Below are 57411 nucleotides of genomic sequence, written 5' to 3' on the forward strand. Positions count from 1 at the left end.
TCGACTGACCGATCAATTCAAGGGGCTTGTTACTCAGAGCTTCGGCGGCGGGGCCGTGCCGAGGATCGCTTCGATCGACAGGCCGAGGCCGAGCAGCCTGGCATCGCTGCCGACCGGACCGTCGAGCTCGAGCCCGACCGGCAGGCCGTCTGGCGTCATGCCGGCATACAGCGACAGCCCGGGCAGGCCCGCATTGCTGCCGGGATCGGTGTTGCGGATCATGGTGCCGAAGGTCGGCACCGGCTCGCCGCCATTGACCGACATCTCGCCGGACCCGGTCTTCTCGTCGATCACGAGTGCAGGCGCGATCGTGGTCGGAAACAGGATGGCATCCAGCCTGTTGCCGGCGATATACGCGGCATAGATCGCCTGCAGCGCCGGCCGCTGCACCTTGATCGCATCGTCATAGGCCGGCCCAAAGGCATCCGCCGTGATGGCACCGAATGCGCCGACCACGTCGGGACTGGCGACGGCGGCCGCGATGTCGGACAGCGTAATCCCCTCGATCCCGGAAGCGGCGAGCCAGGCCGGGATATCGGCGATCGGTTCATGCAGCGCGACCACGAACGACACCTTGCCATTCTGCTCGAACACATCGGGCATATCGACATCGACCAGCACCGCGCCGGCCGCCGTGAGCCTGGCGCAGGCCGCGCGGGCGACGGCCTCGACAGCGCGATCGAGGCCGCTCCAGAAACAGGCGGGAATGCCGAGGCGCACGCCGTGCAGCGGAATGGCTGCGGCCGGCGTCGTGCCCGTGATCACCGCATCGAGCAACGCGACGTCGGCAACCGTACGTCCCATCGGGCCGACGGTGTCGCGGGTATGGCTGATCGGAACCACCTGGTTGTCGTCGTGGTAGCGCCGCTCGGCGCCGCCATTGCCGACCGAAGGCCTGAGGCCAACGGTCCCAGTCAGCGCCGCGGGCACGCGGGTCGAGCCACCGGTGTCCGAGCCGAGGCCACAGGTCGCGATCCGCGCGGCGATCGCCGCCGACGTTCCGCCGGACGATCCGCCCGGAATCCGAGTCACGTCGTATGGATTTCTAACCGGGCCCGCGAACGGAGCGAGATTGGTGCTGGTGATGCCGAAGGCGAGCTCGTGCAGATTGGTCTTGCCGATGACCACGGCCCCCGCGTCGAGCAGCTTTTGCAGCGACGGCGCATTGCGCGCAGGCCGTGCGTATTGCAGCGCCGGCGTGCCGCCCGATGTCGGCAAGTCCGACGTGTTGATGTTGTCCTTGACGACGATAGGGAGCCCGGCCAGCGCGCCGGTCCGCTTTCCGGCATCGACCTCGCGCGCCGCGGCGAGCGCGCCGTCGCGGTTCAGCACGATGAAGGCGTTGAGGTGCTTGAGCCGCTCCGCGCGATCGAGCGCGGCCTCGACGACGCTGACCGCCGTTACCTTCCGCTCGCGGATATCGGCCACGATCTCCGCAGCGGTTGCTTCGTTGGTGTCGGCCATGGAAACCCCGCGCCCTCCCGCATTGCTGGCGAAAGGCTATTCTTTCGGCCGCTTGTCGTAAACACGTTTCGCCTTGCCGAGCGAACGCTCCAGTGTCTCGGGCGCGACGACGCGGACGCGGGTGGAGATGCCGATCGTGTTCTTGATGAAGGCGGAGACCTTCTCGGCGTGCGCGACGAGCCCTGCACCGTCCCAGCTCTCGGGCCGGGCTTCGGCGAGCACCGTCATCTCGTCCATGCGGCCCTCGCGGGTGAGTTCTATAACAAAGTGACCGCCGCACCAGTCGGTCGCCAGCAGCGCTTCCTCGATCTGGGTCGGGAACACGTTGACGCCGCGCAGGATGATCATGTCGTCGGAGCGGCCGGTCACCTTCTCCATCCGCCGCATGCCGGGCCGCGCCGTGCCGGGCAACAGCCGCGTCAGGTCACGGGTGCGGTAGCGGATGATCGGGAACGCTTCCTTGGTCAGCGAGGTGAACACCAGTTCGCCCTTCTCGCCGTCGGGCAGCACCTTGCCGGTCAGGGGATCGATCACCTCGGGATAGAAGTGATCCTCCCAGATGTGCAGGCCGTCCTTGGTCTCCACGCATTCCTGCGCGACGCCGGGGCCGATCACCTCCGAGAGGCCGTAGATGTCGGTCGCGTCCATGTCGAAGGCCTGCTCGATCTCGACGCGCATCGCATTGGTCCAGGGCTCGGCGCCGAAGATGCCGAATTTCAGCGACGATTTGCGCGGGTCGAGGCCCTGCCGCTTGAACTCGTCGAGGATCGCGAGCATGTAGCTCGGCGTCACCGTGATGATATCGGGCCTGAAGTCGTTGATGATCTGCACCTGCCGCTCGGTCATGCCGCCGGAGATCGGCACCACGGTGCAGCCGAGCCGCTCGGCGCCGTAATGCGCGCCGAGGCCGCCGGTGAACAGGCCATAGCCATAGGCATTGTGCATCAGCATGCCGGTGCGGCCGCCGGCGGCGCGGATCGAGCGCGCCATCACGTCCGCCCACGTGTCAATATCGGCCCTGGTGTAGCCGACGACGATCGGCTTGCCGGTCGTGCCCGAGGAGGCGTGGACCCGCACCAGCTGTTCGCGCGGCACCGCGAACATGTTGAAGGGATAGTTGTCGCGCAGATCGGTCTTCACCGTGAAGGGAAATTTTCCGAGGTCGGGAAGCTGCTTGAAGTCTGTGGGGTGCACGCCCGCCGCGTCAAAACTCTTCTTGTAATGCGCGACATTGTCGTAGGCATGCTTGAGCGACCAGGCCAGCCGCTTGGTCTGCAACGCCATGATCTCGTCGCGCGAGGCGCGTTCAGCCGCATCGAGCTCGGCGTGATAACCGCTGTCCCCAACCCTGAGCTTTGCCGTTGCCATCGACGTTTCCCCTGAAGCCTTATGCCTTGATGTCTGAATCCGGCAGCCATGTGCCGGCTATCACCCGCGAATGTCCGCGGAATTCGGCAATCACGCTGTCGCCGGCGGTGACGCGCACGTCGTAGATTCCCGAGCGGCCACTGCGCGAGATCTCGCGCGCGGTCGCCACCAGGCGATCGCCGAGCTTGCCGGGCCGGATGAAGGTGACATTGCCCTGCGCCGCCACCGCGCGATCGTTATGGCTGTTGCAGGCAAAGGCGAACGCGGAATCCGCGAGCGTGAAGATGTAACCGCCATGGCAGATACGCTGGCCGTTGACCATGTGCGGCTGCACCGTCATCGCCATCACCGCCTGCCCCGGCTTGATCTCGACGAGCTCCATGCCGAGGCCCTTGCTGGCGTCGTCTTCCTTCCACATCGCATCCGCACAGGCGCGGGCGATATCCTCGGGCGATAGCGTGGCCTTCACGTTCACATCGAACTCCCTGTGCGCGGGCCCATCTGCTGCGGGCCTCTCGGTGTCAAATCTTCAGTGCAGTGCCTGCGACGTCAACACTACTTCCGTCATTCCGGGATGGTCCGAAGGACCAGACCCGGAATCTCGAGATTCCGGGTTCGATGCTGCGCATCGCCCCGGAATGACGATCAAAAGTCACACGTGGTCGTAATCGACCACGACCTTTTCCGAGCACGGCTTGGCCTGGCAGGTGAGGATGAACCCCGCCTTCAGCTCCCACGGCTCCAGCGAATAATTCAGATCCATCGGCGCCTCGCCTTCGACCAGCTTGGCGCGGCAGGTCGAGCACATGCCGCCCTTGCAGGCGAACGGCAGGTCCATGCCGGCGCGCAGCGCGGCGTCGAGGATCGACTCGCCGTCGGCCACCGGGACCTCGCGGCGCTTGCCGTCGATGATCAGTCCGGCGATCGCCTTCGGCGGCGCGCCGGCGGGAACGACGACCTTCGCCCGCGGCTTGCCGCCGAATTCCGACACGAAGCGTTCGACATGGATGCGCTCGTCGGCGATGCCGATCTCGCGGCAGGTCGCCTCGATGGTCTCGCTCATCGCCGCCGGGCCGCAGACGAAGACGTGATCGACCGTTTCGGCCGGCACCAGCGAGCGCAGCAGCACACGTACTTTCTCGCCGTCGAGCCGGCCGTGCAGGATCGGAATGTCCTGCTCCTCGCCGGAGATGACATGGAACACCGACAGCCGCTGCATGAAGCGGTCCTTCAGCTCCTCCAGCGCCTCGCGGAACATGACGCCTTCGGTCGAACGGTTGCCGTAGAACAGGAAGAAGCGGCTGTCCGGCTCGCGCGCCAGCACGCCCTTGATGATGGAGAGGATCGGCGTGATGCCGCTGCCGGCGGCGAAACCGGCATAGGTCCGCGCCTCGCCGGGCGCGTGCGCGACGCCGAAGCGGCCGGTCGGCGTCATCACGTCGAGCTCGTCGCCAGCCTTCAATTCGTCGGCGGCCCAATTCGAGAACGCGCCGCCGTCGACCTTCTTCACCGCGATGCGCAGCTCGCCGTCGTCGGGGCCGGAGCAGATCGAATAAGAGCGGCGAACCTCCTCGCCGTCCATCGTGGTGCGCAGCGTCAGATACTGGCCGGGCGTGAAGCGGTAGTCGCCTTGCAGATCGTCGGGGATCGCAAAGGTCATCGAGATCGCGTCCGACGCCTCGCGGCGCAGATCGCTGACGGACAGACGGTGGAAGCGTGGTGTCGACATGGTCAATGACACTTGAAGTAATCGAAGGGTTCACGGCAGCTCTTGCAACGCCACAGCGCCTTGCAGGAGGTCGAGCCGAATTCGGACAGCAGCTCGGTATCGCCAGAGCCGCATTGCGGGCACGCGACCTGTTGCTCGCCGAACAGCGCGCGGCGCGAGGAGCCCGGCAGCGGCGGCGCGATGCCGTATTCCCTGAGCTTGCGGCGGCCGTCCTCGCTCATCCAGTCGGTGGTCCAGGCCGGCGACAGCACGGTGCGGACCTTCGGCCGGTGAATGCCCTCGCGCTCCAGCGCAAGCTCGATCTCGAGCGCGATCATGTTCATGGCGGGACAGCCGGAATAGGTCGGCGTGATCGCGACCTCGACATGGCCATCGTGGACCGCGACATCGCGCAACACGCCGAGATCGGCGATGGTCAGCACCGGGATTTCGGGATCGACCACCTGCGCGGCCGCGTGCCAGGCGCGCCGGCGCAGATCGGCATCGCTGAGCGCAACCGTCACCATGTTGCCCCCGGAAAGGTCCGCTGCATCGACTGCAACTCGCTGAGGAGATGGCCGAGATGCTCGCTGTGGCTGCCGCTGCGGCCGCCCTGCTGCATCCAGTCGCCCGCTGGCAGCGACAGCGTCGCCTCGTTGACGATGCCGGTGACCGTCTTCAGCCAGCGCGGCTTGAGCGTGGCAGGATCGATCGCGATGCCGGCGTCGATCAGGCCGCGCTCGCCGTCGTCGACCGCGAACATCTCGCCGGTATAGGCCCAGAGATCGTCGATCGCATTCTGCGCGCGGCGATGGCTCTCCGCGGTGCCGTCGCCGAGACGGACGATCCATTCCGACGAATGCCTGACATGATAGGCGCTCTCCTTCTCCGACTTCGCCGCGATCGCGGCAAGCGTCGGGTCGGAGGAGGACATCATCGCGCGCCAGTAGAGATCGGCGAACGCGGCGTAGAAGAACTGCCGCACCATGGTGCGGGCAAAGTCGCCGTTCGGCTGCTCGACCAGCAGCAGATTGCGATACTGCCGGACGTCGCGCAGATAAGCGAACTTGTCCTCGTCATTGCCGCGGCCCTCGACCTTGGCCGCATAGGTGTAGAGCTCGCGGGCCTGGCCAAGCAGGTCGAGACCCATATTGGCGAGCGCCATGTCCTCTTCCATCGCCGGCGCATGGCCGCACCATTCGGACAGCCGATGGCCGAGGATCAGCGCATCGTCGGCGCGGCGCAGCGCGTAGAGCACCAGCGGCGTTTCGGAGACTTCGATATTGGCGGTAGCCATCTAATCAACTCGCTGTTGGGCCGTCATTGCGAGGAGCGAAGCGACGAAGCAATCCATGCTTGCTTCTTGCCTTGCGGTCCGATGGATTGCTTCGCTTCGCTCGCAATGACGCGACGAATGCGATGTCACATATGCCCGACTTCGTCGGGGACGTCGTAGAAGGTCGGATGGCGATAGATCTTGGACTCCGCCGGCTCGAACATCATGCCCTTCTCGGACGGATCGGACGCGGTGATCGCGCTCGACGGCACCACCCAGATCGACAGCCCCTCGCCGCGGCGGGTGTAGATGTCGCGCGCGGCCTGCAGGGCGAGCGTCGAGTCGGCCGCGTGCAGCGAGCCGACATGCTTGTGGGCAAGGCCGTTGCGGCTGCGGATGAAGACTTCCCAGAGCGGGGTGTTCGGCGTGGCCATCTTGAGCGCTCCCTTATTCGGCGGCTTGCGCGAGCTGGCGGCTCTTGCGCTTCTCGGCATAGGCCATCGCGGCCTCGCGCACCCAGGCGCCCTCGTCATGCGCCTTGCGGCGGGCGGCGAGACGATCGCGGTTGCACGGGCCGTTGCCGGCCAGCACCTGCTTGAACTCGTCCCAGTCGATCGGGCTGTGCACCCAATTGCCGTTCTCGTTCTGCTTCATGCCGGGATCGGGAATCGTCAGCCCAAGGAATTCGGCCTGCGGCACGGTGGCATCGATGAATTTCTGGCGCAGCTCGTCATTGGAGAAGCGCTTGATCTTCCACTTGGTCGAGGTGTCGCTGTGCTGGCTGACCTGGTCCGGCGGGCCGAACATCATCAGCACCGGCCACCACCAGCGATCGAGCGCGTTCTGCGCCATCGCCTTCTGCTCCGCGGTGCCGCGGCACAGCGTCACCATGATCTCGAAACCCTGGCGCTGGTGGAACGACTCTTCCTTGCAGACGCGGATCATCGCGCGCGCATAGGGGCCGTAGGAGCAGCGGCACAGCGGGATCTGATTCATGATCGCGGCGCCGTCGACCAGCCAGCCGATGGTGCCGATATCGGCCCAGGTCAGGGTCGGGTAATTGAAGATCGAGGAGTATTTCGCCTTGCCCGAGAGCATCGCGTCGACCAGCTCCTCGCGCGAGGTGCCGAGCGTCTCGGCCGCGGCATAGAGATAGAGTCCGTGGCCGCATTCGTCCTGCACCTTGGCGAGCAGCGCGGCCTTGCGGCGTAGCGATGGCGCGCGGGTGATCCAGTTGCCTTCGGGCAGCATGCCGACGATCTCGGAATGGGCGTGCTGGGAAATCTGCCGGGTCAGCGTCTTGCGATAGGCGGCAGGCATCCAGTCGTTCGGCTCGATGCGCTCGTCGGCATCGATGCGGGCCTGGAACTGGCTGGCACGGGCAACATCCTCGACGCCGCGATCGTCGCCATCGGATGAGTTGAGCGCCTGCGTATACATGGCCGACCTCCCAGTGTGTTGTTAGGCAGGAATATATAACACAAATATCAAAATGCAAGACGTTTTTGTAATATATTCAGGCGTCCTCGAAACGGCGCGCCACCGCCCCATTGGGCTTCGGCAGCGGCCCGTCCTCGTTGGTTGCATTGTCGTCAAGCCATTGTTCCGACAGCGGAAGCAGCCCGCGATAGATCTCGCCGCAGAGCTTGCGCGCCGCCCTGCCCGGCCAATCCTTCGGCAGCAGCTGATACGGCAGCAGCGGATCGCGCAGCACGACCCGGCGGTAGTGATGGATCAACAGGATGCGCGCGGTGAAGGCGTCGGCGTCGCTCAGCGTCGCGCCCCTGACGATCCAGCCGTGCAGCGGCTCGAACGTTTTCATGAATTTCAGATAGGCGTCCGCAGTGCGATCGAGCGGCCAGCTCTCGCTGAGCAGCCGGCGTCCGCTGTCGTCTTCCGCAGAGACTTCGAGACGGATCGCGCGCGACGCCTCGCCCGGGATCGGCACGCCTGACGGCGCGACCCACACGCCGGGCAGCGGGCTGCCGAAGCCGGCATTCTTCAGCGCCTCGCGTGCGACGTCGCGATCCTCGGCATTGCCGATCAGCAGCAGCTCGAAGCGCCCGGTCCAGTCCGATGGCGGCGGATCGTAGATGTGGCGCGTCGCGGTGTCGAAGGTCTGCCGGCCCTTGGCGTTCAAGCGATAAAAGCTGTTGCGGCCGAGCTTGCTGCGCTCGAGCCAGCCGTCGGCGGCGAGCCGCGACATCGCGGTGCGCACCACGTTGCCGTCGATGTCGAGCGACTTGAAGAATTCCAGCAGCGTGCCGAGCCACACCGCGCCGCCGCGCGGCACGATGGCATCGCCGAACACGGTGATGACGATCGACCCCGTGCGCGACGGCTCGCGCTTCAGCTGATCGACGATGCGGGCAAGCGGCTGTGGCATGCCTCAACGCATAGCGCGTTTTGTCGATTCAAAGAAATGCCGACGCGCGGGAGGCGTTACCGCCCCCTCGCCCCGCTCTTGCGGGGTCGAGACGAGCGAAGCTCGCTCTTAGAGGGTTGGGGTGAGGGGCCGCTTCCGCAAATGCGGTGACAGACGATACGTGGAGAGTCCCCCTCACCCGGATTGCTTCGCAATCCAACCTCTCCCCGCAAGCGGGGCGAGGTGAAGAGAGACCTTCGCAAGACCTAGCGATTCGGATTCGGATAGACCAAGCTGCGCCAGCCGCTGCGATCGAACGGCGCCCACTCGCCGTCCTTCTGCGCGAGGCGATCGGCCACCGCGTAGACGACGGCCGGGTGATGGCCCATGCCGCAATGGCTGCTCTCGACCTCGATGCTGTCGGTCATCGACGAATTCTGCTCGCGGCAGCCCTGCCAGGCGCAGACGCCGTCGGTGCGGCTGAAGATCGCGGTGGTCGGTACCGGCGGCGCACTGGCGAGCGAGCCGCCGAAACGCGAATCCTCTTCGTCGGCGCGGCGCCCGCTGGCCATCTCGTAGACGCGCCAGGCGTTGGTCGACTTCGGACCCGCGGCAAACGGGCTGCCGAGGGTGATCACCTGGCGCACGCGATCCGGCATCATCTTGGCGAGCTGGCGCGCATAGAGGCCGCCCAGGCTCCAGCCGACCAGCGAGACCCTGCGGCCGCTGGTCTCATTCATCTCCTGCAGCAGATCGACCATGCCGTCCTGCACGCCGGAACGAAGCCCGAGGTTGCGGCCCTGGCGCCAGCCGCTGACGGCGTAGCCCTTGCTCTTGAGGAAGTCCCGCAGCGGACGCGTGGACATGTCGGAGGCGATCAATCCGGGCAGCACCAGCACCGGATGCCCGTCGCCGCGCGGCGCAAGGCTCAGCAGCGGCAATGCGCCAAGAAAGGCACCGAGCTCGTGAATGGCGCGGCCTTCCAGGAACATCAGCGTCCTGGACGGCGGGCGTAGCGTCTGCGCAGCAACGGACATTTCAACTCCTCTTCGGACGGCCCCTGACGTCTCGGCGGCCGGCAATGGAATCAACGAGAATGGGTCAATGGAGTTGACGCAAACCCGGCGGAATCGTTCCGCAACGCAACAATCTGTCTTGAAAAGCTAGGGAACCGGACACTTTGGTGCAAGCGGTCCAGGTCACACTTGCCACAACTAATGTGGCGCCCGTGCCCAATCGGTCACAGCAGCCGCAGCACGTATTCCAGCGTGTAGAGCGCCAGGCCGGCAAGCCCGCCGATCAGCGAGCCGTTGAAGCGGATGTATTGCAGGTCCTTGCCGACATTGACCTCGATCAGCGAAATCAGTTGCTCCATGTCCCAGCTCTTCATCTGATCGGCGATGAAGCTCGAGACGCCGCTCTTCTGCTCGGCGACGACCGTGCGCAGGATCGCGACCAGGCCCTGGTTGATTTCGGCGCGCAGCTCGGCGTCGCCGTCGAGCGCATCGCCGGCCTCGACGAACATCCGCGCCAGCTGATGCTGCAGCACCTGCGACTCGCCGGAGGCGCTGCGTTCGATGAAATCCTTGACGTTGGCCCAGATCGTGCGCCCGAGATTGGCGAGCTCCGGCCGCGCCATCAGATCGCGCTTGAGGCCATCGATCCGATCGGCGAACGCCTTGTCGCTGCCGAGCCGGTCGACGAACGACAGCAGCATCTGGTCGAACTCGCCGCGGAACGGATGCTGCGGATCGTTGCGCACCTCCTCGAAGAATTTCGTGGCCGAAGCGATGATCCGGTTCACCACGAACTTGTCGGCACGATAGAGTTTTAGGAGGGTCGGCATCTCCGCGCGAACCTTGTCGCGGATGACAGCCATCGTCTCCTTCTGCGTCAGCGTCTGGTGCAGCACGCGCAGGATGTCGTCGAGCAGGCCACCATGCTTGCCCTCCTGCACGAAGCCGCGCAGCGCGCCGGCGGCAAGCGGCGCGAGATCGATCGAGAGCATCTGGGTCGAGATGCGGCGGCTGATGAACTGCATCAGGCCGGAGCTCTCGGTCGCCGCGAACGCTTCGGGCAGCATCCGCAGCACGAAGCGGGCAAGATCCTCCGAACGTTTGCGGTCGCGCAGCCAGTCGGCGATGAAGCTGCCGAAATCGATCTCGCGCAGCTTGGCCTCGACCGGCCCGGATTCCAGGAAATTGTTCTCGATGAATTCGCCGAGCTTCTCGGCAATGCGCCCCTGATTGCTCTGGATGATCGCCGTGTGCGGGATCGGCAGCCCGAGCGGCCGCTTGAACAGGGCGACGACGGCATACCAGTCGGCGAGCCCGCCGATGGTCGCGGCCTCGGCGAATGCCGCAATGAAGCCGAACACGGGATGCACCGGCAGCAGCGCCTTCGATGCGACGAAGATGACGAGGGTTGCCGCCAGCACGCCGGTCGCCAGCCATTTCACGCGCCGCAGCTCGGCGGCGCGTTCGGCATCGACGGGCGTTGAGATGAGGGCGGCGGGAAGGGTCATGGGGTTTCGAATGTACGCTAGTCTACCTGGACGGCACACACACCGGCGTCATCCTGAGGTGCGCGCACTTTGCGCGCCTCGAAGGATGGCCACAAGCACCGTCGCTCGCGGCCATCCTTCGAGGCTCGCTCCGCTCGCACCTCCAGCGACAACGGCAAGCCGTTGCGCGGGGATGACGTCCGAGAGGGCAAAAAAGAAGGCCCGCGAAATGGCGGGCCTTCGAAAAGGGCAGTTGGTCAGTGCAAGCGCGATCAGGCGGTCTTGCCGTAGACCTTGGCGAAGTTGTCCTGCGCAGTCTTCGCACCGTCGCTGACGAGCTTGCCGAGATACTCTGACGTGGCCTTCGCCCGCGAGACGAACAGTTCGCCACGCGCACGGACCAGGTCCGACTGGATCTGGGCGGCTTCGCTCAGCGACTTGGCGGACGCGAGCTTGTCGATGCCGGCGAAGAACGCCTCGGCGTCCTGGTAGATCGCCTGCTGGATGTTGCGGCTGATCTTGGCGGCCTCGGTCACCGAACCGGCAACGGCGGTCTCGATCACGTTGGTCACCTTCTCGGAGCCGGCATACGCGTCGGCGGCACGGGTCTTGGCGGCCTCGGCCTGCTTCTTCACGAATTCACGGGCGGCTTCCGGAACTTCCAGGTTCTGGAGCTTGGTGAACGCCTCGGTGACGGGCGCGAAGGCTTCCTTGACGCTGTTCAGCACGGAATTGGTTTCGGTGGTCATTGGGGTCTCTCCATCCTCAGGTTTGAGCTATGGGCTCACCCCGTCCGGATTGGCCCGGGGCAACGGTGTTATGACACACCCCATGGTGCGTCGCAACATCGATGTTGCAGCGCGATATCACGAACCCGTGAACAACCTGAATAATCGGCAGATCGCCTGCGAAACCGGCAGACGACGGTATTTAACCACCGCCAACCGCGCCAGGCACCCCATATGCCTCCATCTGTGCCCGAACTTGAGCCACGTTGTGTCCGAGCACGACGATGTCGTGGGTCTTGCCCTCGACGTCGCGGACATGGTCGCGCAGCAGGGCCTCCGCCTTGAAGCCGAGGCTTTCGAACAGCGCGATCGCCGCCCGCTGGTCGACGGTCATCTGCACCGAGAACTTCTCCAGCCCGGCGCCGAGCGCGATGGCGAAGGTCTCCTGCGACAGCGCCCGGCCGACGCCCTGGCCGCGCACGTCGAGCGACACCACCATCCGGATCTCGCCGACATGCGGCGACCAGGAGTGCGGATCGCGCACCAGGGTGCCGCAGCCCACCACCTGGCCGTCCCTGATCGCGAGCAGGCTCGTGATGTCGCCGCGCTCGATCTCGTTGATCCAGGCCGACAGCACCTTCGGCTGGCTGATGTTGCGCGGCAGGAACAAGAGATCATGCGTCGGCAGCTTCTGCGCGAAGGCCAGCACCGCCGCCTCGTCGGCCCGCTTCATCAGCCGGAACTCGATGTCGCCGGCCTCAGTCTTGACGTGGCGCGGATAGGAACGTTGTTCAGTCATGTCGATCTCTCTCAAGTCGACCCCTGTTAGGTCGATCTCTTGCCCAACCAGGAGTCCAGTTTCGGCCACAGCCGCTTGATTGCATTGGCGCCGGCGACCAGCGAGACGTGACCGCCTTTCAGCATCACCTCCTCCTTGTCCTCGGAGCCGATCTTGGTGATGAGGTGCTTTGCCGCATCATATGGCACGATGTGGTCGTGCTCGGCGACGGCATGCAGGATCGGCACCTTGATGTCGGCAAGCTTCGCCTCGCGGCCGCCGACCGTCATGGTGTCGTTGTAGAGCTTGTTGTCCCACATCAGGTCCTTGGTGATGGCGCGGAAATACTCGCCCGCGAGCGGCAGCGTGTCGGTCGCCCAGCGGTCGAACATCCGGTACGACTTCACGAACTCGTCGTTCCAGATGTTGTCCCAGAGCTGGATCTGGCCGACGACGCGTGCGGCCGGCCGCAGCATGTCGAACGACTGCAGGATCAGCTCCGGCGGCATGTTGCCGGTGCTGTCGATCAGGCGGTCGACGTCGAAGTAGCGGCGGTCGGCGAAATTCGAGAACAGCTTCATCTCGCGGAAATCGATCGGCGTCGTGAAGCAGATCAAGTTCTTCATCGGCCCGTCGTTGAAGATCGAGCCATAGAGCAGCGACAGCACGCCGCCGAAGCAATAGCCGATCACCGAGACGTCCTTTTCGCCGGAATCCTGCTGCACCCGGCGGACCGACTCCGGAATGAAGTCGAGGACGTAGTCCTCCATGCGCAGCGATTTCTCCTCGGGCTTCGGCGCGGTCCAGTCCAGCATGTAGACGTCGAAGCCGCGCTTGAGCAGGAATTCGATGAAGCTCTGCCCCGGCACCAGGTCGAGGATGTAGCCGCGATTGGTGGTCGCCATCACGATCAGCACCGGTACGCGATAGACTTCGTCGGTCAGCGGCCGGTAATGATAGAGGTTCATGGTGCCGCGCGAGTACAGCACGTCCTTCGGCGTCGAGCCGAGCTCGGGGCCGGAGCTCGAGAAGTACTCGACGCCCTTGATGCTGCGCTGGATCGCGCGCTGCACCTCGGACTGGACCCGCTCGGAGATCGAGGCGAAATCAAACCCGGTGGGAGCATTCATTTGCCGTCTCCCTCCGATGGCGGGCGCCTGGTGCGCGGCGGCCGCGGCATTGCGCCGTGGCCGTCGTCCGGCGCCAGCGAATTGTGGTGCACCTGCTGCAACAGCGTCTTGATCTCGTTGAGCTGGTTCTCCATCGACTGCAGCCGCTCGGCCATGCCGACGAGCTGGGCGCGGCTCGGCAGGTTCATCGCCAGAAGATATTTCTCCATCAGCTCGCCGAGCTGCTTCTGCGCGCCGGCCGCGACGCCGCCGGCCTGGTTCATCACCTTCGAGAATTCAGGCGAGCTCATCAGCTGGTTGCCGAAGGAGTTGAACCCCTTCTCCATCTCGCCAATCATCGTCTGCCAGATCACGGCAGGGTCGTTGCCCTTGTCGGCCATGTGGCCCTCCTCCACTCCAATCTCGAGCGCTTGCCGCGCTTCCACTTGTTTGTGCCATACGACACTGTTGCAATTGATCGGTCAACTGCGCGGCGCGCGGAGCGACGTCGAAGCTCTTCTGCGCTGCGTCAATCCATGGCAGCATGCAGCTTCCTGACCGCGAATCCAGGAGAGGACGCCCGTGACCACGCTCGCCCATCAGTTGCCGCAACTAACCCGCGCCAACGGCATCGACATCTGCTACGAGATATTTGGCGATGCGAATGCGGAACCGCTGCTTCTGATCATGGGCCTCGGCGCCCAGATGATCCATTGGGACGACGAATTCTGTCGCCGGCTTGCCGCGCGCGGCTTTCGCGTGATCCGGTTCGACAACAGGGATATCGGCAAGTCTTCCCGCATGAGCGGCGGCAAGCGGCTGACCGCGCTCGAGCTGCTCAAGTTGCGCTTCCTGAAGATACCGGTCGCTGCGCCCTACCGGCTGGCCGACATGGCGCGCGACACGATCGGATTGATGGATGCGCTGGGCATCCGCAAAGCGCATCTGGTCGGCGCCTCGATGGGCGGCATGATCGCGCAGGAGGTTGCGATCACCTTTCCCGAGCGCGTGCTCTCGCTGACCTCGATCATGTCGACCACCGGCAATCCGAAGATACCGGGTCCGACCCGCGAGGCCACCGCGGTGCTGATGGCGCCGCCGCCGAAGAGCAAGGAGGAATACTTCACGCGGTTCGGCCAGACCTGGAAGGTGCTGCGCAACGGCTCATTCCCAGAAGATGAGGCGCTCGATCCCGAGCGCGCGCGGCGCACCTTTGAACGCGGCCTCAATCCGGAGGGCGTCGGTCGCCAGCTCCGCGCCATCCTCGCTTCGGGCAGCCGCAAGGAGCGCCTGCGCAGCGTCAAGGCGCCGACACTGGTGATCCACGGCACCGTCGATCCGCTGGTGCATCCCGAAGGCGGCAAGGACACCGCGGCCTCGATCCCCGGCGCAAAGCTTCTGATGGTCGAGGGCATGGGCCACGCGCTGCCGATCCCGATGTGGCCGCAGATCATCGACGCGATCGACAAGCACGCGCATGGGGCCGCGGTGAAGGCGGCGTGAGGCCAATCGGAACGGAGCCCTAGTATCTCCCGGTAACCATGTGAGCCGGGAGTGCGTTCTTCCGGCGCCCGCGCGGAGGATGTAGACAGCGCGATGCATCGCGCAGGTCGCGCACCATCAGCCTCGGGAGTCGCCAGATGAAGACCCTTCTCCGGCCGCGGACAGCCGGCGCCGTCGCCGCTCTCCTCCTCGCGCTCGCATCTTCGTCCGCGATGGCCGCCACCGGCGAAGCGCAGCAGGAAGCCAACCGCAAGGCGGTGCTGGCGTTCTACGAGAAGGGCTTGAACCAGAAGGACGCCGACGCCGCGCTCGCCTATGTCGGCAACCGCTATGTGCAGCACAATCCCGGCGCGGCCGACGGCCCCGAAGGCTTCCGCAAGTTCATCGGCTTCCTGCGCGAGAAGTTTCCGAACTCGCACAGCGAGATCAAGCGCTCGTTCGTCGACGGCGACTACGTGATCCTGCACGTCCACGCGGTGCGCGAGCCCGGCACCCGCGGCAACGCGATCGTCGACATCTTCAAGCTCGAGGACGGCAAGATCGTCGAGCATTGGGACGTGGTGCAGCCGGTTCCGGAGAATCCCGCCAACAACAACACGATGTTCTGAGGCTCCAAGACAAAAGTCCGACATCACTTTGACGAAATCCAAAGACGACGCGTCGCCGTCAATCCCGTCATCCTGAGGAGCGCGAAGCGCGTCTCGAAGGATCGACGGCCCGGCTGGTGGCCGTCGACCCTTCGAGACGCCGCTTCGCGGCTCCTCAGGGTGACGGTGTAAGGGCGTGGGATCACGCAGCCGGAGCTACTGGCTGCGGCCGAGCCAGCGCTGGGTCGGAAACAGCTGCACCTGCCAGCGCCGCGCCGCCGCGCCCCACACGCCCCTCGGCATGAACAGCATGATCAGGATGGCGAGCGCGCCGAGCACGACCAGATACAGGCTGCCATACTGGGCGAGATACGTGACGAGCCCCCACAGCAGCAGCACCCCGACCATCGGGCCTTCGATGGTGCGCACACCACCGATCACGACGATGAAGATCACGTAGGCGGTCCAGTCGGTGACGCTGAAGGCCGCGTCAGGCGAGATGCGCGCCTTCTGCAGATAGACCACCGCGCCGACCATGCCGGTGGCGAAGGCGACCGCGATCCACAGCACATGGCGGATCCGCGCGGTGCGCACGCCGACGCTGCGCGCCGCCGCGGCGTTGTCGCGGCTGGCCGCCAGCGCGAGGCCATGGCGCGAGCGGATGAAGGCGTAGATGCCGAGCGTGACCAGCACGGCGAGCAGCAGCGCCAGCCAGTAGACCAGCACGTCGCGCGCCGCCGCCGGACGCAGGCCGAGCAGGCCCTGCACCGCCTTCAGCCCGACCATCTGCGACAGTTCGCTGGGCGAGATCGACATCCCGGTGCCGCCGCCGAGCGACTTGAACTGGGCGCAGATCAGCCGCAGCGCTTCCGCGGCAACCCAGCTGCCGATCGCGAAATAAGGGCCTTCCAGGCGGAACAGCAGCGGCCCGAGTACGGCCGCGACCAGCGCCGCGAACAGCCCGGCCAGCGGGATCGCCGCAACGGGATCGAGCCCCGCCATCACGATGCCCGCGAACAGCGCATAGGCACCGAGCCCGACGAAAGCTTGCTGCCCGACCGACACCAGCCCGCCCCAGCCGGCCAGCACGTTCCAGAGCTGCGCCAGCGTCAGCATGGTGAAAACGGAGATCAGATCCTGGATCAAATTGCGCGATGCGATCGCCGGCAGCGCGGCCAGCACCACGACCAGCGCGATGCCGGCCACCGCCGCAACGCGCGACAGGCGCGTGCCGACCCGAACTTGCCACACCGGCACTTCCACCGCGCACTCCTCTCGGCTTGCCGGGATGCGGATGCTTTCGACGCTCATGTCCGCCTCGCCGGGAAAAGGCCGCGCGGCCGCACCATCAGCACGGCCAGGAAGGTGAGATGGCCGGCCAGGATCTGCCACTCCGGATTGATTCGCCCGCCGATCGCCTGCGCAAGTCCGAGCACGATGCCGCCCGCCAGCGTTCCCCACAGGCTGCCGAGGCCGCCGATGATCACGGCCTCGAACGCATAGAGCAGCCGCGCCGGGCCGATCGACGGATCGAAGCTGGCGCGGATGCCGAACACGATAGCGGCGATCACCGACACCGCGAGCGAGAGCCCGACCGCGATGGCATAGACATTGCGCTCATTGACGCCCATCAACTGCGCGATCGCGGGATTGTCGGCGGTGGCACGGAAGGCGCGGCCGAGCGAGGTGCGGTAGAAGATCAGCTGAAGCAGCGCGACCGCGGCGATCGCCGTCACCAACGCCATCAGCGGCGCAAGGCCAACGCTCAGGCCCGGGGCCAGCGTCACCGACGAGGATTCGAAGGCGCCCGCCTGCAGCCGGCGGCTATCCGCGCCGTAACCGAGCAGCAGCCCGTTCTGGATCACGATCGAAAGGCCGAAGGTGACGAGCAGCGGCGGCAGGATGTCGTCGCCGAGCACCCGCTCCAGCACCAGTCTTTGCAGCACGAAGCCGAGCACGAACATCGTCACGACGACGAGGAGAGATGCGGCCGCAAGCGGCAGGCCGAGCGCGGTGGTGGCGCTGAGCACCAGATAGGCCGCCAGCAGGATCAGATCGCCATGCGCGAGATTAACGAGGCGCATGATGCCGAAGATCAGCGACAGGCCAAGCGCGAACAGCGCATAGACGCCGCCGAGCAGCACGCCCTCGATGATGGTGTCGAATCCGCTCATGGCGCCCTCATGCTCCGAAATAGGCCGCGCGGATCGTGTCCTGATCCACGTCCTTGGGCCGTCCGCTCAAGGTCACCCGTCCCTCCTGCAGGCAATAGAAGCGATCGGCGGCGCGCAGCGCGCGGGCGATGTCCTGCTCGACCAGCACCACCGCGGTGCCGCCGGCGCGGATCTGCGGCAGCATGCGGTAGATGTCCTCCACCACGATCGGCGCGAGGCCGAGGCTGATCTCGTCGCACAGCAAAACCTGTGGGTTGGACATCAGCGCGCGGCCGATCGCGACCATCTGCTGCTGGCCGCCGGACAGCGCCGTGACGGCGCCGCGCCGCCGCTCTTTCAACACCGGGAACATCCGGTAGACTGTGGCGAGATCCCACGGCGTCGTGCGTTCGCCGCCATAGGCGCCGATCAGGAGGTTCTCCTCGACGCTGAGCGAGGGAAACAGCTGGCGGCCCTCGGGGACCAGTGCAAGCCCGAGCCGCACGATGCTGGCGGCGGACGCATCCCCGATCGCCCGCCCGCCGAGGCGGATGGCGTCGGGGCGGTTCTTCACGAGCCCGGCGAGCGATTTCAGCATGGTCGACTTGCCGGCGCCATTGGCGCCGATCACCGCGACCGCCTCGCCCTCCGCCAATTCGAAATCGATGCCGAACAGCGCCTGGAAGTCGCCGTAGAACGCATCGAGCGCGGAGACATTGAGCAGCGCGGTCATGCCGGCACTCCCATGTAGATGGTCTCGACCTCGCGCGAGCGCATCACCTCTGAGGGCACGCCCTGCGCGACCACCTTGCCGAAGTTCAGCACCACCAGCCGCTGCACCACCGCGAGCAGCGCGTGCACGACATGCTCGATCCAGATGATGCCGACACCTTCGGCATGGATGGTTCTGATCGTCTCGACCAGTTCGTGGCATTCGGCATCGGTGAGGCCGCCTGCGATCTCGTCGAGCAGCAGCGTGCGCGGCCTGGTGGCAAGCGCCCGCGCCAGCTCGAGCCGCTTGCGATCGAGCAGCGGCAGGCTGCCGGCGAGCCGGTTGGCCTTGGCTTCGAGGCCGGTCAGATCAAGCATGCGGCCACAATGCTGGACCGCATCCGCCTCCGAGAGGGCGCCGCCGAACAGGGCCGCGACCGCAAGGTTCTCGAACACCGAGAGGTGGTCGAACGGCTGCGGGATCTGGAATGAACGCCCGATGCCGGCACGGCAGCGCGCCTCGGGCGACAGAGCCGTGATGTCGACGCCATCAAGCACGACGCGGCCGGCATCCGGCCGCAGCAGCCCGGTGATCAGGTTGAACAGCGTCGACTTGCCGGCGCCATTCGGGCCGATCACGCCGAGCGCTTCGCCGGAGGACAGCTTCAGGTCGATCGCGTCGGCAACGACGATGGCGCCGAACTTTTTCGAGATGGCATGGAGTTCGAGCATGGTCGTCCACTGTATGGTTTTGGCGGAGGGGAGATGCGGGGCAATGCCACGCATCTCCGGGTGTCGATAAGCGCCGACTAGCTCAGCGCCTGCATGTCGCCGCCGAGCGGGATCTGCGGCGCCAGTCTGTTGTCCGTGATCACCATGTCGTATCTGTCGCCGTTGAGCCGCCATTGGCCACCGACCAGCGGCGTCTTGGCGATGTTCTTCGCGGCGAATGGCGGCACCGCGCTGGAGCCGAATGCGACCTGGCCCACGATGGTGTCGAGCTTGGTGGCACCGATCGCCTTCGCCAGCGCCGCGCCGTCGGTCGGGTCGTTCGAGCGCTTGATGGCGTCGATCGCGACCTCGAACAGCGAATGCACGAAGCCGATCGGCTGGGTCCATTGCTTGCCGGAGGCCTGCTCATATCCCTTGGCGAGATCGGCGGCGCTGACGCCGCTGAGGCTCGATTTGTAGGGATGCGTCGGCGTCCACCACACCTCGGTGGAGATGTTGTTGCCGCCCTTGCCGAGCGCCTGTACCGACGCCGGGAACAGCAACGCCTTGGCGACCGACACGACCTTCGGCTTCAGCCCCTTCTGCCGCGCCTGATTCCAGAACGTGGTGAAGTCGGGCGGGATGATCACGCCGGTGACGATCTCGGCATCGGCGCCACGGAACGCGGCGATCTGCGAGCTGAAATCGTCGGTGAGATTCTGGAAGCGGCCGGGATCGGTGAGCTTGAAACCGTGCTTGGCCATCACAGGCGGGAAGCCGATCGTGGTGTCGCCCCAGGCGTTGCCGTCGGCATCGTTCGGAAACAGCGCGCCGACCGATTTGTTGGTCGCGACCTGGCTCCACATGCTGGTGAAGACGCCGATCACGTCCTCGAGGCCCCAGAAGTAATGGAAGGTGTAGTCGAACGGCTTCCAGCTCTTGGGATCGCCGGGATTGGCCTGCCGGCCGATGAAATTGGTCTGCCACGGTGCCACGGAGGAGATGCACGGCACCTGCTCGAGCTCGCACTGCGTCGCCACCGGATTATTGGTCTCGGGCGTGGCGCCGACCACGATCAGGCTGACATTATCGCGGGTGATCAGCTCCTTGGCGACCTCGGCGGCGCGGTTCGGGTTCGACTGGCTGTCCTTGGTCACCACCTCGACCGGATAGGTCTGCGATCCGACCTTGACGCCGTCCTTGATGAACTTTCGGAATTCGCCGAGCACGAAATCATCGGCTTCGGCAAAGGCCGCGAGCGGGCCACTCTTGGGCGAGACATAACCGATCTTGATCGGCTTGTTGGCGGCGCGCACGGCCGGCGCGAACAATGTCGTCGTGCCTGCTGCGGCGAAGCCGCCGGCGATACCTTGCAGCACGCGGCGACGATCGAAAGACATGACGTTCGAATGGTCCTTGGTCATTTTCCCCTCCCTTGAGGCAAGCCGGTTTTCAGGCCGGCTGCCGTTCATTCCCGTCTGAAAAATCTCCGGCGCCGCGCCGCGTCACGCGGCGGCGACGGACTTCGTCTGTGCCTTCGCGCTGCGGCCGAGGATCTGACCGAACACATCGAGCAGCACGTCGGTGGCGTCAGCTGCCGCCTCCCTGGCGCGCCAGGCGACGTACATGTCGGGACGCACCAGCACGCAGCCGTCCTCGTCCACCTCGCTCTGGCGATACCAGTCGGCATAGATGTCGAGCGCGTCGCAGCCTTGCGGGCCGATCGTCACGACGTCGACCGGCAGGCCGTAGGTCTTCTCGACCGCAGTGGCCGCCGTCTTCCAGCCGTCGCCGCCGATCCCGGTGAGCAGCGTGAAGCGGCCCTTGCCGGTGAGATCGAGCGTCGATTTGCGCTGGCCCTGATGCTCGACCCAGACATGCGGCAGATGCGCGCCGGGCCAGGTGGTGGCCTGATAGTAGAGCTCGTGATCCCTGGTGAACGCCGGCATCGGCGTGCCGTCGGAGACCACGGCGGTCGATCCGTAGCGCTGGTTCATCTCGACGCCGTGGCAGTTGAACTCGTAGCTCTTGTTGGCGATGGCCTCATAGAGCTTCTTGCGGCGCGCCTTGCCTTCGGCGGTCGGCGCCTTGCGCGCGGCGATCGCCTTGCGCGCTTCCGCAGGATCGGTCGAGGCGACAAGGCCCACCGCCTCGAAGATCGGCGGAAAGTCGCCGATGCTCTTGTTGGCGCGGGTCACGATCTGCTTGCCGACCGGCTGACGCTCGGCGGAATAGGTTTCCAGCAGCGACGGCGCCGCGTGGCCCTCGAGCACCAGCTTCAGCTTCCAGCACAGATTGAAGGAATCCTGGATCGAGGTGTTGGAGCCGAGGCCGTTGGTCGGCGGATGGCGGTGCACGGCGTCGCCGACGCAGAACACGCGGCCGGACGAATAGTGGCCGGCATACATCTCGTTCACGGTCCAGGTCGACGTCGAGCGCACCTTGACCTCGAGCGTCTCGTCACCGACGAGATTGCGCACGATCGAGATCGCCTCGTCGTTGCTGAGCTTCCGCTCGCCCTGCTCGATGTCATAGCCCCAGATGATCAGCCATTCGTTCCACGGCCGCACCATGCGGATCAGGCCGGCGCCGATCCCGCCGATCTCGGCACCGGGCTGCAGCACCCAGTAAAGCACGCTCGGCCGGTGCGCGACGTACTTGCTCAAGTCAGCCTGCACGATGATGTTCATGCTGCCGGCGCGGCCCATCTGGCCCTCCATCGGCAGCCCGATCACTTCGGCGACCCGGCTGCGGCCGCCGTCGGCGCCGATCAGATATTTGGCGCGGATCTGGTAGGTCTCGCCGGACAGGCGATCCTTCACCGTCGCGGTGACGCCGTCGGCATCCTGCACCAGGTCGACGAACTCGGTGTTGAAACACAGCGAGGTGCCGCGCTGGCCGGCGGCCTCGATCAGGATCGGCTCGAGGAAATTCTGCGGCAGGTCGCAGATGCGTGCGGGACTGGCGAGATCGTAATCCGCCTTGCGCGAGGGATGATTGCCCCAGGAATACAGCCGGCCGAACTCCTCGCCGGCGAGGCTCTCGCAGAACACGTTGTTGGCCATCAAATGCTGCGGCACGGCCTGCGCGACGGCCTTCTCCTCGAGGCCGAGATCGCGCAGCACCTCCATCGCGCGCTGGTTGGTGATGTGGGCGCGCGGCGTGTCGGCCAGCCAGCCATATTTGGTCACCAGGATGTGCTTGACACCGTACATGCCGAGCAGCGCCGCCGCCGTCGCGCCGGCCGGGCCGCTGCCGACGACTAGGACGTCGGTCTCAACAGGTTTGCTGGTCATGGTCGTCTCCTCCGTCGTCTTGTTGGTTGCGATCGTCATTCCGCGGCCATCATCGGCTGCGGCACCAGGCCTGCGCCCGGCTTCATCTGGAAGTCGTAGGTCATCAGGTGCCATTGGCCGGAGACCGGCTCGCCGTTCGGCAGCTTCGGCTCGCGCTTCGGCTCGACGCGCGCGATCAGCTCGTCCTTGACGCCGAACACCACGTCGCTGCGCAGATATTCGTCGCCATCGAGGAAGACGTGGGTGATCAGCGGCTCGTAGCCCTCGGCCTTGACCAGGAAGTGCACATGCGCGGGCCGCATCGGATGACGTTTCGTCGCGGTGATGAGATCGCCGACCGGGCCATCGATCGGGATCGGATAGCTGCACGGCAGGATGGTGCGGAAGGAGAAGCGGCCGTCGGCATCGGTAACGAAGCGTGCGCGCAGCGATGGACCGTGCGCCGCATAGTCCGCCTTCTGCGAATCGTAGAAGCCGTCGTCATCGGCGTGCCAGACATCGATCTCGGCACCGGCGAGCGGCTTGCCAGCGAGGTCAGTGACGCGGCTCTGCACGAACATCACTTCGCCGTCGATGCCTTCGGAAATGCTGGCGCCGTGCGGCGTGACGCGGTGCTCACCGACATAGAACGGGCCGAGCACCGTGGTCTCGGTGGCGCCCTCGCGCTCGCGGTGATTGACTGCGTCGACCAGCATCGAGACGCCGAGCACGTCGGACAGCAGGATGAACTCCTGGCGCAGCGGCGTGCAGGTCTGGCCGGTGCGGGTCAGGAATTCGATCGCCTGATTCCATTCCTCGAAGGTGAGCTCAGTGCGGCGCACCAGATCGTGCAGCGATTTCACCGTCTCCTCGATGAGGAATTTGAGCCGCTGGTTCGGCGTATTGGCGAAGCTACTGATCACCTCGTCGGTGAGGTCATGCTCGTTGAAATTGGCCATCGTGTCGTCCTTTGATTTGGAGATGTCAGTGCTGCACGGGCGCATCGCCGCGCCAGGCTGCCGCGATGAGTTGATCGATCGGGGCGCGTTCGACCGGTCTTGGATTGGCATAGGGGTTGCGCACCGCCATCTCGGCGGCGCGGGCGATGCCGTCCTCGGGCATGCCGATGTCGGAGAGCGCGCGCGGCAGTGCGAGCTGCCGGGCGAGATCAAACAGGCCCTGCGGAGCATTGGCGCTGTGCAGCGCGCGTGCGACGCGAGCCATCGCCTCCGGCGCCGCCGCGGCGTTGTAGGCGGCGGCATGCGGCAGCACGATCGCATGGGTTTCGGCGTGCGGCAGGTCGAACATGCCGCCCAGCACGTGGCAGAGCTTGTGGTGCAGCGACATGCCGACCGCGCCGAGGCAGACGCCGCACAGCCAGGCGCCATAGAGCGCATCCCGCCGCGCCCCGATATCGGCCGGCGCCGTCATGATGCGCGGCAGCGCGCGGGCTAGCGCGGCGATGCCCTCCTCCGCCATCAGCGAGGTCAGCGGATTGGCCTCGGGCGCATAAAGCGCCTCGACGGCATGGGCGATTGCGTTCAGGCCACTGGCGGCGGAGATGTGCGGCGGCAGGCTGACGGTGAGATCGACGTCGTAAATGACGGTATCAGGCACCAGATCCTGGGAATGCTGCGTGGTCTTGATGCCGTTCGAGGTTTCGCCAAGGATCGGCGTCATCTCCGAGCCGGCATACGTGGTCGGGACAGCGATATGCGGCAGCCCGGTGCGCAGCGACAGCGCCTTGCCGAGCCCGACCGTCGAGCCGCCGCCGATCGCGACCAGCCCGTCGATGTCGCGGGACTCGACGATGCGAAGCGCCTCGTTGGTGACCTCGACCGGCGTATGCATGCGTGCGCCGGCAAACAGCCCCGCGAGCCTGTCGCCGAGGCCTGCGCCGAGCGTTCGCCCGAGATCCTGCTGCTCAGGGGTGGTAAGCACCAGCGCCCGCTTGATGCCAAGGCGCTCGCTCTCCTCGCCGAGCCGCGCCGAGGTGCCGGTGCCGAACACCACGCGATATTGCTGTGAGCAGTAGGAAAAGGTGCCCTGGCCGGCACTACCGGCCGCCGCAACTGGCGCGGTCGATGCACCTGCGGCGGGCATTGCGACGCTCATCGCATTTCTCCCAGCCGGCGAACCGGCAAGTTTCGCTTTGTTGGGAGAAAGCTAGCGGCAGGCGGCGCTCGCGGGCCTGCACGAAACCGGACAGAATTTGCACAAAACCGGAAAAATCGTCAGGCGAGATACGGCGAAGCAGCCCCCTCGCCCGTCCCGGATCGCGGTGCGCTAATGGCTGCGCCGGTATCGCCCCGGCGTCACGCCGGTGAAGCGGCGGAACATGCGGGTGAAATGCTCCTGATGGGAGAAACCGCAGGCGAGCGCAATGTCCGCCAAGCTCTGCGTCTCGTCGGCGAGTAGCGCCCTGGCGCGCTCGATGCGCAGGTTGAGCACGTATTGATAGGGCGAGATGCCGCTGGTCGCCTTGAACAGGCGCACGAAATATTCGGTGCTGCGGCCGCACAGCTCGGCCAGCTGGTCGAGCCGGATATCGGTATCGAGGTTGGCGTCGACGAACTCGCGGATCCGCGCCATCTGCCTGACGCTGAGCAGGTTCGGATGCTTGCCCGCCTCCACGCTCGGCTTGTGGAAATTGATCGCGACGAAGCGATTGGCGATCGCCTGCGCGATCGGATCGACGAACAACGACGAGGCCGGCAGCCCGCCGGTGATGGTATCGCCGATCGCCGCGGCGAGATGCTCCAGCACGGCATCCTGATCGCCGAGCATCGGTGCCAGGCCGCCGATCAGGTTCGCCGCCCCGTCGCGGCCCGCGAACAGGTCTGAGCGCAGATAGATATGGGTGGATTCCAGTGCCTCGCGCAGCACCACGTTGCAGGCGTGCCCCGCCGGCAGGAAGAACACGCCACCGCGCGGGATCTGCCGGGCAACCGACTTGCCGTCCATCACGTAGGTGATGTCGACCGGGCCGCCCCGGTGCAGCACCATCAGATTGTCCGACAGTGCGTGGAAGTGCCCGTCGAACGGCCGCTCGCGCTGGACCGAGGCAAACGCCGACGACCAGCCGAGCCCCTCGCTCGAGCCACGGAATTCGGCCTGGAAGCGGTCCAGGATCCCGTGCGTCTCCTGCACCCCAAAATTCGACGTCGCCTGCATCCGACAGACCAAGGGCTCGAGGCTCAAGTGCCGTCGAGTGAAACCCAACGGCCCTCGATTTTCAATACATCGAACCGCAGGAGCCCCGGTAGCCTTGCTGCGCCGCAATAGCGCCGCCTTCTATTCCTTGGTCGCGATCCAGATCACGTGACGGACGCCGCGGCCTCGGCCGGTGGCGCGGACGGCGATTTCATTGACGGCGAACCCGGCCCGCGACAGCGATTTTGGGAACTTGGCATTCGGACCGGACGACCAGACGGCAAGCACGCCGCCATGTCGCAATGCGCTGTGCGCGAGCTTGAGCCCGGAGGCGTCATACAACCCGTCATTGGCTTTGCGGGTCAGACCTTCGGGGCCGTTATCGACGTCGAGGAGGATGGCATCGAACGCGAGCGGATTGCGCGCGATCACCTCGGCGACATCCACCTCCTGGATGCTGACGCGCGGATCGTTCAGGCTGTCGCCGAAGATCTCGGCCATCGGGCCTCTCGCCCAGGCGACGACTGCCGGCACCAGCTCAGCCACCGTGATTTTCGCCTCGCCTCCAAGCACGGCGAGCGCGGCCCGCAACGTGAAGCCCATGCCGAGGCCGCCGATCAGGAAATGCGGCCGAGCGACCTTCTCGATCTTCTTCGCCGCGAGCGTCGCCAGCGCTTCTTCCGAGCCCGACAGGCGGCTGTTCATCAGCTCGTTGGTGCCGAGCATGATCGAGAATTCGCGGCCACGCCGCATCAGACGCAACTCGCCTTCGGTGCCGGGTATGCGCGCGGTATCGATCTTTTCCCAGGGAATCATGCGGCGGCTTGTAGCATGGGCGTCCGGGTGGGCGAAGCTAGCGCCCAGAGCATGCGAAATAGTGACTCACGAATGGCGCAACAAACTCAGTGTCGTCCCGGCGAAAGCAGGGACCCATAACCCCCGAAAGTGATCGTTGCGCACCGCTGGGGCCACGGCTTGCTTCAACAACTCAACCCGGTGGTTATGGGTCCCTGTGTCTTGGAAGTCTGTCATGATGAGGGTGGGCGGGAAGCCGTTGGGTCCTTGGCGCTTGACGCCGTGAGCCGGCTCGGTTTCCCGCCCGTTCCATCTACAAACCTGAACAGTTGCACGAGGCTGCGCCAACAGACCTCGCATCACAGGGACAGGCACCGTGATCATAGCTCTTCGTTACGTCGGAATCGACATCTCCAAGAAACACCTCGATATCTTTGATGAGGCTGACGGCGTGCCGAGGCGCATTGCCAACGCGCCACAGGCCATCACACAGCAGGTGGCGCGTTGGCAATGCGCTGCGCTGGTCGTCTTCGAGGCGACGGGTATCTATGACCTCGCGCTTCGCGAGGCGCTGCGTCAGGCCGGGATCCAGTTCGCACGGATCAACCCGGCTCGTGCCCGCGACTTTGCACGGGCTAGCGGCCTACTCGCCAAGACCGATCCGATCGATGCGCGGATGCTGGCGGCCTTTGCGCGGGCCATGCAGCCTGCCCCCGAGCAGGTCGCCGATCCTGCACGCAACACTTTGGCGAGGCTTGCAAAACGGCGGGATCAGCTGGTCCTCATGCGCGCCCAGGAGAAGAACCGGCGCAGCGAGGCCGACGATCGCGCCATGGCCGAACGCATTGGCCGCCTCATCGAGGTCCTCGACAGCGAGATCGCCGAGATCGAGGCGGACATCAGTGCATTGATTAAAGCCGAAGCGGAGATCGCGGACGATGCCAAGTTAATGCGTTCGCTGCCCGGCGTGGGTCCGGTAGCCTGCATGCAGCTGATCGCGCAGATGCCGGAACTCGGGCGGGTCGGGCCGAAACAACTCGCAGCGCTCGCTGGCCTGGCTCCCTTCAACGTCGACAGCGGCGCCTTCCGCGGCAAGCGCAAGATTGCGGGCGGCCGAAAGCGCGTTCGTGACGCCCTCTATATGGCGGCCCTCAACGCAGTTCGCAGAGCTGATCCGTTCAAGGCCTTCTATGCACGACTGCGACAGGCCGGAAAACCAGCCAAACTCGCCCTCATCGCCGTCGCCAGGAAGCTGCTAACGGTCCTCAATGCCATGATGCGAGACCGAAAGCCGTACCTGCAGACCAAACCAACATAACAGTTGCCGGCTTTCGCCGGGACGACGATGGGGATGCATCACGGTCATCCCAGGCCGCAAGCCTACCCGCCGGCCCAGACGTCAAGCACGTAGCGGTTCCGCGTGCCCATCTCCTCGATCCAGCGCGCGGCAGCATCAGTGTCGACACCGGTGCGCTCGCGATAGATCGACATCAACGTCGCCTTGACGTCCGGCTCCATCTTGCCGCCGTCGCCGCAGACATAGACGATCGCGCCCTTCTGGATCAGCTCCCAGACCCGATCCTTCTGCGCGGCAACGAGATGCTGCACATAGGTCTTCGGGCCATCGGCGCGCGAGAAGGCGGTGAAGAGCTCACCGACGCCGTCGGCCGCGAACGCCTTCAATTCGTCCGCGTAGATAAAGTCCTGTTCCGGATGGCGGCAGCCGAAGAACAGCATCGCGGGCCCCAGCGTCGCGCCCTGCGCCTTGCGCGCGGCGCGCTCCTGCAGGAAGCCGCGGAACGGTGCGAGCCCGGTGCCCGGCCCGATCATGATGATCGGCACGGCATTGTCGTCGGGCAGGCGGAAGCCGGCCTTGGTCTCCTTGATCGTGGCGTGGACGGTGTCGCCGGCGCGGCGGCGCGCCAGATAGTTCGAGCAGACGCCCTTGTAGATGCCGCGGCCCGAGCTCGCGGGCGCTTCGACCACGCCGACGGTGACGCTGCAGCGCTGTGCTTCGCCCGCCGGTGACGACGAGATCGAGTAATAGCGCGGCGCCAGCAGCGACAGCATTTCGAGGTAGAGATGAAACGGCAGCTCGCAGGCCGGATATTCCTCGAGCAGATCGAACACCGATTTGCGCCTGGCCAGCACCTCGGTGCGGTAGCGCCCGGCCGAGGCCTCATCGTCGCCGACATAGGCCATCAGCTTCGGCTTGGTCACCGGGCAGCGGGTGTGCTCGGCCATGATCTGGATCTGCTTGCGGGTCGCGACCTGCTGCAGCTCGACGAACTCGGTGAGCAGCCGCCCGACCGACACCGCGTTGCCGACCGGCAGCTGTGCGCGGCGGCCTTCCGAGACTTGCAGGCGGATCTGGTCGGCAGGCAGGAAGCCGAACCGGCGCGCAACGGAATCGACCAGGGTCGGATCGTTGCGCGGCACCACGCTGAGATGATCGCCGACGCGATATTTCAGACTGGCCGGCAGCTCGACCTCGATGTGCCGGGTCGAGCGCTCCGACGGATGGGCGCCGTCCTTGGTTTGCAGCTCGTTGTTGGCGAGCACCTTCATCGGCACCGCGCCGCCCTGCGTCACGATGGTGTTGACCGCGCCCTGCGCCACGGGCTCGATCGCATAAAGCGGCTCGTCCTCGGCGGTGCGGGTGAAGTTCCAGTCGATGCCGAATTCCTTGGTCGCGACCTTCGCCGCCTCCGGGAACCATTTCTGGAACTGGCCGTCGAGATCGCTGCGGGCATCGCCCTCGCCGCGCGGATAGACGGCGCGCGCGCCGTGTTTGGTCAGCTGTTCGTCGATGAACCGCGGTACCGACTGATAGGTCGCGGCCCAATCGCTGTTGCCGCAGCCGAACACCGCATAGCGCACCTTGGCGAAGGCGTCCTTCGGCAGGTCGTTCTCTAGCCATTTGACGAATTGCGTCGCATTGTCGGGCGCAGCGCCGTTATAGGAGGCGCAGATGATCAGGACGCCGCCCTCTTCCGGCAGCTTGCCGACATAGTCGTCCAGCGGTCCGAGCCGCGTGGCGAAGCCGTTGATCTCGGAGAGATCGGCCATGCGGGTTGCCAGCTCCTCGGCCGAGCCGAGGTTGGAGCCGTAAAGCACCAGCATCGGCGTGTTATGGCCGGGGCGCGTGGTCGGCGCGCGCGGTGCCTTCGGCGCGGCCGCAACCGCGCCCGTGCTGCCGGCGAACGCGCCGCGATCCTTGTCGTCGCGCGGCCGCACCTTGATCCTGAAGCCGTCGGGCTTGACGGTCAGCGTCTCCTTCAGATGCATCTGGTAGCGATGCACGTCGAGCAGCTTGAAGCGTTGCAGGATCATCCCGATCGCCAGCGCCGCCTCGTGCATGGCAAAGCCGCGGCCGATGCAGGCGCGCTGGCCGTTGCCGAACGGCTTCCAGGCATTGATCGGGCGCTTCGCCTCCGCCTCGCGGCTGAAATTCTCCGGATCGAACACGTCGGGGTTCGGGCCCCAGACCGAGGGATCGCGGTGCAGCGCCATCACCAGGATGGTGATGAAGGTGTTCTTCTTCAGCTTGTACTTGCCGCCGATCGTCTCGTCGCCCAGCGGCGCGATGCCGTAGGCCGGCGCCGGCGGCCACAGCCGCAGCGCCTCCTTCAGGCATTGGGTGATGTAGGTGAGCTGGGTGACCTGCTGATAGGTCGGCCGCGCATCGATATCGGGTCCAAGGACGCGGTCGACCTCCTCATAGGCCTTCTTCAGCACCTCGGGATGCTTCAGCAGCGCGTAGATCGTGCACGACAGCAGGCCGGAGGTGGTCTCGTGGCCGGCGATCAGGAAGGTGTTGATCTGGTAGCGGATGTTGACGTCGTCGAGCTGCTCGCCGGTGGCGCGGTCGACGCCGGTCATCATCGCGGCCAGCATGTCCTTCTTGTCGTCGGTCGCGGCGGTGTTGCCGCGCCGCTCGGCGATGATCTCGTCGACCATCTTGTTCATGAAGGCGACGTCGTCGGCGAGCGTCTTGCGCCGCTTCTGCATCCATAGACCCTCGAGCGGCAGGCCGCGGGTCATCATGATCGTCTCGAGCGAGCGTACCAGCGATTCCACGAAGGGATGGTAGTCGCGGCGGTAGAATGAATTGAAGCGATAGTCGAAGCCGCACAGCCCGATGGTGTCGAGGGTCAGCGCCGTCATGTCGTGGACGACCTCGATCTCCTCGTCGGCGTTGAGGCGCTCCCATTTCTTGACCAGCTGCTCGGCGATATCGACCATGCTCGGGTGATACGACTGCATGGCGCGGTTGCCGAACGGCTGCATCAGGATGTTGTGCGCCTTGCTCCAGTTCGGCTCCTTGGTGTCGGCGGTGAACAGCCCGTCGCCGCCGACCGCGCGCACCCGGCGCAGCGAGCCGCGCACCGCCTTGTCAAAGCGCTTCTCGTCGGAGAGCTCGTCGACCAGGTCGTGACCGGACACGATCACGAGCGGCGCGCCCATCATGTCGAGCCAGAAGATCGGCCCGAGCTCCTTGGAGAGCTTTACCAGGTGCTGCACCGGCGCGGCCGAATCCAGCGACAGCATGTTGCCGACCACCGGCTTCGTCGGCGGATGCGGGATCGGACTCAGTCTGTTACCGGATGCCATTGTCGAAGTGCCCCCTTATTGTGCCCCGTCATCCTGAGAGGATGTGAGGCTATATTCCTTTCCACCGCTGTCATCGCCCGGCTTGACCGGGCGATCCAGTACGCCGCGGCCTCTCGGCTCAAGCACCGCGGTCTCTGGGATACTGGATCACCCGCATGCGCGGGTGATGACACTGAGCAAGCTAGGTAGTCACCCGTCATCCTGAGCAGCGCGTAGCGCGTCTCGAAGGATGGCCGCTTGCTCCAGTCCCTCTCATCCTTCGAGGCGCGCCGAAGCCGGCGCGCACCTCAGGATGACGGCTATCCGAACCGTTTCTTACGCCACTCGATCAGCTTGGCGCTGACCTCGTCCGGCTTTTCCTGCTGCGTCCAATGGCCGCTGTCGCGGACCAGGTGTTTTTCGAGGTCCGGCACCAGCTTCTCCATGCCGTCGGCGGCCGAGGGCGGCAGCACCGCGTCGTTCTCGGCCATGATCATCAGCGACGGCACCCGCACATGATGGTCGAGCCCGGCCGAGCGCTCCCAGTTGCGGGTGAAGTTGCGATACCAGTTGATGCCGCCGGTGAAGCCGGTCTTGCTGAAGGTGTCGACGAACACCTTCTTCTCCTCGGCCGACAGGATCGGCGTCCGCGGATCGTGCCTGGCGTCGTAGTTCGCGATCATCTGCGGGAACGCCAGGTTCAGCCGCGCCGAGGCGCCGACGCCGGCGATCGGCTGCTCCTCAGGTGCGCCCGGCGGGCGGGCCACCGGCTTGCGCATGAAGGCATCGAAAGTCTGCTCGACCCGGCCGCCGAAGATCCGGTCGGGCTCGCGCGCCGGATCCTGGAACTGGACGATGTACATCTGGTCGCCGAAGCGCTGGCGGAACAGCGCGATCGGGTCCATCGGCGCACGGTCCCAATGCGGCGTGTTGACGCCGACGACGCCGGCGACCCGCTGATGATGCCTGAGTGGCATCTGCCAGACGACAAAGCCGCCCCAGTCGTGGCCGACGAAGATTGCCTTGTCGATCTTGAGATGGTCGAGCAGGCCGACCAGATCGCCGGTCAGGTGCTCCATGTCGTAGGCTTCGACCGGCTCCGGCCGGTCGGTCGCGCCATAGCCGCGCTGATCCGGTGCAATCACCCGGATGCCGGCCTCGCCCAGCGCCTTGATCTGATGGCGCCAGGAAAACGCCAGTTCAGGCCAGCCGTGGCACAGCACCACGGGCGGCGTGTCGGTCTTGGGGCCTGCTTCGTAAAACCCCATGCGGATGCCGTTCGTCTCGGCGAACTGCAGCGGTGGCATATCGATCATGGACAGGACTTCCTATTCGGCCGCGCCCTTGATGTCGGCTGGCGGAGGCGCGAACGCCGCCTCGAGTGCATCGAATTCGAGCGGCAGCATGTCGCACATCACCTGCACGTGCGGAATGATGTTGGCACCGACGATGAAACCGAAATCGAGCTGGTCGCGGTAGCTCTGCACGGTGATGTTGAGCGCGATGCCGTGGGTCGAGATCGAGACCGGGAAGATGTGCAACAGCTCCGCGCCCGCCGCATACAGCGTCTGCCGCGGTCCCGGCACGTTCGACACCGTGATGTTGGTCGCCGGCGGCAGCACGTTGGACAGGTCGGAGCGGCTGTAGAGCAGCGCCATGATCTGCACCAGGATCGGTGCGCCCAAGAGCGAGATGTTGGACACCTGCGGCACCAGGGCGCGCAGCGGATGCGACATCTCCTTGGACTTGGTCGATTGCGCGATGATGGTTTCAAGCCGCTTCTTCGGATCCTCGATGTCGGTCGCGATCGAGCAGATCATGCCGAACACCTGGTTGTTGGATTCGGCGTTGCCCTCCTCGCGCAGCGAGATCGGCACACCGGCCGTCAGCGACTTGTTCGGCAGCGCACCCTGGCTGATCAGATAGCGCCGCACCACGCCGGAGGCGAGCGCCAGCACGACGTCGTTGAGCTTGCCGCCCGATGCCTTCGCCAGCGCCTTGGCGCGCGACAGCGAGATCGAGGTGCCGGCAAAGCTGCGCTCCGACGAGATCGCCTTGTTGAGGATGGTCGGCGGCGAGGACATCGCCTGCAGGCTCTCGCGCGACCTCGGATCGGCGACCTTGGCGACCACGTCGGAGAGGCTCTTGAGCACGGTCGGCATCGATCCGGCAAATTTCACCGCGCTCTCGATCTGGAACATGGCGTTGTCGAACAGGATCGAGCCGAGGTCGCTCTTGCCGGAGCGCGGCAGCTCCAGGCTCTTCTGCGCGGCGACGGCCGCCTCGAACGGCTGGGTCCAGAGCTGCTGATAGGCATCGATCAGATTGGCCGCGATGTCGCGCGGCTCCGGCGCCACCTTCTTGGCGCCCGGCGGATCGATCTGCCGCGGCACCGGCGTCAGGTCGTAGATCATGCTGGTCAGCGCCGCGCCGGCGCCGCCGTCGATGCAGGCGTGGTGCATCTTGGAATAGAGCCCGATCTCGTTGTCCTTCATGCCCTCGAACACGTAGAATTCCCAGAGCGGGCGGGCGCGGTTCAACAGCTTGGCGTGCATCCAGCCGACAATGCGCTCCAGCGTCGCGCGATCGTGCGGCGCGGGCAGGCTGGCGCGGAAGATGTGGCGGTCGATGTCGAACTGGTCGTCCTCGATCCAGGACGGGTGATCGATGTCGAGCGGCGCCTTCTGCAGGCGCGCCTTGAGGATCGGCGCGATGTGCAGCCGCGAGGCGATCATCGCCTTGAACTCCTCGAAGAAGTCGCCCTTGTAGCCGTCGGGCAGCCGGAAGATCGCCATGCTGCCGACATGCATCGGCATTTCCGGCGTTTCCAGATACAAAAACGATGCGTCCAGCGAGGACAGCTTCTTGGCGTCGCTCATGATCTCCTCCCGAGAGCCTACTCACGCGGGCGCCTTGGCGGCGCTTCTCGTCGTCTGGTTAGGATAGTGCCTGTTCTGCCGGCCCATAGGCAATGCCAAAGGGGCCCGAGCGGTCAAAATGCCGGAACTCGCCTTCCAGCTGCGCCAGCCGGTCCGCGATCGCCCACAGCGCTGCGGGGTTGACGCCGAGGCCGAGATGGCTGGCGAAATGCACCTCGATGTTCTCGGCGGTCGCCGACGGCCGTACCCGCGAGGTCCGCCAGTTCACGATGCCGTCGGTGCGGGAATAGATCGAGGTTGCCGGCACCGGCATGTCGCCGGCGATCGCCGCGCGAATCTCGGGGATATCGTCCACCGCCTCGCCGGACAACAGCTCGTACAGCCGGGTCGCGTTGGTGGCGCGGATGTCGTCGGCGAACGGGCTGCCCAGCGTGATGATCGAGCGCACCAGCTCCGGCATCTGCGACGCCAGGTCGCGCGCATAGACGCCGCCGAGGCTCCAGCCGATGATCGAGACCTTGCGCCCCGACGCCTCATGGACCCGCTTCAGCAGGTCGCGCAGCGCAGCCCGCCTGCTGGAGATCCCGCCGAAATTGCGGCCCATGTTCCAGGCGTAGGCGTCATAGCCGAGCTCTTTCAGATAGCGCCGCATCGGCGCCATCGAAAGGTCGCTGGCGAGGAAGCCGGGCAGCGCCAGCACCGGATGACCGTCGCCCTTCGGCGCCTGCATCAGCAGCGGCGACAGCAGCAGGCTCGAATTCAGCTCGAGCACGCCGCGTGCTTCCGCCAGCATCAGGAACAGGCTGGGCGGGCGCAACCGGCGTTCGGTCCCATCAATGCTCCTGTCCATGTCGGCCACTACTTCTTCTTGCTCGAGCCGCCGAAGCCGGCCATCGCCACGAACATGTCCTGGAAGCGCTCGGCGAGCTTGGGATCGAAAGTGAACCAACTCTGCATCAGCGATTCCGGCGATATCTTCTCGATGTTCGACAGCATCTGCTGCTGCAGCCTGTCCATCACCGCGTTCTGCATCGGCGCCACGTCAGGCAGGCCGAAGAACTGTCGCGCTTCAAGGGGCGTGCAATCTATCTCGACGTTGACCTTCATTTCCGCCTCCTCAAATGCGCCTTGTCAAATTCGCCTTGGCGCGGCGCAGTATCGCCGGGACCGGGTCGGTCGCGCAAGCGAGCCGTACCCGCCCCGATGTCCAGTCGGCCTCAATCATCCGTTATGGTCAACCGAACCATTTGGAACGACGGCTCCGAACCGTTTGGCGCGACCGCCATGAACGGGGCTCGCCGGCGATCATTCCGGTGACCGGCAAGCGGCACTGCGAAAGTCGAATGTCACGCGCCCGCGCTCGCCGCCTAGTCTCAAATCCCAGTCGTTGCGCCGCACCCGCGCAAACCGATTAACCCTTTGGGAAATCGCGCTTGCGCGGCCGGTAAACTCTGGCAACATGCATCAATAATACCAGCCGGACAAAGCAGCCGGCGGACAAAAACGGGGACACGGGTTCACATGTCGGTACGTTGGAGTTTGTTTGCGGCGACTGCCGTCGCGCTGGTCGCCCTTGCCTTGCCGGCATCGGCCCAGACGCTGAAATATGCCAATCAGGGTGAGCTGAAGTCGCTCGATCCGTACACCCTGAAGGAAACCACGACGATCGCGCACCACGCCCACGTCTACGAAGGCCTCACCGCGCGCGACAAGGACCTCAAGATCATTCCGGCACTGGCGGAAAGCTGGGAAACGCTGAGCCCGACCAAATGGCGCTTCCACCTGCGCAAGGGCGTGAAATTCCACAATGGCGATCCCTTCACCGCCGATGACGTGCTGTTCTCCGCCGACCGCGTCCGCGCCAAGGGCTCCAATTTCCTCAGCAACGTCCCGGCCGACGCCAAGTTCACCAAGGTCGACGACTACACCGTCGACGTGACGCTGGATTCGCCCAATCCCATCCTGACCTCGCAATGGGATAGCTGGTACATCATGGACAAGAAGTGGTGCGAGGAGAACAACTCCGTCGCACCGACGCCGGCCTCCGCAACCACGCCGAGCTACGCGGCGCTGCACGAGAACGGCACCGGTCCGTTCACGATCGAGAGCCATCAGCCCGGCGTGAAGACCGTGTTCAAGGCGTTTCCGGGCTATTGGCGCAAGCCCGAGCATAATCTCAAGGAGATCATCTTCACCCCGATCGGCTCCGACGCCACCCGCGTCGCCGCGTTGCTCTCGGGTGAGGTCGACGTCATCGAACCGGTTCCGCTGCAGGACATCCAGCGCGTCAATTCCAGCGGCGTCGCCACCGTGATGACCGCACCCGAGATCCGCACCATCTTCATCGGCATGGATATGGCGCGCGACGAGCTGCTGTATTCCAACGTCAAGGGCAAGAATCCGTTCAAGGACATCAAGGTCCGCGAAGCCTTCTACAAGACGATCGACGTCGACCTGATCAAGACCCGCGTGATGCGCGGCATGTCGACGCCCTCGACGCTGATGATCGCCCCCGAGCTCTATCCGCTGTCCAAGGAGTTCACCCGGCCGAAACTCGATCCGGATGGTGCCAAGAAGCTCTTGGCCGAGGCCGGTTATCCGAACGGCTTCGAAGTCACGATGGATTGCCCGAACGACCGCTACGTCAACGACGCCGCGATCTGCCAGGCGGTGGTCGGCATGCTGGCGCGCATCGGTGTCAAGGTGAACCTCCTGGCGCAGCCGAAAGCGCAGTATTTCGGCAAGGTGCTGAAGCCCGGCGGCTACCAGACCTCGTTCTTCATGTTGGGCTGGACGCCCGCGACTTCAGACTCGCACAACGTGCTGCACGATATCCTCGGCTGCCGCGACGATCCGAAGGATTCGACCCGGGGCGAGGCCAATCTCGGCGGCTATTGCAACAAGGAGGTCGACGCGCTCACCGACAAGGTGCTGGTCGAGAGCGACACCGCCAAGCGCGACCAGTTGATCAAGCAGGCGTACGACATCGTCATCAAGGATTACGGCTACATTCCGCTGCATCAGCAGCCGCTGGTGTGGGGCGTGTCGAAAAAGGTCAAGCTGACCCAGCGCGCGGACAACCAGGTGCTCCTGTATTGGGCGACCAAGCAGGGTGAATAGTGGCTCCAGCGAATTGGGTCCCGGAAGCGCAGGCTTCCGGGACCTCGCGTTTTCCGGTCGCGCAAAGCCGCGCGCCAGATGTCAAAAGCAGTGAAAGGTAGAGATGCTCGCTTTCACTCTTCGGCGTTTCCTGCAGGCGATCGGCGTAATGCTCGCCGTGGGCATCATCGCGTTCGCGATGTTCCGCTTCGCCGGCGACCCGGTCAACCAGATCGTCTCGATCGACACCTCGGCCGCGCAGCGCGCTGAAATCCGGCAATCGCTCGGCCTCGACGATCCCGTGCTGGTGCAGTTCGGCCGCTACTTCATCAATGCGCTGCAGTTCAAGTTCGGCGTATCCTATCAGTTCCGCCTGCCGGTCTCCTCGCTGCTGGCGGAACGGCTGCCGGCGACGCTGGAGCTTGCGATCTGCGCGACGCTGTTCGCGATGGTGGCCGGCATCCTGATGGGGGTCTATTCGGCGCTGCGCCGCGACACCGTGCTCGCCAAATTATTCCAGGCGGTATCGCTGATCGGCATTTCGCTGCCGACCTTCCTGATCGGCATCCTGCTGATCTATCTGTTCGCGGTAACGCTGGGCTGGCTGCCCTCGTTCGGCCGCGGCGAGGTGGTGAAGCTCGGCTGGTGGACCACCGGGCTCCTCACCGTCTCCGGCCTGAAGGCGCTGATCATGCCGGCGATCACGCTCGGACTGTTCCAGATGACCCTGATCATGCGCCTCGTGCGCGCCGAGATGCTGGAAGTGTTGCGGACCGACTATATCCGCTTCGCCCGCGCCCGCGGGCTGACCACCCGCGCGATCCATTTCGGCCATGCGCTGAAGAACACGCTGGTTCCGGTGATCACGGTGGCCGGGCTGCAGTTTGGCTCGGTTATTGCTTTCTCGATCATCACCGAAACCGTGTTCCAATGGCCGGGCATGGGACTTCTGTTCGTGCAGGCCGTGCAAAACGTCGATATCCCGATCATGGCCGCGTATCTGTTGATGGTCTCGCTGATCTTCGTCACCATCAATCTCGTGGTCGACATCCTCTACACCGTGGTCGATCCGCGCTTGCGCTCGACCGTCGGCCGCGCAGCGTGAGGGGCTGACCGATGTCCGACGCCGTCGTCCCCCATCGCTCCGAAGGCCACCAGGCACCCGCCGGCTGGTTCAGGCGCGCGCTCGACAGCGACATCTTCTATTCGTTTCGCCGCTCCAGGCTGACGATGGTCGCCGCCGTGATCACGCTGCTGTTCTTCCTGCTGGCGATCTTCGCGTCCTGGCTTGCGGTGCAGAACCCGTTCGATCCGGCGCAGCTGCAGCTGATCAACTCGCGGATCGCGCCGCTGTGGACCGCCGACGGCCAGAGCCCGTTCCTGCTCGGCACCGACGAGCAGGGCCGCGACGTGCTCTCGGCGATCCTCTACGGCCTGCGCATCTCGCTTGCGGTCGGCATTGCCGGCGTGGTGTTCGCCGGTGCGCTCGGCATCGCGCTTGGGCTGGTCGCCGGGTACTTCGGCGGCGTGGTCGACAGCGTGATCATGCGGATCGCCGACGTCCAGCTCACCTTCCCGGCGATCCTGATCGCGCTGCTGGTCAACGGTGTCGCCAAATCGCTGCTCGGCAACCGGCTCGACGAGATGAGCACGCTCGGCGTGCTCGTCATCGCGATCGGCCTCAGTTTCTGGGTGCAATATGCCCGCACCGTGCGCGGCTCGGTGATGGTCGAGAAGAACAAGGACTACGTGGCGGCGGCCCAGCTGATCGGCCTGCCGGCGCCGAAGATCATGCTGCGGCACGTGCTGCCGAACACGATGGGCCCGATCCTCGTCATCGCCACCATCAATCTCGCGCTCGCGATCATCACCGAGGCGACGCTGTCGTTCCTCGGCGCCGGCATGCCCGACACCATGCCCTCGCTCGGCACCCTGATCCGGATCGGCAACAACTATCTGTTCGCCGGCGAGTGGTGGATCGTCGCCTTCCCGGGCATTGCCCTGGCCGGCCTGATCCTCTCCATCAACCTGCTCGGCGACTGGCTGCGCGACGCATTGAACCCGAAGCTCCGATGACCCAGCCCGTTCTTTCCGTGCGTAACCTCGAGGTGGAATTCGTCACCCGCCGTGCGACGTTGCGCGCCATCAACGGCGTGTCGTTCGAGATCGCCAAGGGCGAGGTGCTCGGCGTGGTCGGCGAGTCCGGCGCCGGCAAGTCGGTCACCGGGCTTGCGGTGATCGGGCTGATCGATCCGCCCGGCCGCATTTCCGGCGGGGAGATCGAGCTGTCAGGCACGCGGATCGACCATCTTCCGCCGGAGGAAATCCGCAGAGTCAGGGGCAAGCGGATCGGCATGATCTTCCAGGATCCGCTGACCAGCCTCAATCCGCTCTACCGGATCGGCGACCAGATCATCGAGACCATTCGCACCCACACCAATCTGAGCGAAAGCGCCGCGCGCAGGCGCGCCATCGACCTGTTGGCCGAGGTCGGCATCCCCGCGCCGGAAAAGCGCATCGACGGCTACCCGCATGAATTCTCCGGCGGCATGCGCCAGCGCGTCGTCATCGCGCTTGCGATCTGCGCCGAGCCCGAGCTGATCATCGCCGACGAGCCGACCACCGCGCTCGACGTCTCGGTGCAGGCGCAGATCATCGCGCTGATCAAGCGGCTCGGCCGCGACCACGGCACCGCCGTGATGCTGGTGACCCACGACATGGGCGTGATCGCCGAGACCTGCGACCGCGTCGCGGTGATGTATTCCGGCCGCATCGCCGAGATCGGCCCGGTACAGGAGGTGGTGCGCAACCCGCTGCATCCCTACGCCAAGGGGTTGATGGGCGCGATCCCGACGCTCGCGGGCGAGGACAAGCGCCTGGTGCAAATCCCGGGCGCGATGCCGCGGCTGTCGGCGATCCCGCCGGGCTGCCCGTTCAATCCCCGCTGCGCGTTCGTGTTCGATCGCTGCCGCGTCGAACGCCCCGAGCCGATCCGCCAGGGTACCCAATCCGTCGCCTGCCATCTGTACGAGCCCGCGAAGGAGACCGCGGCATGAGCGGGACGTTGATCGAGGTCAGGAATCTGCGCCGCGTCTTCGACGTCTCCAAGCCCTGGCTCAACCGCGTACTCGAGGGCGGCCATCTCGAGTACCTCAAAGCCGTCGACGGCGTCTCTTTCGACATCAAGCGCGGCGAGACCTTTGCGCTGGTCGGCGAATCCGGCTCCGGCAAGACCACGGTCGCGCGCATGGCCGTCGGCCTGTTGCCGCCGAGTTCGGGCGAAGTCGTCATCGACGGCGTCTCGATGACCGATCCGCGGCAAGCCCAGGCGCGCCGACGGCTGCGCCGGCGCATCCAGATGATTTTTCAGGACCCTTATGCGAGCCTCAATCCACGCTACCGGGTCGCCGCCATCGTCGCCGAGCCGATCCGCGCGTTCGACCTGATCCAGGGCGAACGCGACATCAAGGCCCGGGTCGGCGAATTGCTCTCGCTGGTCGGCCTGCATCCCGACGACGGCCAGAAATTCCCACACGAATTTTCCGGCGGCCAGCGTCAGCGCATCGCGATCGCCCGCGCACTGGCGTCCGAAGCCGAGTTCATCGTTTGCGACGAGCCGACCTCGGCGCTCGACGTCTCGGTGCAGGCGCAGATCCTCAACCTGATGCGCGACCTGCAGGACAAGTTCGGCCTGACCTATCTCTTCATCAGCCACAATCTCGCTGTCGTCCGCCATATGGCGAGCCGGATCGGCGTGATGTATCTCGGCCGCATCGTCGAGATCGCCGAGGGCCGGAAACTGTTCGAGAACCCGCGGATGCCCTACACCAAGATGCTGCTCGGTGCGGTTCCGGACCTTGCGATGTCCGGCCGCCAGCGCATCCCGGTCAAGGGCGAGATACCCAACCCGATCGATCCGCCGCAGGGCTGCTCGTTCAACCCGCGCTGTCCCCTCGCCTTCGATCTCTGCCGCGAGAAGACGCCGGAACTGATCGACGGCGTCGCCTGCCACGCCGTCAACAGCCCTGCCGCCGCCGTTCCGGCATGATCACGCGGATGGGAGCGGCCATGTCCACCAAGCGGTTGGCATGCCAGCCCGCCTGTGATCAAGTGCGCGCGCCACAAGACCCAGCCGGAAGCGCAGCCCCATGAGCAACGTCAATCCCGATCCGTTCACCACCAGGCCCGAGATCGAAGGCACCTTCGGCGTCGTCACCTCGACGCACTGGATCGCGACCGCGGTCGGCATGGCGGCGCTGGAGAAAGGCGGCAACGCCTTCGACGCCGGCGTTGCGGCGGCGTTCACGTTGCAGGTGGTCGAACCGCATCTGAACGGCCCCGGCGGCGACGTCCCGATCATCGTGCACGACGTCAAACGCGGCAAAACCGAAGTGATCTGCGGCCAGGGACCGGCGCCGGCGAAAGCAACGATCGCGCATTATCGCAGCGAAGGCCTCGAAATGGTGCCCGGCACCGGCCTGCTCGCGGCCTGCGTGCCCGGCACGTTCGAAACCTGGATGCTGCTGCTGCGCGACTACGGCACATTGAGGCTGCGCGACGTGCTGGAGCCGGCGATCGGCTATGCCCGTGACGGCCACCCGCTGGTCGAGCGCGCCTCCGCCACCATCAAGACCGTCGAGCAGCTGTTCCGGAAATACTGGACCACGTCGGCCGAGGTCTATCTGCCCAATGGCGAGGTGCCGAAGCCCGGTACCATCTTCACCAACAAGAAGCTTGCGGAGACTTATACTCGCATCCTCAACGAGGCCGAGAGCGCGGGCAGCGACCGCGTGGCGCAGATCGAGCGCGCGCGGCAGGCTTGGTCTAAGGGCTTCGTCGCCGAGGCGATCGACAAATTCTGCCGCACCCAGGAGGTGATGGACGTCTCCGGCTCACCGCATCGCGGCGTGTTGTCGGCCGACGACATGGCGCGCTGGCAGCCGACCATCGAGGCGCCGCTCACCTACGATTACGGCCGCTATACCGTGCAGAAGTGCGGCGTCTGGAGCCAGGGTCCGGTGATGCTGCAGCAGCTCGCGCTGCTGAAGGGCTTTGAGCTCGACGGTCTCGATCCCGCGGGCCCCGACTTCATCCATCTGCAGATCGAAGCCGCCAAGCTTGCCTATGCCGATCGCGAGACGTTCTACGGCGATCCGAAGTTCACTGAGATCCCGATCGAAACGCTGCTGTCCGATGCCTATAACAACGAACGGCGCAAGCTGATCTCGAAGGACAAGGCCTCGCTCGACTTCCGTCCCGGCTCGGTCGCAGGGTTCGGCGGCGTCGTGAAGCTGCGCCACGCCGAAGGGCATCGCGAAGCGGTCGGCGCCATGGGCGCGGGCGAACCGACCGTCGGCCGGTTCGGCGAGGTGCGCGGCGACACCGTGCATTTCGACATCGTCGACAAGGCCGGCAACATGATCTCGGCGACGCCGTCCGGCGGCTGGCTGCAATCCTCGCCTGTCATTCCCGAGATCGGCTTCTGCCTCGGCAGCCGCGCCCAGATGTTCTGGCTGGAAGAAAATCACCCGGCCTCGCTGGCACCGGGCAAGCGGCCGCGCACCACGCTGTCGCCGACCATGGCGCTGCGCGACGGCGAGCCGTATCTATCCTGGGGCTCGCCGGGCGGCGACCAGCAGGATCAGTGGATCACGCAATTCTTCCTGCGCCATGTCCACGCCAGGCTCAATTTGCAGGAGGCGATCGACGCGCCGGCCTGGCACTCCGAGCATTTCCCGATCTCGTTCTGGCCGCGCACGTCGCGCCCCGGCGTGCTGGTGCTGGAGAATCGCGTGCCGAAATCGACCATCGACGAATTGAAACGTCGTGGCCATGTGGTGGAGATTGGTCCCGATTGGTCGGAAGGCCGCCTCACCGCGGCCTCCAAGGTCGGCCCCCGCCGCCGCGCCGCCGCCAACCCGCGCGGCATGCAGGGTTACGCCGCGGGCCGCTAGAGGTTTCGGATGACCTGGTCGATCGTCGCCCGCGACAGCGCCACCGGACAGCTCGGCATCGCCGTCGCGACGCGCTTCTTCGCGGTCGGCGCGCTCGTGCCGCACGTCGCACCCGGGGTCGGTGCCATCGCGACGCAGGCACTGGTCAATCCCTATTACGGCATCGACGGCCTCGCACTGCTGCGTGATGGCAAGAGCCCGCATCAGACGATCGCGGCGCTGCTCGCGCCAGACGGCGGCCGCGAGAGCCGGCAGGTGCATGTCATCGACGCCAAGGGGCGGATTGCCGCCCATTCCGGCAAGGATTGCATCGACTGGTTCGGCCAAATCGCCGGCGACGGCTTCTCGATCGCCGGCAACATGCTGGCCGGGCCCGCCGTGCTCGACGAGACCGCGCGCGTCTATGCCGCGAACGAGAAGCTGCCGTTCGCGGAGCGGCTGATCAAGGCGATGTTCGCCGGCGAAGCGGCCGGTGGCGACAAGCGCGGCAAGCAATCTGCGGCGCTGCTGATCCACGGAACCGAGCAATGGCCGCTGCTCGACCTGCGGGTCGACGACCACGCCGATCCCTTGCGCGAGCTGGAACGGCTGGAAGCGGTCAGCCGCGAGCACTGGGTGCCGTTCCGGGACTTCATGCCGACCCGCGACAACCCCGCCGGAATCAGCGACCGCACCAAGATCGACGCCCTCGTCGCAGCGGCAGCCAAGAGCCGCGAATGACCGCCGGCCCGCTGATCGAGATCGAAGGCCTGCGTGTCACCTTTCATGGCGACGACGGCCGCATGACGCATGCCGTCGACAGCGTGGACCTATCCGTCGCCAACGGCGCCACGCTCGGCCTGGTCGGCGAGTCCGGCTGCGGCAAGAGCGTCACCTCGCTCGCGATCATGGGGCTGCTGCCGAAGCAGTCGGCCGCGATCTCCGGCGCGATCCGCTTCGACGGCTTCGACCTGCTCGACGTGCCGGACGCGACGCTGCGCGACCTGCGCGGCAATCGCCTCGCGATGATCTTCCAGGAGCCGATGACCTCGCTCAACCCGAGCTTCACCATCGGCGACCAGATCACCGAAACTATTTTGCGCCACCGCGGCGGCTCCCGGCGCGCGGCGCGCGAACGCACCATCGAGCTGCTGCGCCGCGTCCACATCCCCTCGCCCGAGAAGCGCATCGACGAATATCCGCACAAGCTGTCCGGCGGCATGCGCCAGCGCGTGATGATCGCGATGGCGCTGGCCTGCGATCCGCAGCTCCTGATCGCCGATGAGCCGACCACCGCGCTCGACGTCACCTTGCAGGCGCAGATCCTCGACCTGATGCGCGAGCTGAAGGCGGCGAGCGGCGCGGCGATCATCCTGATCACCCACGACCTCGGCGTCGTCGCCGAAGTTTGCGACGAGGTCGCGGTGATGTATGCCGGAGAGATCGTCGAGCGCGCGCCGGTCGACGAGCTGTTTGCCAATCCGCAGCATCCCTACACGGTCGGCCTGCTCGGTTCGATCCCGCGGCTCGACCGCCGCACCAGCCATCTCGCCACCATCGAGGGCATGGTGCCGAACATGGCGAACCCGCCGGTTGGCTGCCGTTTCGCCGCGCGCTGTCCGTTCGTGGAAGATGCCTGCACCCGATCGCCGCCGCCGCTCGCGATGCTGAGCGCGACCCACGCCTCGCGCTGCATCCGCGCGCCACTGGAGCGGCTGGTGTCATGACCGCGCTGCTCGAGGTCGAAGGGCTGGTGAAGCATTTCGTCGCCGAACGCTCGGTGTTCGGCCGGCCGACCGCTCATATGAAGGCGGTCGACGGCGTCAGCTTCACGGTCGAGGCCGGCAAGACGCTGGCGTTGGTCGGCGAATCCGGCTGCGGCAAGTCAACCGTCAGCCGCCTGGTGCTCCGGCTGATCGAGCCGGATGCCGGACGTGTCAGCTTCGAGGGCCGCGACCTCGGCGCGCTCGATGCCGGGCGGTTGCGCGCGTTCCGCCGCGATGCGCAGCTGATCTTCCAGGATCCTTACGCCTCGCTCAACCCGCGGATGACGGTGAGCCAGATCCTGACCGAGCCGCTGGCGCTGCACAATCTCGTGCCGGCGGCGGACCGCCGCGCCCGGGTCGAGGAGCTGTTGCGTCTGGTCGGGCTCGAGCCGCGTTTCGCGCGCCGCTATCCCCACGAATTCTCCGGTGGCCAGCGCCAGCGCATCGCGATTGCCCGCGCGCTCGCGGTCGAGCCGAAACTGATCATCTGCGACGAGCCGGTGTCGGCGCTCGACGTCTCGATCCGCTCGCAAATCCTGAATTTGCTGCGCGACCTGCAGGACCGCCTGAAGCTCGCCTACATCTTCGTCTCGCACGATCTGGCCGTCGTGAAGCACATCGCCGACCGCGTCGCCGTGATGAATCTGGGCGCCATCGTCGAGACGGCGGAGGCGCAGGCACTGTTCGCCGCTCCGCGCCATCCCTACAGCCGCGCATTGCTGTCGGCGATCCCGGTGCCGAAGCCGCGCGCCAAACGCAGCCGCATCGTGCTGGAGGGCGAGTTGCCGAGCGCGCTCAATCCGCCCTCCGGCTGCCGCTTCCACACCCGCTGCCCCTATGTGATCGCGCGCTGCCGCAGCGAAGTGCCGCAGTTGCGCGACGATGGCACCGGACATGCAACGGCCTGTCACCGGACGGGCGAGCTGCCCGGTGCAGAAGCGATCGTGCCGTCCGATGGCGCCTTCTCGCCGACACTGGAAAAGCTGGTGGCGGCGTTCAATGCGGCGGAAGCCTCGGGGCGACCCGGGGTTATTTCACAGGGAATAAAGGCGTAGGGAATAAGGGGTTGGCAATGAGATTTTGGCGCTTGGCGATCCTGATGGCGGCCCTCGTGACCTGGTGCGGAACGAGCGCGCGTGCCGAGACGACGCTTCGCATCGGGCTCGCCGAGGACCCCGACATCCTCGACCCTTCGATCGGACGCACCTATGTCGGCCGCATCGTGTTTTCGGCCTTCTGCGACAAGCTGTTCGACATCGACGAGAAGCTGAACATCGTTCCGCAGCTCGCGCTGTCCTACGAGAACTCGGCCGACGGCAAGGAGATGACGATCAGGCTCCGGCCGGGCGTCAAGTTCCACGACGGTGAGCCGTTCGACGCCGAAGCCGCCAAATTCTCGCTGGAGCGCCATCTCACGCTGCCGACCTCGTTTCGCAAGCCCGAATTGGCCGCGCTCGACCATGTCGACGTCGTCGATCCCCTGACCATCAAGCTGGTGCTCAAGACACCCTATTCGCCGCTGATCGCCCAGCTGACCGACCGCGCCGGCATGATGGTCTCGCCGAAGGCGGTGAAGGAAGCGGGCGACAAATTCGGCCTGCATCCGGTCTGCGCCGGGCCCTACAAGTTCGTCGAACGCGTGCAGCAGGACCGCATGGTGTTCGAGAAATTTGGGGATTACTGGAACAAGGACAACGTCTTCATCGATCGCATCGTGTTCCTTCCCATCGTCGACGCCACGGTGCGACTCGCCAATCTGAAATCCGGCGGGCTCGACCTGATCGAGCGCGTGCTCGCCACCGATATCAAGGACGTCCGCGCTGACAAGCGGCTCGTGCTGTCGACCGCACCTGAACTCGGCTATCTCGGCCTCACCATCAACATCGGCAACGACAAGAGCAAGGGGCCGCTCAGCCAGTCGGAAAGGGTGCGCCAGGCGCTCGATCTGTCGATCGACCGCGAGGCGCTCAACCAGGTCGTGTTCAACGGCGAGTTCACGCCGGGCAATCAGTGGGTCAGCCCGGTGCATCCTTACTATCAGAAGGCGTTTCCGGTTCGGGGACGCGACATTGCCAAGGCCAAGGCGCTGCTGAAGGAGGCCGGCGTCACGCTGCCCGTCGCCATCGACTACATGGTCCCCAAAGGCGCCGAGAACGAAGCCGTGGCCCAGGTCGTGCAGTCGATGGCGGCCGAAGCAGGCTTCGACATCAAGATCCGCGTGGTCGAATTTGCGACGACGTTCAAGCAGGCCCAGGCTGGCGAATTTCAGGTGTTCCAGATCAACTGGAGCGGCCGGATCGATCCTGACGGCAATTCCTATGTCTTCCTGCACACCAAGGCGCCGCAGAACGACGGCGGCTATTCCAACGCGGAAGCCGACAAGCTGATGGAAGATGCGCGGCTGATCAACGATCCCGCCCAGCGCAAGGCGATCTACAAGAAGATGACGAGGATCGTGCTCAACGACGAGCCGATCATCTACATCTATCACCGCACACTCCTGATCGCGCACTCCACCAAGGTCGAGGGTTATCGGCAGATGCCGGATGGATTGGTGCGCGTGGTCGGGCTGAAATTGAAATGATCGCCACAGCGCAGGACACGCGGGGCCGACAATGCTGAACTTCCTCGCCAAGCGGCTGGTTCAGCTGGTCCCGACGCTGTTCTTCGTCTCGCTCCTGATCTTCTCGCTGCAACATCTGCTGCCCGGCGATCCGGCACTCGTGATGGCCGGCGAGGAGCGCGATCCGGCCGTGATCGAGCAGATCCGCCGGCAATACCACCTGGATCAACCGATCCCGGTGCAATACGCCTATTGGGTCAAGGGCGTGCTCACGGGCGACCTCGGCGAATCCCTGCGCAACAAGATGCCGGTGTCGAGCCTGATCGCGCAGAAGCTGCCGGTCACGATGCAAATCGCCGGCATGGCGATCGTGGTCGCCTTCCTGATCGGCATTCCTGCCGGCATCATCTCGGCGGTGAAGAAAGGCACGGCGTGGGACTATGGCGCCAATTTGTTCGCGCTGTGGGGTATCTCGACGCCGAATTTCTGGCTCGGCATCATGCTGATCTTCCTGTTCTCCGTCGAACTCGGCTGGCTGCCGGCGTCCGGCTATGTGCCGCTCAGCGAAAACTGGCGCGCGAGCCTTGCCGCATCCGTCATGCCCGCCTTCGTGCTCGGCAATGCGATCGCCGCGATCCTGATGCGGCATACGCGAAGCGCCATGCTCCAGGTGCTGGAAAGCGACTATGTCCGCACCGCGCGGGCGAAGGGCCTGTCCGAGCACACGGTGATCCTCAAGCATGCGATGCGCAACGCGCTGACACCGATCATCACGCTCGGCGCGCTCGAGCTCGGCACGCTGCTGTCGGGTGCGGTGCTCACCGAGCAGATCTTCTCGATCCCGGGTTTCGGCAAGCTGATCGTCGATGCCGTGTTCAACCGCGACTATGCCGTCGTGCAGGGCGTGGTGCTGACGACGGCCACGATCTACATCACGCTCAACTTGATCGCCGACATCGCCTATATCCTGGTCAATCCGCGGCTGAGGGGCTGATCGGATGACGGACGCAGTACTCGGCACATCAGCTTCACTTGCCGCCACAGAGACGTTGGAGAGTCCGGCACGGCGCGCCTGGCGGCGGCTGATCCGGCGCAAGGGCGCCGTGCTCGGCCTTGCGGTGATCGCGCTCTTCATCCTGCTCGCCGGCTTGGCGCCACTGATCGTGCCCTATGATCCGATCGCGACGAGCTGGTCGCTGGTGCGCAAGGCGCCGTCGGCACAGCACTGGTTCGGCACCGACGAACTCGGCCGCGACGTGCTCGCCCGCGTCGTGTTCGGCGCCCGCGCCTCGCTGCTTGCCGGCGTCATCTCGGTTAGTATCGCGCTTGCGATCGGCGTGCCGCTCGGCCTCGTCGCCGGCTATCGCGGCGGCTTCATCGACGCGTTGATCAGCCGCCTCACCGACGCGATGCTGGCCTGCCCGTTCCTGATCCTGGCGATCGCGCTCGCGGCGTTCCTCGGCCCGAGCCTCGGCAATGCGATGATCGCGATCGGCGTCTCGGCGACCCCGATCTTCATCCGCCTGACCCGCGGCCAGGTGATGAGCGTCAAGGTCGAGGACTATGTCGAGGCGGCGCGCGCCATGGGCAACCCGCGCTGGCGCATCGCGCTGGTCCACATCCTGCCCAACATCCTCCCGGCGCTGCTGGTGCAGGCCACGCTGTCGATCGCCGCCGCGATCATTGCCGAGGCCGCACTCTCCTTCCTCGGCCTCGGCCAGCAGCCACCGGCGCCGTCCTGGGGCAGCATGCTCAACGCCGCGCAGCGCTTCCTGACCAGCGCACCATGGATCGCGGTCTGGCCGGGGCTCGCGATCTTCCTGGTCGTGCTGTCGTTCAACCTGGTCGGCGACGGCCTGCGCGACGCGCTGGATCCGAAGGCGCGGTAAATCTCTCACCGTCATGCTGAGGAGGCCGCGCAGCGGCCGTCTCGAAGCACGACGGCCCGACTGTGGCCGTGCATCCTTCGAGACGCCGCTTCGCGGCTCCTCAGGATGACGGGTCTTGCAGACCGCGCGGCTCGCCCTAGATCACCACCTCGCGCAACACCCTCCTGCAATCCATCTCGTATTCGAGATCGACCACCGGCGGGCGGCAGAAGTGCCAGGTCAGGCCCGAGCGGGTGGCGCCGCGGCGGACCAGCTCGTCGACGACCACGGGATGGATGTCGTGCACGGTGTAGGCCTGCACCGCCGTCGTCTCCTGCCAGCCGAAGCTGAACTCGGCAAGGCGGCGCTCCATCTCGCCGGCGGTGAAGCGGACCTTCTCCCGCCACGCGCCGGGGCTGAGATCGCGGTAGCAAACGATGCGGTCGGGATAGCTGGCCGTGCCGCTGCGGGCCTCGGCGCCGCCCGCGATCACGAAGGACGGCGACGTGCTCGTGCTCGGCCGCGTGAACGAGAAGGCATGGAACGACGGCTCGGCCGGCGGATCGATCTCGGGGCAGACGTTGCTGCGCGCGACCGGATTGATGGTGCCGTCGAACAGGCCCACTCGGCGAGCGTCTTGACGTAGTGCTGGTTGAAGGCGCGGAAGCCGTCCTCGGTAAAGGCAGCCGGCGAACGCAATTCGCAGGCGCAGAACGCGGTCAGCGGCCGGCCGGCGTCCTTGATGTAGGCCGCAATCCGCGCAAAGCCTTCCGCAAGCGGCACCAAGCGATCGAAGCGCACCCGCTCGATCTCATAGCCGGCGTTCGCCTGCGCGCCGCTTGAATATTGGAACACGGCCGGAATGAACCGGTAATTGCCCGCCGCAAACTCGCTCGCCATGCCTGTTTCCTCCCAATCTTGCGGTGAGGCTAGCACGAGACAAAGAAAAGGCGGCAGTGGCTTTCGCCAGTGCCGCCTTTCCTGCGAGCATGAGCTTGGAGGGCTCAGGTCGGTTTCAACGCGCCGCCGCGGCCTTCGAGCTCGTAGTCGGCGATCTGCTTGGCGCGGTCGGAACGGGCCGCGGCCTGGTGGTCGGTCGCGATCACCGTGTAGACCATCGGCAGCACGAACAGCGTGAACAGCGTGCCGATCGTCATGCCGGTGACGACGACGAGCCCGATCGAGAAGCGGCTGGCGGCGCCGGCGCCCGAGGCGGTGAGCAGCGGCAGCAGGCCGGTGACCATCGCCGCCGTCGTCATCAGGATCGGACGCAGACGAATCCGGGCCGACATCTCGATCGCCGAACGGCGGTCCAGCCCCTCGTTGAGCTGCAACTCGTTGGCGAACTCCACCATCAGGATGCCGTGCTTGGTGATCAGTCCGACCAGCGTCAAGAGGCCCACCTGAGTGTAGATGTTCATGGTGGCGACGCCGAAGAACAGCGGGATCAGGGCGCCGACGATTGCCATCGGCACCGAGATCATGATCACGAACGGATCGCGCAGGCTCTCGAACTGCGCCGCCAGCACCAGGAAGATGATGATGATGGCGAACGCGAAGGTGACCAGCAGCTGGTTGCCTTCATGGACGTATTGCCGGGAGTCGGCCAGGAAGTCATAGCTGAAGCCGGACGGCAGCTTCTTGGCTTCACCCTGCAGGAACTCGACCGCCTGGCCCATCGACACGCCGGGCATCGGCACCGCCTGGAAGGTCGACGAGTTGAGCTGGTTGTAGTGGGTCAGCGCGTTCGGATCGACGCCGGTCTCGACCGACACCACGGTGGACAGCCGCACCAGCTGCCCGGTGGCGGTGGGAACGTAGTAATCGTTGAATGCCTCAGGCGCGAGCCGGCTGGCGCGCGGCACCTGCGGGATCACCTGGTAGGAGCGCCCCTCGAGGTTGAAGCGGTTGACGTAGTTGCCGCCGAGCAGCGTCGCCAGCGCGCCGCCGATCGACTGCATGGTGATGCCGAGGTCACTCGCCTTGGAGCGATCGACCTTCACGCGGACCACCGGCTGGTTGAAGTCGAGGTCGCTGTCGGTGACGATGAACAGGCCGCTCTGGCGCGCGGCAGCCTTCAGCTTGTTCATCTGGTCGAACACCTGCTGGAATCCGGCCGTCGAAGAGATCACCATCTGCACCGGCAGGCCGCCGGGACCGCCGGGCAATGGCGGCAGGCTGAACGCGAACGCGCTGACGCCTTCGATCTTCGACAGCTCGGCCTGCACCAGCGGCTGCAGCGTCTGGGCCGAGCGCTTGCGCTCATCCCACGGCTTGAGCAGCATGCCGGCGAAGCCGCCCTGCGGACCGGTGATGCCGTTCAGGATGAACCGCAGGTCGGTCTCGGGAAACTTCTGGAACTCCTTGTCCATCTTGTCGCCGTAGAAATCGATGTAGTCGATGTTGGCGTATTTCGGCGCCTTGGTCACCGCGAACACGATGCCCTGGTCTTCCTGCGGCGCCAGCTCCTTCTGGATGTGCATGTAGAGGAAGCCGACCAGACCGAGGATGGTCACGGCGAACAGCGCCGTGATCGGACGGTAGTCGAGCGAACGGTCGAGCTGGCGGCCATAGGCACGCGTCACCGCGCCGAACACGCGATTGACCAGCTTGGCGAACCGCCCCTCTTCCGCGCTCTTCAGGAACACCGAGCACATCATCGGCGACAGAGTCAGCGCGATCACGCCCGACACGATCACCGAGCCGGCCAGCGTGAAGGCGAATTCGCGGAACAGCGTGCCGGTCACGCCGCCGAGGAAGCCGATCGGCGCGTACACCGCGGCCAGCGTGATCGTCATGGAGACGACCGGGCCGACGATTTCGCGTGCGCCTTTCAGCGACGCCTGCACCGGTGGCAGGCCCTCCTCGAGATGTCGATGGATGTTCTCCACCACCACGATGGCGTCGTCGACCACGAGACCGATCGCCAGCACCATCGCCAGCAGCGTCAGCAGGTTGAAGCTGAAGCCTGCGGCCAGCATCAGGATGCAGACGCCGATCAGCGACAGCGGAATGGTGACGACGGGGATGATCACCGAGCGCAGCGAGGCCAGGAACAGGAAGATGACGACGACGACGATCAGGACTGCTTCGGTCAGCGTCTTCTCGACCTCGTCGATCGACGATTGGATGAACTTGGTGGAGTCGTAGGCCACCTTCATCTTCATCGAAGGCGGCAGGTTGCGCTCGAGGTCGGGGAACAGCGCGCGCACGCCCTTCACGAGGGTCAGCGGGTTGCCCTGCGGCGTCGCCTTGATGCCGATGAAGATCGCATGCTCGCCGTTGAAGGCGACGCTGGCGTCGGTCGACTGCGCCGCGAGCTCCACCGTCGCGATGTCCTCGATGCGCACGAAGCCGCCGTCCTTCGCCTTCACGATCATTCGCTTGAACTGATCGATGTTCTGAAGGTCGGTATTTGCCGAGACGTTGGAGACGATGAAGAAGCCCTTGGTCTGGCCGGCGGCGGCCTGGAAGTTGTTGGCGGCGATCGCAGCCGCAACGTCGTTGGGCGACACGCCGCGTCCGGCCATGCGGGTCGGATCGAGCCAGACGCGCATCGCGAAGGTCTGGCCGCCGAGGATGTCGGCCGATGCGACGCCGTCGACCGTCGACAGCACCGGCTGCACGACGCGGGTCAGATAGTCCGAGATCGCCGAGCCAGTGAGCTCCTCGCTGGAGAAGCCGAGATACATCACGGCGATGGTGTCACCGGTCGCCTTGGTCACGACCGGATCGAAGGCTTCCTTCGGGATCAGGTATTTGACCGAGTTGACCTTGGCGAGCACTTCGGTCAGCGCCTGGTTCGGATCGTGGTTGAGCTTGACGTAGACCTGGATCGTCGAGGTGCCGAGCACCGAGTTCGACGTCATATAGTCGACGCCTTCGGCCGACGCGACGGCCTGCTCGATCGGCGTGGTGATGAAGCCGTTGATCAGCTCCGGCGACGCGCCGGGATAGGACGTCGTGATCGTCACCACGGTATTCGACAGGTTCGGATATTGCCGGATCGGCAGCACCATCGCCGCGCGCAAGCCGATCAGGAGGATCAGCAGGCTGACGACGACCGACAGCACCGGGCGCTTGATGAAAATATCAGTGAAGGCCATCGCCAACTCGATTCGTGTTGTCTGCCGTTTGCGGCAACATGTGGCGGAGGGCCAGTCGGCCCTCCGGGTTGATGATCGGGATCAGAGCTTCGCCTTGAATTGCCGAAGCTCTGACTTCTTATTTTGACGCGTTTTCTTCACGCGAACCGGTGTCCACTTCGCTCGAAAACGCTCTAGTAGCGCGGCGGCTCGGCCGGAACCGGCGGCGGCGGATCGGTCGAGATGGCGACCGCCATGCCCGACTGCAGCTTGATCTGGCCGACGGCCACGACCTTGTCCCCGGCCTTCAGGCCCTTGAGGATCTCGACGCGGCCTTCGACGCGGTTGCCGGTCTTCACGAAGGTGCGGTCGGCGGTCAGCGTGGTCTTGCCGTCCTCGCCCTTCTTCTCCGTGATCAGGAACACGGAGTCGCCGTACAGCGTGTAGTCGACCGCGGTCTCGGGAATGGTCACGACCGGCGGCTTCTCAGGCAGCACGATCGTGGTGGTCGCGAACATGCCCGGCTTGAGGATGCTGTCCGGATTCTGGATCGTGGCCTGCACCCGGATGTTGCGGGTTTCGGTCGCGATCTGCGGCTCGATGGTCGTGATCTTGCCCTCGAAGGTGCGGCCCGGATAAGCGTCCACCGCGACCCGCACGGCCTGGCCGACCTTGATCTGCGAGCTCTGCTTCTCGGTCACGGTCAGGTTGGCGTACAGCACCGACAGATCGGTCAGCGACACGATCTGCGTGCCGGCCGTCAGATACTGGCCGACTTCGACCTGGCGAACGCCGAGATCGCCTTCGAACGGCGCGCGGACCAGCTTCTGCGAGATCAGCGCTTCGGTCTTGGCAATGCCGGCCTTGGCCTGGTCGTAGGTCGCCTGCGCCGTATCGACGGTCGACTGCGGTCCGAACTGGCGTGACGCAAGCTGCTTGGCGCGGTCGAGCTGCTGCTCGCCCACGGTCGCCTGCGCCTTGAAGCTGGCGAGGTCGCCCTGCTCCGGTGCGTCGAACAGCTGCACCAGCGGCGTGCCTGCCTTCACATGGCTGCCGGCGGTGAACAGGATCTCGGTGATGCGGCCCGGCACGTCGGTCGTGACATTAACCTGATGCACGGCGACGAGATCGCCGACGGCGGTCAACAGGTTCGGAATCACTTCCGTCTTCGCCTCGGCGGCCGTGACGTTCGACGGCGGCGGCTTATTGTTGGCGAAGAACTGCGCGATCATGTGGCTGCGGAAGGCGTTGAAGCCGACCAGCGCGCCGACCAACAGGGCCAGCAACAGTCCCACGATGATGAACCAGCGCACCAGGCGAACCGGGCGCTTGGCTTGCTTCTCCTTGAGCGGTTGCCCCGAGATGTGGCTTTCGGTCTGGATATTCATGTCATGCACTTTCTGCAGTTACCGACGTTCCTGCGCTCGGCGACGGCTGGCGGCCCAAATGAGTTGAAATTGCGGCTTCGGTAAGTCCGATGCCGCGAAGAATGAACTGGCAGAGCTGCCGCTCGGCCGCGGCGGCATCCCCATAGGGGAGACAAGGTGTCGCAGGCAGCTGCGTCAGTGCGCCCATAAGCACGGTATGGTGCGCAAACCAGAACAGGTTGAGCGGCTCGTCGCCGATCCGCGTCGCCTCGCCGGCGGCGATCGCCCGATCGAGCGAGGCGGCGAAGGTCGGACCGATCAGCTTGCCGACCTTGTCGTAGAGCAGGCGCGCAAACTCGCCGTCGTCGAGATGGCTCGTCACCATCAGCCGCATCCGCTGCGCCTCTTCCTGGTCCGGCGCGTCGCGCAGTTGCATGAAGTGGCCGACCATGCCCTGCACCAGTTCGACCAGCGTCGCAGTCGACGGCTCCTGCCCGAGCAGATGGGCGAGATCGGGATCCGCCTCGCACTCCTCGGCAAGGATCTCGGCGTAGAGCGCAGCCTTGGACGGGAAGTGCTTGAACAGCAGCCCTTCCGAAATGGCAGCCGCGGCCGCCACGCTCTTTGTCGTGGTGCCGGCAAAGCCGTTGCGGGCGAAACACCGCTTTGCGGCGCTCAGGATCAACTGACGCCGCAAGTCACTCGTCATGCGTAAGGTAGACATTTGGGTCGTGAGTAATCACTCACTTTACCAAAAGTCAAGGTTCTATTGCACCGCGAAAGCCACTTTAAATAGGAGTGTGGCCGATCGACCCTCTGATGCGGTTGACGAGGTAGGTGCCGTCGCGGCTGGACAGCACGCGCTCCAGATTGGCCCCGTCGATCTTTGCGCTGGCGAACCGCGGCCCCGCCGTAACATCTTGCAAAGACGAGGCAAAAGCCTCGACCTCAGCCATCGTGGAGATCGCCCGGCTATCACCGATTCCGCATGCTTTGGCAACACCCACGAGGTCGGCGGTTCCGCCGGTGTGGCTGGCCTGGCCGCCGGTCTCGCCATAGGCCTCATTGTCCAACACGACGATCGAGAGATTTTTGGGCTGCTGCAGGCCGACGGTGGCGAGGCTTCCCATCCCCATCAGCATCTCGCCGTCGCCGGTGATCACGACGACCGGCAATGTCGGCTGGGCCAGCGCCAGGCCGAGCCCGATCATCACGGCGCCGCCCATGCCGCCCCAGAGATAGAAGTTGCGGTCGTGGTCGCCGGCGGCGGCGATGTCATAGGTCGAGGCACCGAGGCCGCCGACGGCGAAGGCGCCCTTGCGATCCCTCAGCAGTTCGGAAACCACGGCGCGGCGGTCGAGGAGATTGGCTTTGCTCATTTGGTGAAGACCTTTGCCCCGATCAGGCGCTGCGACAGCAGCACGGCGGTTGGCGTGCAGGCGTTGTAGGCTTGCGCCGCGCCGGCTTCGACGACCTCGCGCACCTCGTCTGGACGCGAGGCACGCAACACCTTGATCCCCGACAGCTCGAGAATGCCTTGCGTGTTCGAACCCATAGGCACCTGCCATGGATTGAACTCGCCCCATTCGCCGCGCATCGTCACCAGCGTGAGGAACGGCAGGCGGAAGATCTGCACCAGCGACAGCATGTTGATGCAATTGCCGACGCCGCTGGATTGCATCAGCAGCACGCCGCGCTGGCCGCCGGCCCAGGCGCCTGCGAGCAGCGCGACGCCTTCTTCCTCCGTGGTCAGCGCAATGCCGCGCATCGAGGACGATCCCAGCACGCGCTCGATCAGTTCCGAATGCCCGGCGTCCGGCACGTAGGGCACCTGGCGCACCTCGAAGCGCTGCAATATCGAAAAAATCCCCTCGGGCCAGGCGGCCGCGGACTCGGCTCGGGCATGCATCGGCGTTTCCGGCTCTCTGTTGTTTGGCCGCGACTGTAGAGGGGCGCGCGCGCTTCATCAAAGCGCAATACCGCATATGGCTCTGCGATTTACTCGCATCGCGCGGCGCGCGGTACGCTGCTCCCGGTGCCCGCAAATTGTATTGCATGGCCGCCGCCCGCAGCTTACGATAGTTGCAAATGAAACTAATAAGGGTTGGATATCCGCCATGAACGGGCACGCCCAAGAGCTGGCTGACGGCTTCGACCTGGAAAAGCTGACGCCGGAGTTCTACGCCAACCCCTACCCGACCTATCGCGCGCTGCGCGAGCACGCACCGGTCAAGCGGCTGCCGAACGGCTGCTATTTCCTCACCCGCTACGACGACCTGATCGCCGCCTACAAGAACACGAAGACGTTCTCCTCCGACAAGAAGAAGGAGTTCTTGCCGAAATACGGCAACTCGCTGCTCTACGAGCACCACACGACCAGCCTCGTCTTCAACGACCCGCCGGCGCACACCCGCGTGCGGCGATTGATCATGGGCGCCTTGTCGCCGCGCGCGATCGCCGGCATGGAGCCCGATCTCATCGCGCTGGTCGACAGCCTGCTCGACCGGATCGAGACCCGCGACCGCTTCGAGCTGATCGGCGACTTCGCCTCGGCAATTCCGGTCGAGGTGATCGGCAATCTGCTCGACGTGCCGCACGACGAACGCGAACCGCTGCGCGACTGGTCGCTGGCGATCCTGGGCGCGCTGGAGCCCGTGATCGGCAAGGAGGCGTTCGACCGCGGCAATGACGCGGTGAAGGATTTCCTCGCCTATCTCGAAACCCTGGTCGAACGCCGCCGCGCCAAGCCGGGCAATCCCGAACGCGACGTGCTGACCCGGCTGATCCAGGGTGAGGACAATGGCGAGCGGCTGACCGCGAAGGAATTGCTGCACAACTGCATCTTCCTGCTCAACGCCGGCCACGAGACCACGACCAACCTGATCGGCAACGGGCTTATGACGCTCACCCAATATCCCGATGAGAAGCAGCGGCTGCTCGCGCAGCCTGATCTGATCAAGACCGCGGTCGAGGAGATGCTGCGCTACGAGAGCTCGAACCAGCTCGGCAACCGCATGATCGTCGAGGAGACCGAGCTCGGCGGGATCAAGATGCCCCCCGGCACGCTGGTC

At 65.5% G+C, this 57411-nt stretch carries 51 protein-coding genes and 1 pseudogene (1 of these 52 cut by a window edge); 16 read left to right on the top strand and 36 right to left on the bottom strand.

Translation table 11 applies throughout. The features are described 5' to 3' along the window. Positions 1-33 precede the first annotated feature (33 nt). The 15 genes from iaaH to XH92_RS31375 form a co-directional block, all read right to left on the bottom strand. Positions 34-1464 carry an indoleacetamide hydrolase gene (gene iaaH / locus XH92_RS31305; protein WP_194455568.1) on the bottom strand — a complete coding sequence of 477 codons (1431 nt, stop codon included), beginning with the start codon at positions 1462-1464 and terminating at the stop codon, positions 34-36. Between the two features lie 36 nt (positions 1465-1500). Beyond that, positions 1501-2832, bottom strand: coding sequence for a phenylacetate--CoA ligase PaaK (gene paaK / locus XH92_RS31310; RefSeq protein WP_194455569.1), 1332 nt, complete (start codon positions 2830-2832; stop codon positions 1501-1503). A 19-nt stretch (positions 2833-2851) separates the two neighbouring features. Beyond that, positions 2852-3307, bottom strand: coding sequence for a hydroxyphenylacetyl-CoA thioesterase PaaI (paaI, locus tag XH92_RS31315; RefSeq protein WP_194455570.1), 456 nt, complete (start codon positions 3305-3307; stop codon positions 2852-2854). A 177-nt stretch (positions 3308-3484) separates the two neighbouring features. Then, positions 3485-4561, bottom strand: a complete 1077-nt coding sequence (paaE, locus tag XH92_RS31320) for a 1,2-phenylacetyl-CoA epoxidase subunit PaaE (protein ID WP_194455571.1) — start codon at positions 4559-4561, stop codon at positions 3485-3487. A 2-nt stretch (positions 4562-4563) separates the two neighbouring features. After that, positions 4564-5067, bottom strand: coding sequence for a 1,2-phenylacetyl-CoA epoxidase subunit PaaD (gene paaD / locus XH92_RS31325; RefSeq protein ID WP_194455572.1), 504 nt, complete (start codon positions 5065-5067; stop codon positions 4564-4566). Beyond that, complete coding sequence (gene paaC / locus XH92_RS31330; RefSeq protein ID WP_194455573.1) at positions 5061-5837, bottom strand: 1,2-phenylacetyl-CoA epoxidase subunit PaaC; 777 nt, start codon at positions 5835-5837, stop codon at positions 5061-5063. The genes paaD and paaC overlap by 7 nt, the downstream gene beginning before the upstream one ends. A 125-nt stretch (positions 5838-5962) precedes the next feature. Then, positions 5963-6250, bottom strand: a complete 288-nt coding sequence (gene paaB, locus XH92_RS31335; RefSeq protein WP_194455574.1) for a 1,2-phenylacetyl-CoA epoxidase subunit PaaB — start codon at positions 6248-6250, stop codon at positions 5963-5965. Positions 6251-6263: 13 nt separating this feature from the next. After that, positions 6264-7256, bottom strand: a complete 993-nt coding sequence (gene paaA / locus XH92_RS31340) for a 1,2-phenylacetyl-CoA epoxidase subunit PaaA (RefSeq protein WP_194455575.1) — start codon at positions 7254-7256, stop codon at positions 6264-6266. Positions 7257-7332: 76 nt separating this feature from the next. Continuing rightward, positions 7333-8202 (bottom strand): phenylacetic acid degradation operon negative regulatory protein PaaX, encoded by an 870-nt coding sequence (gene paaX, locus XH92_RS31345; protein ID WP_194455576.1) that lies wholly within the window; start codon positions 8200-8202, stop codon positions 7333-7335. Positions 8203-8447: 245 nt separating this feature from the next. After that, a complete protein-coding gene (locus XH92_RS31350; protein ID WP_194455577.1) occupies positions 8448-9218 on the bottom strand; it encodes a triacylglycerol lipase in 771 nt (256 codons plus the stop codon). Positions 9219-9421: 203 nt separating this feature from the next. Continuing rightward, on the bottom strand, positions 9422-10705 hold the full coding sequence (locus tag XH92_RS31355) for a DUF445 domain-containing protein (protein WP_194455578.1): 1284 nt from the start codon (positions 10703-10705) through the stop codon (positions 9422-9424). Positions 10706-10956: 251 nt separating this feature from the next. Beyond that, the gene (locus tag XH92_RS31360; RefSeq protein WP_194455579.1) at positions 10957-11433 is read right to left on the bottom strand and encodes a phasin; all 477 of its coding nucleotides are present in this window, start codon (positions 11431-11433) and stop codon (positions 10957-10959) included. Positions 11434-11614: 181 nt separating this feature from the next. Then, complete coding sequence (locus tag XH92_RS31365) at positions 11615-12211, bottom strand: GNAT family N-acetyltransferase (RefSeq protein ID WP_194455580.1); 597 nt, start codon at positions 12209-12211, stop codon at positions 11615-11617. Between the two features lie 26 nt (positions 12212-12237). Beyond that, positions 12238-13320 (bottom strand): alpha/beta hydrolase, encoded by a 1083-nt coding sequence (locus tag XH92_RS31370; protein ID WP_194455581.1) that lies wholly within the window; start codon positions 13318-13320, stop codon positions 12238-12240. Next, positions 13317-13700: a hypothetical protein gene (locus XH92_RS31375; RefSeq protein WP_194455582.1), complete on the bottom strand. Its 384-nt coding sequence runs from the start codon at positions 13698-13700 to the stop codon at positions 13317-13319. Before XH92_RS31375 ends, XH92_RS31370 begins: the two co-directional genes overlap by 4 nt. A 181-nt stretch (positions 13701-13881) precedes the next feature. Here XH92_RS31375 and XH92_RS31380 point away from each other — a divergent pair, with 181 nt between their 5' ends. Both XH92_RS31380 and XH92_RS31385 read left to right on the top strand, forming a co-directional pair. Beyond that, complete coding sequence (locus XH92_RS31380; protein WP_194455583.1) at positions 13882-14802, top strand: alpha/beta fold hydrolase; 921 nt, start codon at positions 13882-13884, stop codon at positions 14800-14802. Positions 14803-15014: 212 nt separating this feature from the next. Then, entirely contained in the window at positions 15015-15410 is a 396-nt protein-coding gene (locus XH92_RS31385) for a nuclear transport factor 2 family protein (protein WP_371818097.1), read from the top strand. A 195-nt stretch (positions 15411-15605) separates the two neighbouring features. Here XH92_RS31385 and XH92_RS31390 read toward each other — a convergent pair whose 3' ends face one another. The 10 genes from XH92_RS31390 to XH92_RS31435 form a co-directional block, all read right to left on the bottom strand. Further along, the gene (locus XH92_RS31390) at positions 15606-16700 is read right to left on the bottom strand and encodes a branched-chain amino acid ABC transporter permease (RefSeq protein WP_194455585.1); all 1095 of its coding nucleotides are present in this window, start codon (positions 16698-16700) and stop codon (positions 15606-15608) included. After that, positions 16697-17563, bottom strand: coding sequence for a branched-chain amino acid ABC transporter permease (locus tag XH92_RS31395; protein WP_194455586.1), 867 nt, complete (start codon positions 17561-17563; stop codon positions 16697-16699). Before XH92_RS31395 ends, XH92_RS31390 begins: the two co-directional genes overlap by 4 nt. A gap of 7 nt (positions 17564-17570) precedes the next feature. Then, positions 17571-18275, bottom strand: a complete 705-nt coding sequence (locus XH92_RS31400) for an ABC transporter ATP-binding protein (protein ID WP_194455587.1) — start codon at positions 18273-18275, stop codon at positions 17571-17573. After that, a complete protein-coding gene (locus XH92_RS31405) occupies positions 18272-18985 on the bottom strand; it encodes an ABC transporter ATP-binding protein (RefSeq protein WP_194455588.1) in 714 nt (237 codons plus the stop codon). Before XH92_RS31405 ends, XH92_RS31400 begins: the two co-directional genes overlap by 4 nt. A 77-nt stretch (positions 18986-19062) precedes the next feature. Then, positions 19063-20388, bottom strand: coding sequence for an ABC transporter substrate-binding protein (locus tag XH92_RS31410; RefSeq protein WP_371817841.1), 1326 nt, complete (start codon positions 20386-20388; stop codon positions 19063-19065). Positions 20389-20469: 81 nt separating this feature from the next. After that, complete coding sequence (locus XH92_RS31415) at positions 20470-22260, bottom strand: FAD-dependent monooxygenase (protein ID WP_194455589.1); 1791 nt, start codon at positions 22258-22260, stop codon at positions 20470-20472. A 35-nt stretch (positions 22261-22295) separates the two neighbouring features. Continuing rightward, positions 22296-23198: an intradiol ring-cleavage dioxygenase gene (locus XH92_RS31420; protein WP_194455590.1), complete on the bottom strand. Its 903-nt coding sequence runs from the start codon at positions 23196-23198 to the stop codon at positions 22296-22298. Between the two features lie 25 nt (positions 23199-23223). Further along, positions 23224-24342: a maleylacetate reductase gene (locus XH92_RS31425; RefSeq protein WP_194461508.1), complete on the bottom strand. Its 1119-nt coding sequence runs from the start codon at positions 24340-24342 to the stop codon at positions 23224-23226. Between the two features lie 183 nt (positions 24343-24525). Continuing rightward, positions 24526-25389, bottom strand: a complete 864-nt coding sequence (locus XH92_RS31430; protein WP_194455591.1) for a helix-turn-helix domain-containing protein — start codon at positions 25387-25389, stop codon at positions 24526-24528. A 144-nt stretch (positions 25390-25533) separates the two neighbouring features. Next, positions 25534-26208, bottom strand: coding sequence for a spermidine synthase (locus XH92_RS31435; protein WP_194455592.1), 675 nt, complete (start codon positions 26206-26208; stop codon positions 25534-25536). Between the two features lie 355 nt (positions 26209-26563). Between XH92_RS31435 and XH92_RS31440 the strand changes: the two genes are divergently transcribed. Continuing rightward, complete coding sequence (locus XH92_RS31440) at positions 26564-27505, top strand: IS110 family transposase (protein ID WP_194455593.1); 942 nt, start codon at positions 26564-26566, stop codon at positions 27503-27505. 62 nt (positions 27506-27567) lie between these two features. Here XH92_RS31440 and XH92_RS31445 read toward each other — a convergent pair whose 3' ends face one another. The 5 genes from XH92_RS31445 to XH92_RS31465 form a co-directional block, all read right to left on the bottom strand. Then, a complete protein-coding gene (locus XH92_RS31445; RefSeq protein ID WP_194455594.1) occupies positions 27568-30801 on the bottom strand; it encodes a bifunctional cytochrome P450/NADPH--P450 reductase in 3234 nt (1077 codons plus the stop codon). 299 nt (positions 30802-31100) lie between these two features. Continuing rightward, positions 31101-32096, bottom strand: a complete 996-nt coding sequence (locus XH92_RS31450) for an alpha/beta fold hydrolase (RefSeq protein ID WP_194455595.1) — start codon at positions 32094-32096, stop codon at positions 31101-31103. 12 nt (positions 32097-32108) lie between these two features. Further along, a complete protein-coding gene (locus XH92_RS31455; protein WP_194455596.1) occupies positions 32109-33659 on the bottom strand; it encodes a wax ester/triacylglycerol synthase family O-acyltransferase in 1551 nt (516 codons plus the stop codon). Positions 33660-33717: 58 nt separating this feature from the next. Next, positions 33718-34509 (bottom strand): triacylglycerol lipase, encoded by a 792-nt coding sequence (locus XH92_RS31460; RefSeq protein ID WP_194455597.1) that lies wholly within the window; start codon positions 34507-34509, stop codon positions 33718-33720. A gap of 8 nt (positions 34510-34517) precedes the next feature. Next, a complete protein-coding gene (locus XH92_RS31465) occupies positions 34518-34766 on the bottom strand; it encodes a DUF6489 family protein (protein WP_194455598.1) in 249 nt (82 codons plus the stop codon). Between the two features lie 414 nt (positions 34767-35180). On the opposite strand from XH92_RS31465, the gene XH92_RS31470 reads away from it, so the two are divergent. From XH92_RS31470 to XH92_RS31525, 12 genes are all read left to right on the top strand, one after another. Beyond that, entirely contained in the window at positions 35181-36779 is a 1599-nt protein-coding gene (locus tag XH92_RS31470) for an ABC transporter substrate-binding protein (protein ID WP_194455599.1), read from the top strand. Between the two features lie 103 nt (positions 36780-36882). Further along, the gene (locus tag XH92_RS31475; protein WP_194455600.1) at positions 36883-37863 is read left to right on the top strand and encodes an ABC transporter permease; all 981 of its coding nucleotides are present in this window, start codon (positions 36883-36885) and stop codon (positions 37861-37863) included. Between the two features lie 11 nt (positions 37864-37874). After that, the gene (locus tag XH92_RS31480; RefSeq protein ID WP_194455601.1) at positions 37875-38834 is read left to right on the top strand and encodes an ABC transporter permease; all 960 of its coding nucleotides are present in this window, start codon (positions 37875-37877) and stop codon (positions 38832-38834) included. Further along, positions 38831-39814 carry an ABC transporter ATP-binding protein gene (locus tag XH92_RS31485; RefSeq protein WP_194455602.1) on the top strand — a complete coding sequence of 328 codons (984 nt, stop codon included), beginning with the start codon at positions 38831-38833 and terminating at the stop codon, positions 39812-39814. Before XH92_RS31480 ends, XH92_RS31485 begins: the two co-directional genes overlap by 4 nt. Beyond that, on the top strand, positions 39811-40806 hold the full coding sequence (locus tag XH92_RS31490; protein WP_194455603.1) for an ABC transporter ATP-binding protein: 996 nt from the start codon (positions 39811-39813) through the stop codon (positions 40804-40806). The genes XH92_RS31485 and XH92_RS31490 overlap by 4 nt, the downstream gene beginning before the upstream one ends. Positions 40807-40906: 100 nt before the next feature. After that, entirely contained in the window at positions 40907-42712 is a 1806-nt protein-coding gene (locus tag XH92_RS31495) for a gamma-glutamyltransferase family protein (RefSeq protein ID WP_194455604.1), read from the top strand. Positions 42713-42721: 9 nt separating this feature from the next. Further along, entirely contained in the window at positions 42722-43432 is a 711-nt protein-coding gene (locus XH92_RS31500; RefSeq protein WP_194455605.1) for a DUF1028 domain-containing protein, read from the top strand. Further along, positions 43429-44418, top strand: a complete 990-nt coding sequence (locus XH92_RS31505) for an ABC transporter ATP-binding protein (RefSeq protein WP_194455606.1) — start codon at positions 43429-43431, stop codon at positions 44416-44418. The genes XH92_RS31500 and XH92_RS31505 overlap by 4 nt, the downstream gene beginning before the upstream one ends. After that, positions 44415-45512: an ABC transporter ATP-binding protein gene (locus XH92_RS31510; protein ID WP_194455607.1), complete on the top strand. Its 1098-nt coding sequence runs from the start codon at positions 44415-44417 to the stop codon at positions 45510-45512. Before XH92_RS31505 ends, XH92_RS31510 begins: the two co-directional genes overlap by 4 nt. 17 nt (positions 45513-45529) lie before the next feature. Beyond that, the gene (locus tag XH92_RS31515) at positions 45530-47041 is read left to right on the top strand and encodes an ABC transporter substrate-binding protein (RefSeq protein WP_194455608.1); all 1512 of its coding nucleotides are present in this window, start codon (positions 45530-45532) and stop codon (positions 47039-47041) included. Between the two features lie 31 nt (positions 47042-47072). Next, positions 47073-48014, top strand: a complete 942-nt coding sequence (locus XH92_RS31520) for an ABC transporter permease (protein ID WP_194455609.1) — start codon at positions 47073-47075, stop codon at positions 48012-48014. 4 nt (positions 48015-48018) lie between these two features. Beyond that, a complete protein-coding gene (locus XH92_RS31525) occupies positions 48019-48909 on the top strand; it encodes an ABC transporter permease (RefSeq protein WP_194455610.1) in 891 nt (296 codons plus the stop codon). Between the two features lie 136 nt (positions 48910-49045). Here the strand turns inward: XH92_RS31525 and XH92_RS31530 are convergent. From XH92_RS31530 to XH92_RS31555, 6 genes and pseudogenes are all read right to left on the bottom strand, one after another. Beyond that, positions 49046-49788 (bottom strand): annotated as a pseudogene (locus tag XH92_RS31530) (hypothetical protein). A 104-nt stretch (positions 49789-49892) separates the two neighbouring features. Further along, complete coding sequence (locus tag XH92_RS31535; RefSeq protein ID WP_194455611.1) at positions 49893-52994, bottom strand: multidrug efflux RND transporter permease subunit; 3102 nt, start codon at positions 52992-52994, stop codon at positions 49893-49895. A gap of 173 nt (positions 52995-53167) precedes the next feature. Continuing rightward, a complete protein-coding gene (locus XH92_RS31540; RefSeq protein ID WP_194455612.1) occupies positions 53168-54361 on the bottom strand; it encodes an efflux RND transporter periplasmic adaptor subunit in 1194 nt (397 codons plus the stop codon). A 1-nt stretch (position 54362) separates the two neighbouring features. Continuing rightward, complete coding sequence (locus XH92_RS31545) at positions 54363-55064, bottom strand: TetR/AcrR family transcriptional regulator (protein WP_194455613.1); 702 nt, start codon at positions 55062-55064, stop codon at positions 54363-54365. A 64-nt stretch (positions 55065-55128) separates the two neighbouring features. Beyond that, positions 55129-55719, bottom strand: coding sequence for a thiamine pyrophosphate-dependent enzyme (locus XH92_RS31550; RefSeq protein ID WP_194455614.1), 591 nt, complete (start codon positions 55717-55719; stop codon positions 55129-55131). Further along, positions 55716-56249, bottom strand: coding sequence for a thiamine pyrophosphate-binding protein (locus XH92_RS31555; RefSeq protein WP_194455615.1), 534 nt, complete (start codon positions 56247-56249; stop codon positions 55716-55718). Before XH92_RS31555 ends, XH92_RS31550 begins: the two co-directional genes overlap by 4 nt. Positions 56250-56457: 208 nt before the next feature. Between XH92_RS31555 and XH92_RS31560 the strand changes: the two genes are divergently transcribed. Beyond that, positions 56458-57411: the 5' portion of a cytochrome P450 gene (locus XH92_RS31560; protein ID WP_194455616.1), read on the top strand. It continues 270 nt past the right edge of the window; the window shows 954 of its 1224 coding nt (coding positions 1-954); the start codon lies at positions 56458-56460; its stop codon lies beyond the right edge, outside the window.

Origin of the sequence: Bradyrhizobium sp. CCBAU 53421, from assembly GCF_015291625.1 — a bacterium.
Taxonomy (GTDB): Bacteria; Pseudomonadota; Alphaproteobacteria; order Rhizobiales; family Xanthobacteraceae; genus Bradyrhizobium.

Bases quoted from the DNA above. Each gene is read 5' to 3' on its own strand.
- iaaH (WP_194455568.1), bottom strand. From the start codon at position 1,464: ATGGCCGACACCAACGAAGCAACCGCTGCGGAGATCGTGGCCGATATC.
- paaK (WP_194455569.1), bottom strand. From the start codon at position 2,832: ATGGCAACGGCAAAGCTCAGGGTTGGGGACAGCGGTTATCACGCCGAG.
- paaE (WP_194455571.1), bottom strand. From the start codon at position 4,561: ATGTCGACACCACGCTTCCACCGTCTGTCCGTCAGCGATCTGCGCCGC.
- paaD (WP_194455572.1), bottom strand. From the start codon at position 5,067: ATGGTGACGGTTGCGCTCAGCGATGCCGATCTGCGCCGGCGCGCCTGG.
- paaC (WP_194455573.1), bottom strand. From the start codon at position 5,837: ATGGCTACCGCCAATATCGAAGTCTCCGAAACGCCGCTGGTGCTCTAC.
- paaB (WP_194455574.1), bottom strand. From the start codon at position 6,250: ATGGCCACGCCGAACACCCCGCTCTGGGAAGTCTTCATCCGCAGCCGC.
- paaA (WP_194455575.1), bottom strand. From the start codon at position 7,256: ATGTATACGCAGGCGCTCAACTCATCCGATGGCGACGATCGCGGCGTC.
- paaX (WP_194455576.1), bottom strand. From the start codon at position 8,202: ATGCCACAGCCGCTTGCCCGCATCGTCGATCAGCTGAAGCGCGAGCCG.
- XH92_RS31350 (WP_194455577.1), bottom strand. From the start codon at position 9,218: ATGTCCGTTGCTGCGCAGACGCTACGCCCGCCGTCCAGGACGCTGATG.
- XH92_RS31355 (WP_194455578.1), bottom strand. From the start codon at position 10,705: ATGACCCTTCCCGCCGCCCTCATCTCAACGCCCGTCGATGCCGAACGC.
- XH92_RS31360 (WP_194455579.1), bottom strand. From the start codon at position 11,433: ATGACCACCGAAACCAATTCCGTGCTGAACAGCGTCAAGGAAGCCTTC.
- XH92_RS31365 (WP_194455580.1), bottom strand. From the start codon at position 12,211: ATGACTGAACAACGTTCCTATCCGCGCCACGTCAAGACTGAGGCCGGC.
- XH92_RS31370 (WP_194455581.1), bottom strand. From the start codon at position 13,320: ATGAATGCTCCCACCGGGTTTGATTTCGCCTCGATCTCCGAGCGGGTC.
- XH92_RS31375 (WP_194455582.1), bottom strand. From the start codon at position 13,700: ATGGCCGACAAGGGCAACGACCCTGCCGTGATCTGGCAGACGATGATT.
- XH92_RS31385 (WP_371818097.1), top strand. From the start codon at position 15,015: ATGGCCGCCACCGGCGAAGCGCAGCAGGAAGCCAACCGCAAGGCGGTG.
- XH92_RS31390 (WP_194455585.1), bottom strand. From the start codon at position 16,700: ATGAGCGTCGAAAGCATCCGCATCCCGGCAAGCCGAGAGGAGTGCGCG.
- XH92_RS31395 (WP_194455586.1), bottom strand. From the start codon at position 17,563: ATGAGCGGATTCGACACCATCATCGAGGGCGTGCTGCTCGGCGGCGTC.
- XH92_RS31400 (WP_194455587.1), bottom strand. From the start codon at position 18,275: ATGACCGCGCTGCTCAATGTCTCCGCGCTCGATGCGTTCTACGGCGAC.
- XH92_RS31405 (WP_194455588.1), bottom strand. From the start codon at position 18,985: ATGCTCGAACTCCATGCCATCTCGAAAAAGTTCGGCGCCATCGTCGTT.
- XH92_RS31410 (WP_371817841.1), bottom strand. From the start codon at position 20,388: ATGACCAAGGACCATTCGAACGTCATGTCTTTCGATCGTCGCCGCGTG.
- XH92_RS31415 (WP_194455589.1), bottom strand. From the start codon at position 22,260: ATGACCAGCAAACCTGTTGAGACCGACGTCCTAGTCGTCGGCAGCGGC.
- XH92_RS31420 (WP_194455590.1), bottom strand. From the start codon at position 23,198: ATGGCCAATTTCAACGAGCATGACCTCACCGACGAGGTGATCAGTAGC.
- XH92_RS31425 (WP_194461508.1), bottom strand. From the start codon at position 24,342: ATGCCCGCCGCAGGTGCATCGACCGCGCCAGTTGCGGCGGCCGGTAGT.
- XH92_RS31435 (WP_194455592.1), bottom strand. From the start codon at position 26,208: ATGATTCCCTGGGAAAAGATCGATACCGCGCGCATACCCGGCACCGAA.
- XH92_RS31445 (WP_194455594.1), bottom strand. From the start codon at position 30,801: ATGGCATCCGGTAACAGACTGAGTCCGATCCCGCATCCGCCGACGAAG.
- XH92_RS31450 (WP_194455595.1), bottom strand. From the start codon at position 32,096: ATGATCGATATGCCACCGCTGCAGTTCGCCGAGACGAACGGCATCCGC.
- XH92_RS31455 (WP_194455596.1), bottom strand. From the start codon at position 33,659: ATGAGCGACGCCAAGAAGCTGTCCTCGCTGGACGCATCGTTTTTGTAT.
- XH92_RS31460 (WP_194455597.1), bottom strand. From the start codon at position 34,509: ATGGACAGGAGCATTGATGGGACCGAACGCCGGTTGCGCCCGCCCAGC.
- XH92_RS31465 (WP_194455598.1), bottom strand. From the start codon at position 34,766: ATGAAGGTCAACGTCGAGATAGATTGCACGCCCCTTGAAGCGCGACAG.
- XH92_RS31470 (WP_194455599.1), top strand. From the start codon at position 35,181: ATGTCGGTACGTTGGAGTTTGTTTGCGGCGACTGCCGTCGCGCTGGTC.
- XH92_RS31475 (WP_194455600.1), top strand. From the start codon at position 36,883: ATGCTCGCTTTCACTCTTCGGCGTTTCCTGCAGGCGATCGGCGTAATG.
- XH92_RS31480 (WP_194455601.1), top strand. From the start codon at position 37,875: ATGTCCGACGCCGTCGTCCCCCATCGCTCCGAAGGCCACCAGGCACCC.
- XH92_RS31485 (WP_194455602.1), top strand. From the start codon at position 38,831: ATGACCCAGCCCGTTCTTTCCGTGCGTAACCTCGAGGTGGAATTCGTC.
- XH92_RS31490 (WP_194455603.1), top strand. From the start codon at position 39,811: ATGAGCGGGACGTTGATCGAGGTCAGGAATCTGCGCCGCGTCTTCGAC.
- XH92_RS31495 (WP_194455604.1), top strand. From the start codon at position 40,907: ATGAGCAACGTCAATCCCGATCCGTTCACCACCAGGCCCGAGATCGAA.
- XH92_RS31500 (WP_194455605.1), top strand. From the start codon at position 42,722: ATGACCTGGTCGATCGTCGCCCGCGACAGCGCCACCGGACAGCTCGGC.
- XH92_RS31505 (WP_194455606.1), top strand. From the start codon at position 43,429: ATGACCGCCGGCCCGCTGATCGAGATCGAAGGCCTGCGTGTCACCTTT.
- XH92_RS31510 (WP_194455607.1), top strand. From the start codon at position 44,415: ATGACCGCGCTGCTCGAGGTCGAAGGGCTGGTGAAGCATTTCGTCGCC.
- XH92_RS31515 (WP_194455608.1), top strand. From the start codon at position 45,530: ATGAGATTTTGGCGCTTGGCGATCCTGATGGCGGCCCTCGTGACCTGG.
- XH92_RS31520 (WP_194455609.1), top strand. From the start codon at position 47,073: ATGCTGAACTTCCTCGCCAAGCGGCTGGTTCAGCTGGTCCCGACGCTG.
- XH92_RS31525 (WP_194455610.1), top strand. From the start codon at position 48,019: ATGACGGACGCAGTACTCGGCACATCAGCTTCACTTGCCGCCACAGAG.
- XH92_RS31535 (WP_194455611.1), bottom strand. From the start codon at position 52,994: ATGGCCTTCACTGATATTTTCATCAAGCGCCCGGTGCTGTCGGTCGTC.
- XH92_RS31540 (WP_194455612.1), bottom strand. From the start codon at position 54,361: ATGAATATCCAGACCGAAAGCCACATCTCGGGGCAACCGCTCAAGGAG.
- XH92_RS31545 (WP_194455613.1), bottom strand. From the start codon at position 55,064: ATGTCTACCTTACGCATGACGAGTGACTTGCGGCGTCAGTTGATCCTG.
- XH92_RS31550 (WP_194455614.1), bottom strand. From the start codon at position 55,719: ATGAGCAAAGCCAATCTCCTCGACCGCCGCGCCGTGGTTTCCGAACTG.
- XH92_RS31555 (WP_194455615.1), bottom strand. From the start codon at position 56,249: ATGCATGCCCGAGCCGAGTCCGCGGCCGCCTGGCCCGAGGGGATTTTT.